General features: G+C 72.1%; 41 protein-coding genes and 6 pseudogenes (1 of these 47 running past the window's edge). 17 read left to right on the top strand and 30 right to left on the bottom strand.

Going from position 1 to position 57,671, the window contains the following annotated elements:
* Positions 1 to 250 carry the 3' portion of a FadR/GntR family transcriptional regulator gene (locus tag AC5WRT_RS15325; RefSeq protein ID WP_496093831.1) on the top strand. It extends 473 nt beyond the left edge of the window, so 250 of the gene's 723 nt are visible here — the last part of the coding sequence; its start codon lies off the left edge, out of view; the stop codon is at positions 248 to 250.
* Positions 251 to 347: 97 nt separating this feature from the next.
* On the opposite strand, the gene AC5WRT_RS15320 is transcribed toward AC5WRT_RS15325, so the two are convergent.
* The 5 genes and pseudogenes from AC5WRT_RS15320 to AC5WRT_RS15300 form a co-directional block, all read right to left on the bottom strand.
* Positions 348 to 3,368 carry an alpha-mannosidase gene (locus tag AC5WRT_RS15320; RefSeq protein ID WP_496100334.1) on the bottom strand — a complete coding sequence of 1,007 codons (3,021 nt, stop codon included), beginning with the start codon at positions 3,366 to 3,368 and terminating at the stop codon, positions 348 to 350.
* Positions 3,369 to 3,701: 333 nt separating this feature from the next.
* Positions 3,702 to 4,237, bottom strand: a pseudogene (locus AC5WRT_RS15315) (endo-beta-N-acetylglucosaminidase); the annotation flags it as partial.
* Positions 4,234 to 5,490 carry a glycoside hydrolase 5 family protein gene (locus AC5WRT_RS15310; RefSeq protein WP_496093830.1) on the bottom strand — a complete coding sequence of 419 codons (1,257 nt, stop codon included), beginning with the start codon at positions 5,488 to 5,490 and terminating at the stop codon, positions 4,234 to 4,236. The gene AC5WRT_RS15310 and the pseudogene AC5WRT_RS15315, both read right to left, overlap by 4 nt.
* A 26-nt stretch (positions 5,491 to 5,516) precedes the next feature.
* Positions 5,517 to 5,716 (bottom strand): annotated as a pseudogene (locus AC5WRT_RS15305) (carbohydrate ABC transporter permease); the annotation flags it as partial.
* A gap of 9 nt (positions 5,717 to 5,725) precedes the next feature.
* Entirely contained in the window at positions 5,726 to 6,046 is a 321-nt protein-coding gene (locus AC5WRT_RS15300; RefSeq protein ID WP_496100314.1) for an alpha-L-fucosidase, read from the bottom strand.
* Positions 6,047 to 6,636: 590 nt separating this feature from the next.
* On the opposite strand from AC5WRT_RS15300, the gene AC5WRT_RS15295 reads away from it, so the two are divergent.
* Entirely contained in the window at positions 6,637 to 7,980 is a 1,344-nt protein-coding gene (locus AC5WRT_RS15295; protein ID WP_496100313.1) for an amidase, read from the top strand.
* 3 nt (positions 7,981 to 7,983) lie between these two features.
* Here AC5WRT_RS15295 and AC5WRT_RS15290 read toward each other — a convergent pair.
* Positions 7,984 to 8,452 (bottom strand): annotated as a pseudogene (locus AC5WRT_RS15290) (GNAT family N-acetyltransferase).
* A 65-nt stretch (positions 8,453 to 8,517) separates the two neighbouring features.
* A complete protein-coding gene (locus tag AC5WRT_RS15285) occupies positions 8,518 to 8,691 on the bottom strand; it encodes a hypothetical protein (RefSeq protein ID WP_393856184.1) in 174 nt (57 codons plus the stop codon).
* A gap of 405 nt (positions 8,692 to 9,096) precedes the next feature.
* Here AC5WRT_RS15285 and AC5WRT_RS15280 point away from each other — a divergent pair, with 405 nt between their 5' ends.
* The gene (locus tag AC5WRT_RS15280) at positions 9,097 to 9,492 is read left to right on the top strand and encodes a hypothetical protein (RefSeq protein ID WP_496093827.1); all 396 of its coding nucleotides are present in this window, start codon (positions 9,097 to 9,099) and stop codon (positions 9,490 to 9,492) included.
* Between the two features lie 54 nt (positions 9,493 to 9,546).
* Here the strand turns inward: AC5WRT_RS15280 and AC5WRT_RS15275 are convergent, their stop codons facing one another.
* The 6 genes from AC5WRT_RS15275 to AC5WRT_RS15250 all read right to left on the bottom strand — a co-directional run bounded on the left by AC5WRT_RS15275 (position 9,547) and on the right by AC5WRT_RS15250 (position 18,641).
* Positions 9,547 to 11,040 (bottom strand): SDR family NAD(P)-dependent oxidoreductase, encoded by a 1,494-nt coding sequence (locus tag AC5WRT_RS15275; RefSeq protein ID WP_496093826.1) that lies wholly within the window; start codon positions 11,038 to 11,040, stop codon positions 9,547 to 9,549.
* Between the two features lie 406 nt (positions 11,041 to 11,446).
* Positions 11,447 to 12,778, bottom strand: a complete 1,332-nt coding sequence (locus tag AC5WRT_RS15270; RefSeq protein WP_496093825.1) for a wax ester/triacylglycerol synthase family O-acyltransferase — start codon at positions 12,776 to 12,778, stop codon at positions 11,447 to 11,449.
* A gap of 157 nt (positions 12,779 to 12,935) precedes the next feature.
* A complete protein-coding gene (locus AC5WRT_RS15265) occupies positions 12,936 to 15,257 on the bottom strand; it encodes a GH92 family glycosyl hydrolase (RefSeq protein WP_496100312.1) in 2,322 nt (773 codons plus the stop codon).
* Positions 15,258 to 15,427: 170 nt separating this feature from the next.
* Positions 15,428 to 16,648: a glucose-1-phosphate adenylyltransferase gene (gene glgC / locus AC5WRT_RS15260; protein ID WP_496093823.1), complete on the bottom strand. Its 1,221-nt coding sequence runs from the start codon at positions 16,646 to 16,648 to the stop codon at positions 15,428 to 15,430.
* A 51-nt stretch (positions 16,649 to 16,699) separates the two neighbouring features.
* Positions 16,700 to 17,851 (bottom strand): glycogen synthase, encoded by a 1,152-nt coding sequence (glgA, locus tag AC5WRT_RS15255; RefSeq protein ID WP_496093822.1) that lies wholly within the window; start codon positions 17,849 to 17,851, stop codon positions 16,700 to 16,702.
* 40 nt (positions 17,852 to 17,891) lie between these two features.
* The gene (locus tag AC5WRT_RS15250; RefSeq protein ID WP_496093821.1) at positions 17,892 to 18,641 is read right to left on the bottom strand and encodes a (2Fe-2S)-binding protein; all 750 of its coding nucleotides are present in this window, start codon (positions 18,639 to 18,641) and stop codon (positions 17,892 to 17,894) included.
* 227 nt (positions 18,642 to 18,868) lie between these two features.
* Between AC5WRT_RS15250 and AC5WRT_RS15245 the strand changes: the two genes are divergently transcribed.
* On the top strand, positions 18,869 to 20,038 hold the full coding sequence (locus AC5WRT_RS15245) for a DMT family transporter (protein WP_496093820.1): 1,170 nt from the start codon (positions 18,869 to 18,871) through the stop codon (positions 20,036 to 20,038).
* On the opposite strand, the gene AC5WRT_RS15240 is transcribed toward AC5WRT_RS15245, so the two are convergent.
* On the bottom strand, positions 20,028 to 21,188 hold the full coding sequence (locus AC5WRT_RS15240; protein WP_496093819.1) for a transglycosylase family protein: 1,161 nt from the start codon (positions 21,186 to 21,188) through the stop codon (positions 20,028 to 20,030). The two genes, AC5WRT_RS15245 and AC5WRT_RS15240, sit on opposite strands and share 11 nt — an antisense overlap.
* 274 nt (positions 21,189 to 21,462) lie before the next feature.
* Between AC5WRT_RS15240 and gnd the strand changes: the two genes are divergently transcribed.
* Entirely contained in the window at positions 21,463 to 22,902 is a 1,440-nt protein-coding gene (gnd, locus tag AC5WRT_RS15235; RefSeq protein ID WP_496093818.1) for an NADP-dependent phosphogluconate dehydrogenase, read from the top strand.
* A 455-nt stretch (positions 22,903 to 23,357) separates the two neighbouring features.
* Here the strand turns inward: gnd and AC5WRT_RS15230 are convergent, their stop codons facing one another.
* Together AC5WRT_RS15230 and panD are read right to left on the bottom strand one after the other, a co-directional pair.
* The gene (locus AC5WRT_RS15230) at positions 23,358 to 23,702 is read right to left on the bottom strand and encodes a GNAT family N-acetyltransferase (RefSeq protein ID WP_496093817.1); all 345 of its coding nucleotides are present in this window, start codon (positions 23,700 to 23,702) and stop codon (positions 23,358 to 23,360) included.
* Between the two features lie 36 nt (positions 23,703 to 23,738).
* The gene (gene panD, locus AC5WRT_RS15225; RefSeq protein WP_496093816.1) at positions 23,739 to 24,158 is read right to left on the bottom strand and encodes an aspartate 1-decarboxylase; all 420 of its coding nucleotides are present in this window, start codon (positions 24,156 to 24,158) and stop codon (positions 23,739 to 23,741) included.
* 403 nt (positions 24,159 to 24,561) lie between these two features.
* On the opposite strand from panD, the gene AC5WRT_RS15220 reads away from it, so the two are divergent.
* The gene (locus AC5WRT_RS15220; RefSeq protein ID WP_496100311.1) at positions 24,562 to 24,882 is read left to right on the top strand and encodes a hypothetical protein; all 321 of its coding nucleotides are present in this window, start codon (positions 24,562 to 24,564) and stop codon (positions 24,880 to 24,882) included.
* Between the two features lie 147 nt (positions 24,883 to 25,029).
* On the opposite strand, the gene AC5WRT_RS15215 is transcribed toward AC5WRT_RS15220, so the two are convergent.
* The 6 genes from AC5WRT_RS15215 to AC5WRT_RS15190 form a co-directional block, all read right to left on the bottom strand.
* Positions 25,030 to 25,689 (bottom strand): nucleotidyl transferase AbiEii/AbiGii toxin family protein, encoded by a 660-nt coding sequence (locus AC5WRT_RS15215; protein ID WP_496093814.1) that lies wholly within the window; start codon positions 25,687 to 25,689, stop codon positions 25,030 to 25,032.
* The gene (locus AC5WRT_RS15210) at positions 25,686 to 26,048 is read right to left on the bottom strand and encodes a hypothetical protein (protein WP_104780549.1); all 363 of its coding nucleotides are present in this window, start codon (positions 26,046 to 26,048) and stop codon (positions 25,686 to 25,688) included. Before AC5WRT_RS15210 ends, AC5WRT_RS15215 begins: the two co-directional genes overlap by 4 nt.
* A 446-nt stretch (positions 26,049 to 26,494) precedes the next feature.
* Positions 26,495 to 27,976: a long-chain-fatty-acid--CoA ligase gene (locus AC5WRT_RS15205; protein ID WP_496093813.1), complete on the bottom strand. Its 1,482-nt coding sequence runs from the start codon at positions 27,974 to 27,976 to the stop codon at positions 26,495 to 26,497.
* Between the two features lie 19 nt (positions 27,977 to 27,995).
* Positions 27,996 to 29,702 carry an aldehyde dehydrogenase family protein gene (locus AC5WRT_RS15200; protein WP_496093812.1) on the bottom strand — a complete coding sequence of 569 codons (1,707 nt, stop codon included), beginning with the start codon at positions 29,700 to 29,702 and terminating at the stop codon, positions 27,996 to 27,998.
* Positions 29,703 to 29,740: 38 nt separating this feature from the next.
* Entirely contained in the window at positions 29,741 to 31,048 is a 1,308-nt protein-coding gene (locus tag AC5WRT_RS15195) for an MFS transporter (protein WP_496093811.1), read from the bottom strand.
* A 378-nt stretch (positions 31,049 to 31,426) separates the two neighbouring features.
* Positions 31,427 to 32,455 carry a sulfatase-like hydrolase/transferase gene (locus AC5WRT_RS15190; RefSeq protein WP_496093810.1) on the bottom strand — a complete coding sequence of 343 codons (1,029 nt, stop codon included), beginning with the start codon at positions 32,453 to 32,455 and terminating at the stop codon, positions 31,427 to 31,429.
* A gap of 441 nt (positions 32,456 to 32,896) precedes the next feature.
* Here AC5WRT_RS15190 and AC5WRT_RS15185 point away from each other — a divergent pair, with 441 nt between their 5' ends.
* Together AC5WRT_RS15185 and AC5WRT_RS15180 are read left to right on the top strand one after the other, a co-directional pair.
* On the top strand, positions 32,897 to 34,045 hold the full coding sequence (locus AC5WRT_RS15185; protein ID WP_496093809.1) for an AraC family transcriptional regulator: 1,149 nt from the start codon (positions 32,897 to 32,899) through the stop codon (positions 34,043 to 34,045).
* A 75-nt stretch (positions 34,046 to 34,120) separates the two neighbouring features.
* Entirely contained in the window at positions 34,121 to 35,116 is a 996-nt protein-coding gene (locus tag AC5WRT_RS15180) for an SUMF1/EgtB/PvdO family nonheme iron enzyme (RefSeq protein WP_496093808.1), read from the top strand.
* Here AC5WRT_RS15180 and AC5WRT_RS15175 read toward each other — a convergent pair.
* A pseudogene (locus AC5WRT_RS15175) lies at positions 35,029 to 36,168 on the bottom strand (PucR family transcriptional regulator); the annotation flags it as partial. The gene AC5WRT_RS15180 and the pseudogene AC5WRT_RS15175 overlap by 88 nt on opposite strands.
* A gap of 235 nt (positions 36,169 to 36,403) precedes the next feature.
* On the opposite strand from AC5WRT_RS15175, the gene AC5WRT_RS15170 reads away from it, so the two are divergent.
* Positions 36,404 to 38,224: an FAD-dependent oxidoreductase gene (locus AC5WRT_RS15170; RefSeq protein WP_496100310.1), complete on the top strand. Its 1,821-nt coding sequence runs from the start codon at positions 36,404 to 36,406 to the stop codon at positions 38,222 to 38,224.
* Positions 38,225 to 38,393: 169 nt separating this feature from the next.
* Positions 38,394 to 40,304 (top strand): alkyl/aryl-sulfatase, encoded by a 1,911-nt coding sequence (locus tag AC5WRT_RS15165; RefSeq protein WP_496093934.1) that lies wholly within the window; start codon positions 38,394 to 38,396, stop codon positions 40,302 to 40,304.
* Here AC5WRT_RS15165 and AC5WRT_RS15160 read toward each other — a convergent pair.
* From AC5WRT_RS15160 to AC5WRT_RS15145, 4 genes and pseudogenes are all read right to left on the bottom strand, one after another.
* Positions 40,301 to 40,411, bottom strand: a pseudogene (locus tag AC5WRT_RS15160) (integrase core domain-containing protein); the annotation flags it as partial. The gene AC5WRT_RS15165 and the pseudogene AC5WRT_RS15160 sit on opposite strands and share 4 nt — an antisense overlap.
* Positions 40,412 to 40,544: 133 nt before the next feature.
* The gene (locus AC5WRT_RS15155; protein ID WP_496093806.1) at positions 40,545 to 41,225 is read right to left on the bottom strand and encodes a lysoplasmalogenase family protein; all 681 of its coding nucleotides are present in this window, start codon (positions 41,223 to 41,225) and stop codon (positions 40,545 to 40,547) included.
* A 1-nt stretch (position 41,226) separates the two neighbouring features.
* Positions 41,227 to 42,048, bottom strand: coding sequence for a sterol desaturase family protein (locus AC5WRT_RS15150; protein ID WP_496093805.1), 822 nt, complete (start codon positions 42,046 to 42,048; stop codon positions 41,227 to 41,229).
* Positions 42,049 to 42,061: 13 nt separating this feature from the next.
* Complete coding sequence (locus tag AC5WRT_RS15145) at positions 42,062 to 42,775, bottom strand: FadR/GntR family transcriptional regulator (RefSeq protein ID WP_496093804.1); 714 nt, start codon at positions 42,773 to 42,775, stop codon at positions 42,062 to 42,064.
* Between the two features lie 391 nt (positions 42,776 to 43,166).
* Between AC5WRT_RS15145 and AC5WRT_RS15140 the strand changes: the two genes are divergently transcribed.
* The 6 genes and pseudogenes from AC5WRT_RS15140 to AC5WRT_RS15115 all read left to right on the top strand — a co-directional run bounded on the left by AC5WRT_RS15140 (position 43,167) and on the right by AC5WRT_RS15115 (position 53,649).
* Complete coding sequence (locus tag AC5WRT_RS15140) at positions 43,167 to 45,527, top strand: alpha-amylase family glycosyl hydrolase (protein WP_496093803.1); 2,361 nt, start codon at positions 43,167 to 43,169, stop codon at positions 45,525 to 45,527.
* A gap of 461 nt (positions 45,528 to 45,988) precedes the next feature.
* Positions 45,989 to 46,195, top strand: a complete 207-nt coding sequence (locus AC5WRT_RS15135) for a hypothetical protein (protein ID WP_496093802.1) — start codon at positions 45,989 to 45,991, stop codon at positions 46,193 to 46,195.
* 1,917 nt (positions 46,196 to 48,112) lie between these two features.
* Positions 48,113 to 49,810, top strand: a pseudogene (locus AC5WRT_RS15130) (SpoIIE family protein phosphatase); the annotation flags it as partial.
* A gap of 325 nt (positions 49,811 to 50,135) precedes the next feature.
* Complete coding sequence (locus tag AC5WRT_RS15125; RefSeq protein WP_496093801.1) at positions 50,136 to 50,822, top strand: NADPH-dependent F420 reductase; 687 nt, start codon at positions 50,136 to 50,138, stop codon at positions 50,820 to 50,822.
* A 286-nt stretch (positions 50,823 to 51,108) separates the two neighbouring features.
* Complete coding sequence (locus AC5WRT_RS15120) at positions 51,109 to 51,705, top strand: TetR/AcrR family transcriptional regulator (protein WP_496093800.1); 597 nt, start codon at positions 51,109 to 51,111, stop codon at positions 51,703 to 51,705.
* Between the two features lie 585 nt (positions 51,706 to 52,290).
* Complete coding sequence (locus AC5WRT_RS15115; protein ID WP_496093799.1) at positions 52,291 to 53,649, top strand: MBL fold metallo-hydrolase; 1,359 nt, start codon at positions 52,291 to 52,293, stop codon at positions 53,647 to 53,649.
* A 151-nt stretch (positions 53,650 to 53,800) separates the two neighbouring features.
* Here the strand turns inward: AC5WRT_RS15115 and AC5WRT_RS15110 are convergent, their stop codons facing one another.
* On the bottom strand, positions 53,801 to 54,901 hold the full coding sequence (locus AC5WRT_RS15110; RefSeq protein ID WP_496093798.1) for a metallophosphoesterase family protein: 1,101 nt from the start codon (positions 54,899 to 54,901) through the stop codon (positions 53,801 to 53,803).
* A gap of 599 nt (positions 54,902 to 55,500) precedes the next feature.
* Between AC5WRT_RS15110 and AC5WRT_RS15105 the strand changes: the two genes are divergently transcribed.
* On the top strand, positions 55,501 to 56,313 hold the full coding sequence (locus AC5WRT_RS15105) for a phosphatase PAP2 family protein (protein ID WP_496093797.1): 813 nt from the start codon (positions 55,501 to 55,503) through the stop codon (positions 56,311 to 56,313).
* A 76-nt stretch (positions 56,314 to 56,389) separates the two neighbouring features.
* Here AC5WRT_RS15105 and AC5WRT_RS15100 read toward each other — a convergent pair whose 3' ends face one another.
* Both AC5WRT_RS15100 and AC5WRT_RS15095 read right to left on the bottom strand, forming a co-directional pair.
* The gene (locus AC5WRT_RS15100) at positions 56,390 to 56,731 is read right to left on the bottom strand and encodes a hypothetical protein (protein WP_496093796.1); all 342 of its coding nucleotides are present in this window, start codon (positions 56,729 to 56,731) and stop codon (positions 56,390 to 56,392) included.
* A 320-nt stretch (positions 56,732 to 57,051) separates the two neighbouring features.
* Positions 57,052 to 57,291, bottom strand: coding sequence for a hypothetical protein (locus AC5WRT_RS15095; protein WP_496093795.1), 240 nt, complete (start codon positions 57,289 to 57,291; stop codon positions 57,052 to 57,054).
* Between the last annotated feature and the right edge of the window lie 380 nt (positions 57,292 to 57,671).

Below are 57,671 nucleotides of genomic sequence, written 5' to 3'. Positions count from 1 at the left end.
CGCGGGCAACGAGACCATGGCCGCCATCCTGGAGGGGCTGTCCTCCCGCACCTTCCGCGCCCGCGTCTGGCGCGGCTACCAGGAGGAGGGCGCCTTCGCCCGCACCCGCCGCGAGCACGCCGCCATCCACCGCGCCCTCACCGCCCGCGACCCCGAGGCGGCGCGGGCGGCGGCGGCGGCCCATGTGGGCGAGGTGGAGGAGTGGCTGCGGACGCAGGTCGCTCCGCGGGGAGAACGGGACGAGCCCTGACGGCCGCCGTCCGGTCGCGGGTACGTGGTGGCCGGTCGCGCCCGCGGCCGGAGCCGAGGTTCCGCCGCGCGGGCGAGCTACCCCGCCCCCGGCCGGCTCAGCCCCTGCGCAACCGCAGGGTCGTCAGCTCGAAGGGCCGCGCCCGTACGGTGATCCGGTCGCCGTCGCGTTCCGGGGCGGGCGCCGCGGTCAGGGGCCGTTCCAGCAGATCGGTGACGGCGACCTCCGCCACCTCGAATCCGGCCGTGAGGGTGGCCCGGGTCCGGCCGCCGTGGGCCTCGTGGAAGCGGACCACCACGTCCCCGCTGCCGTCCTCGGCGAGCTTCACCGCGGTGACCACGACGGCGTCGTTGTCGACGGTGACGAGCGGGGCGACCGCGTGGGCGCCGGTGAGGCGCCGTTCCGGAAGGTTGATCCGCCAGCCCTCGCGGACCGCGTCGCCGATCGAGGCGCCCGGGACCAGGGCGTGCCGGAAGCGGTGGACGCCCTGGTCGGTCTCGGGATCGGGGAAGCGCGGGGCGCGCAGGAGGGAGACACGGACCGTGGTCGTCGTACCGCGGTCGCCGCCGGTGCGCACGGTGCGCGTCACGTCATGGCCGTACGTCGAGTCGTTGACCACCGCCACGCCCCAGCCGGGCTCCTCAAGATGGACGAAGCGGTGGTTGCACGCCTCGAACTTGGCCGCCTCCCAGGAAGTGTTGGTGTGGGTGGGGCGGAAGACGTGCCCGAACTGGGTCTCGGAGGCGTACCGTTCGGCGTGCAGGTCGAGCGGGAAGGCCAGCTTCAGGAACTTCTCCGTCTCGTGCCAGTCGACCTCGGTGTCGAGGACCAGCCGCCGCTCGCCGGGCGGCAGGCACAGCACCTGGGTGACCCGGGAGGCACCGAAGCCCCGTACGATCCGCACCGAGATCCCGTCCTCGCCGGCCCTCACCTCGTCCGCGTCCGTGAGGTCCGTGACGGTGTTGCGGTAGAACGCGTCCACGTCCCAGGCGTCCCACATGTTCGGGAAGTCGGCGTGCAGTTGCAGGAGGTTGGCCGCCTTGCCGGGCGCGACGGTCTCGCGGTCGGCGGTGATGTCGTAGGCGGAGACCACCAGGCCCCGGGGGTCGATCACGATTCGCAGCAGCCCGTTGTCCAGGACGAAACCGCCGTGTTCGCGCGGCACGAGCCGTGTGTGGCCCGTCGTGGCCGGGACGGCGGCGCCTCCGGCGGCGACTCCCGTCCGCTCGTGCGGAGCCCCGTTGAAGACCAGCTCGGCGCCGCCCTCGCCGGCCAGGGCCCGCTGCGCAGCGCCGATGATCTCGTTCAGCTCCGCGGCGACCCGCTCGTACGTCGCGCGTGCCTCCCGGTGCACCCAGGCGATGGAGGAGCCGGGCAGGATGTCGTGGAACTGGTGCAGCAGGACCGTCTTCCAGATCCGGTCCAACTCCCCGTGGGGGTAGGGGAATCCGGTGCGCACGGCGGCGGTGGCCGCCCACAGCTCGGCCTCCCGCAGGAGGTGTTCGCTGCGCCGGTTGCCCTGCTTGGTCTTCGCCTGGCTGGTGAGGGTGGCGCGGTGCAGTTCGAGGTACAGCTCGCCCACCCAGACGGGCGGTTCGGGATACTCGGCCTCGGCCTTCTCGAAGAAGGCGCGCGGTGTCTCCCAGACGACGGTCGCCGAGCCCTCCAGGTCGCGCAGCCGGGCCGCCTTGGCGACCATCTCCCGCGTGGTGCCGCCTCCTCCGTCGCCCCAGCCGGTGGGCGCGAGGGAGTGCCGGGCGACGCCCTTGTCCTTGAAGTTGCGGGCGGCGTGGGCGATCTCGCTGCCCTTCATCGAGCAGTTGTAGGTGTCGACCGGCGGGAAGTGGCTGAAGATCCGGGTGCCGTCGATGCCCTCCCACCAGAACGTGTGGTGCGGGAACCTGTTCGTCTGCGACCAGGAGATCTTCTGCGTCAGCAGCCACTTGGAGCCGGCCGCCCTGATGATCTGCGGCAGTCCGGCGGCGAAGCCGAAGGTGTCGGGCAGCCAGGCCTCCTCGTTCTCGACGCCGAACTCGTCGAGGAAGAACCGCTTGCCGTGCACGAACTGCCGGGCCATCGCCTCCGACCCCGGCATGTTCGTGTCGGACTCCACCCACATCCCGCCGGCCGGCACGAACCGGCCCTCGGCGACGGCCTTCTTGACCCGCGCCCACACCTCGGGCCGGTGCTCCTTCACCCACGCCCACTGCTGCGCCTGGGACATGGCGAACACGAACTCCGGCTCGTCCTCGATGAGCGCGGTCATGTTGGAGGTCGTACGGGCGACCTTGCGGACCGTCTCGCGCAGCGGCCACAGCCAGGCGGAGTCGATGTGCGCGTGCCCGACCGCGCTGATCCGGTGCGCGGACGGTACGGCGGGCGCCGAGAGCACCCCGGCGAGCCGCTCCCGGGCCCGGCCGGCCGTGCCGTTCACGTCCTGCAGGTCGACGGCGTCGAGTGCGCCGTCCACCGCGCGCAGGATCTCCCAGCGGCGCTGCGAGTCGACCGGCAGTTCGGCCATCAGCTCGCCGAGCACTTCGAGGTCGATCACCAGCTGCCAGACGGTCTCGTCGAACACGGCGAGGTCCATGCGGGCGAGCGTGTACTGCGGCTCGCTGCCCGCGGTCTCCTTGTCGCCGAGCCGCGTGGGCAGGAAGGGGTGGTGGTCGAGGACGACCGGGTTGGAGGCGGCCTCGATGTGCAGGCGCACCTCCTCGCCGCCCGCGACGGGCGCGCCGACGCGGACCCACTGGTTGCGCGGGTTGAGGCCCTTCACCGGGCTGCCGTCGGGCCGGTAGACCAGGCCCTCGCACTGGAAGCCGGGCATGTTCTCGTCGAAACCGAGGTCGAGCAGTGCCTCGACGGTCCTCCCTGCCCACGCCTCGGGCACGGTCCCGGTCACCCGGAACCAGCTCGTGCCCCAGGGAGCACCCCACCGGGCGCCGACCTCGACGGGCTCCGGCTCGGCGGCGAGCCCCTCCGCGACCGGCACGGGCTCGCCGGGCGCGTGCCACACCGCGACCCGGAGCGGCACGGACTCGGGGTACACGGCGGGGCGGATGCGTTCCTCGAGGACACGCCTGAGGCGGGCTTCCACCAGAGTGCGGTCGTCATGCATGCGGGCTGCTCCCTGCGGGTTCCGGGGTCTGACGGTGGTTACCAGGGGTGGGTGACGGTGAGGGGGATCGAGGTGTTGTACAGCTCCCCCACGGCGCGCAGTTCGAACCGTGCGGCCCGCTCCCCTTGTTCCGGTCGCTGCCCGGTGAGGAAGCAGGCACGCCGGCAGGTGCCGGCCAGGAAGCGGCGGGTGCCGTCGGGCAGGAGGCGGTGCAGTTCGTAGTGGCGGACGGCGCCGGGAGCGGCGTTCCAGGCCAGGCGGAGGTCGCCGCCGCCGGCGGCGGCGACCCGGGCGGCCGACGGGGGCGGCCGGGGTACGGACGTCGTCCCGGGCGTCCCGGGTCCACTGCAGTTGTCCGCCGTACGCCACCGGCGGCAGGAAGACGTTTCCGAGCACCGGGACGCCGTGCCGGTGGGCCGCGTCCACGATCGGCGCGTTGGGCGCCAGGATCAGGCCCTCGCCGGCCGAGCCGCCCCGGAACACCAGCTCGTCCAGGTAGGCCCGGTGGGTGAGGGCGTAGTAGTCGGCGGTGGCCGAACCCTGGGAGGGGTTGTCCGACGTCGGTCCGAAGGAGACCAGGGACTGGACTCGGGCCTGGCCGGAGCGGGCGGTGGGGTCCGCCCGGGTCGGCGTGAAGCGGGCGGCGAGCGGCACGGACGCGGCGTTGAAGGCGAGGTCGGGGTCGTCGGCCGCGCGCCGGCTCTTCAGGCTGCGCCAGGTGATGCCGGGCCCCGGGCTGCCGGAGGGGAGCGAGTCCGGATACCAGTAGGACGCCTACGGCGGGGTCGCTGCGGGTCCGGGGCGGGCGGCGACGGCAGAAGACCGGCGGCGGCGCCGGCGACGCGGACGGTGCGTCTGCTGGGGTTCACGAGCGGGTGCCTCCGGGTGGGGTGGGGACTACCTGATCGGGAGTGACGACCTCGGTGATGCCGCGCGCGGCGAGGTGCTCCTCGTCTTCGGCGCGGGTGTCGAGGACGGTGGTGGGGCGGGCGCCGTCGGCGACGAGCCGGAAGAAGGCGTCGAAGACGGCTCCGCCGGGAGCGCAGCGGGAGCGGCTGCCCGGATCGCCGGGTACGGCGAGGGCCGTGGTGCGCGGGGCGGGGACGGTGTGCGGCCGGCGTGCCGCCCCGGCGAGCACGCGCGCGATGTCCTTGGGCTTGCGGTCGTTGGTCAACAGACCGAGCCCGTATTCGAGTTCGGGGAGGTCGGCGAGGTCGCGCGAGACGTCGTAGGAGCACCACCAGGTGACGCCCCACAGGTCCGGGCAGTCCAGGGCGTGCGCGACGGTCGCCTCGGCGAAGGCGGCGGCGTGTTCGGCCGGCACGAGGGGGGCGGGCGCACCGACCTCCTGGAGCCACACCGGCCGGTGCGGCTCCTCGGCCCACGCCTTGCTCAGCTCCACCAGGTAGGCGGCGTGGTGCTCGGCCGGCACGGAGGTACGGCCGTGGCGCTGGGCGGTGCCGTTGAACACCCAGGAGTGCACGGCGGTGAGGTCGCCGAGACGGGCGGAGTGGCCTGGGGTGAAGGGCTGGTCGTCCTGGTACCAGGCGGCGTCGTAGGAGGCGTGCAGGTGGAGCCGGCCGGGGGCGCCTTCCGCGCAGGCTGCCAGCATCCGTTCGAGCCACCGCTCGGCCTGCTCGGGTGTGATCCGGTCGGGGTCGGGGTGGGGACCGGCGGCGAACTGGTTGACCTCGTTGCCGACGGTCATGCCGATGAAGTTCGTCCGGCCGGCCAGGGCGGCGGCGAGGGTGCGCAGATAGGCGGCCTGGCCGTCGACCACGTCCGGGTCGGTGAAGAGGTTGCGGCGGTGCCAGGTGCGGGTCCACGCGGGCAGGAAGTCGAAGCTGCTCAAGTGCCCCTGCAGACCGTCGACGTTGACGTCAAGCCCGCGTTCGGCGGCGGCGTCGGCGAGGGTCACGAGGTGCTCGACGGCGCGTGGGCGGACGAGGGTCCGGTTGGGCTGGAAGTAGGGCCACAGCGGGAAGACGCGGATGTGGTCCAGGCCGAGCGCGGCGACCGCGTCGAGGTCGGCGCGCACGGTGTCGAGGTCGAAGTCGAGCCAGTGGTGGAACCATCCGACGCTCGGGGTGTAGTTGACGCCGAAGCGCACGGCAGGAGGCATGGAGTTTCCTTGTGACGTACGGGTGTTCAGCCCTTGACGGCGCCCTCGCCGACGCCGCGGAAGAAGTGCCGCTGAAGGCAGGCGAAGAGGGCGATGAGCGGGGCGACGGCGATGACGGTCCGGCGGCGACGAGGCGTTCGTCGTCGGCGAAGGTGCCGTGCAGATAGTTGAGGCCGATGGTGAGGGTGAACTTCGACGGGTCGCTGAGCACGATCAGCGGCCACAAGAGTCCAGGTCAGCGGGCGGTCGTGGCCGAGCATGGTGACCCTGTCGCCGGCCCGCACCGGCGCCTCGACGACCAGCTTCGCGCGGGCTCGGCCAGTGAGTGGATGTAGAACGCCTCGTCCGGGCGGACCGTGAACCGCAGGTCCTCGCCGAGCTGGGCCATCCGTGACCAGTACGGCGTGTCGTAGACCGCCTCGCCGTTGACCCTGAGCCAGGCACCCGTCTCACGCAGCCGGGTCTGCAGGATGTCCGCGATGGTGCCGTCGGCGCGCGGACCGATGTCCAGAAGGAAGTTGCCGTTCTTCGAGACGATGTCGACCAGGCTGTGCACGACCTCCTCGGCCCGTCATGTAGGCGGCGTCCGGGGTCGCCCGCGAGCGCGACGACGTTGTACCTGGCGCCCGGCGTCGACGCGGGGAAGTCGAAGGGGACGCCGTCGACCTCGATGCGGCCCGCGGGGAGATCCTCGCCCGGGAACGTGTAGCCGGAGCCGTCGAAGTCGCCGCCGCGGGCGGTGGCCGTGTCGATGCCGTCGTCGTCGTAGAGGGCGTCGAGCGGGACGGACACCGGGTCGGGGACGCCGGCCCCCGGCTCCTGCCGTCCGGCCGCGCGCGCGGGTGTCGCGGTGCTGAGCGGCAGGGCGGCCACGGCGGTCGCCCCGGCTGCCGCGCCCAGGATCGGACGTTTGGGACACATGTTCATGAGCGGCTCCCATCACCTCCGATCCATCGGAGGTCTGATGATGGTGGCGTCGTAAAGATACTGTCAACGGGGCTGCACCGATGCGGAGTTCACGAATTGATCGGATGACGGGTGCGCCGAGGGACACGGTGTCTCGACGTACCGGACCCGACCGGGCACAGTTCTCCCTGCGCCATGACGCGTACCAGCCAGTAGCCGAGGACCGAGCGAGGAGTGCCCGTGGGTGACTGGGCCGGGCGGAGTGCCGCCGAGATTGCCGCCGCCGTGCGCGAGAGGCGGGTGACACCGCGGGAGGTGGTGGCCGACCACCTCGCGCGGGTCGAACGGCTGGACGGCCGGATCGGGGCGTTCCGGAAGGTACGGGCCGAGGCCGCGCTCGCCGAGGCCGACGAGGCGGGCTCGCGTGCCGATCTGGCCGATCTGCCGCTCGCCGGCGTCCCCGTGGCCGTGAAGGACAATCTCCCGGTGCGCGGCGAGTGCCACCGCGACGGCTCCGCCGCCACCTCCGACGCCCCGGCCGCCGAGGACCATGTCACGGTGGCCCGGCTGCGGGCGGCCGGCGCGGTGGTCGTGGGCCTGACGAACGTGCCGGAGCTGTGCGTCTTCGGCACCACGGAGGGCCCGTACGGCACCGCCCGCAATCCCTGGGACACCACGCGCACCGCGGGCGGCTCCTCCGGCGGCAGCGCGGCCGCGGTGGCCGCGGGCCTCGTCCCGGTCGCGCTCGGCAACGACGGGATGGGGTCGCTGCGCATCCCCGCCGCGAACTGCGGCCTGGTCACGCTGAAGCCGGGGCACGGTGTGGTGCCCGCGGGGATCGGCAACGGCGACTGGTTCGGCATGGCGGAGAACGGCCCGCTGGCCACGACGGTCGAGGACGTGCGGCTGATGCTCGGCGCCCTCGCGGGCACCGAGGTCGCGCGCGCCGAGGAGGCACCGCGTCGGCGGATCGCCGCGGCCGTGCGCAGTCCGCTCGCCGGGGTGAGCGTGAGCAGGCCGTACACGACCGCGGTCCGGAAGGCGGCGGGAGTGCTGGCGCGGGCCGGACACCAGGTGCGGCGGGCCGAACCGCCGTACCCCCTGTCCCTGGGGGTGACCGCGCTGGCGCACTGGACGGCCGGGACGGCGGTGGACGCCGAGGGCCTGGACCGGGCGCTGCTGGCCCGGCGGACCCGCGTGCACGCGGCGGTGGGCCGGCGGTTCGTGGACTCGGTGCGCACCGGGGACGGCCGCGAGCGGCTGCGCGCCCGGCTGAGCCCCTTCTTCACCGAGTACGACGTGCTGGTCACCGCGGCCCTGGCCCGGCGCTCCCCCGCGGCCGGCCCGTGGCACGAGCGCGGCTGGCTGCGCAACGTCCTCGCCAACACCGCGTACTCCCCGTTCACCCCGCCGTGGAACCTCACCGGCTGGCCCGCGATGTCGGTTCCGTTCGGCACGCTTCCCTCGGGCGTCCCCTGTGCCGTCCAGCTGGTCGGCCGGCCGGGTTCGGAGGGTGTGCTGCTGGAGCTGGCTCAGGAGCTGGAGCGACTGCGCCCGTGGCGGCGTACGGCGCCGATGGGCTGATGCTCAGCCGGTCTGTTCGAGCGACCGGTACATGATGTGCAGGCCCACTCCGCCGTGCCGGAGGTGGTCGAAGGCCTCCGGGACGGTACCGAGGACGGTGAGGCCGAGGGAGGTCCACAGGGCGACAGCGGGGTTGGTCTCGACGACGGCGTTGAAGACCATCGCCCGGTAGCCCCGGCCCTCGCCTCGGCCAGGACGTGTTCGGCGAGGGCACGGCCGATGCCTTCCCCGGTGCGGTCGGGGTCGACCATGAATCCGGCGCCCGCGTGGCCGAGCCGACCACGGTGCCGGTCGCGTCCTCGGCGACGTGGACACGCTTGGCGGGGTGCATCCACAGTGGCGGGCACAGCGCGCGGGCGTCCTGTTCGCAGGTGTCCGGGTCCCAGGGGTAGGTCTCGGCGGCGACGACGATCCCGTGCGAGAAAGGCCAGATCCGCGGCCAGTCGTCGGCAACGGCTTGTCCGATCGGCATGGGCGTGAGTCCGTCAGGTCACGCCCACGCGTGCGGCGATCGCGAAGGGTCGGTCGGTTCCTGGGTCAGTCCACGCTGGGCAGGATGTGGGGTTCGGCGAGATCGTCCTCGTAACCCGCGAGGCGGATCGGCGCGGACCGGGCCCACACGTCGAGGCTGCCGAGTTCTCCGGGCCGGCGGCCCGCGCGCTCCGTGCGTTCCTTGGGGCGCTCTTCGCGATTCGTCTTCTCCGGTGTCACCGCGCACTCCTTATGTGTCGGTCACCCTCGGGGGCGTCCGGTCAGTCTGTGCTCCGGCACTCGACGCCCGCTCGGGTCTGGATGGAAGGCCAGTCCGGGCGCGGTGGCGCCGACGCGGACGGGGGTCTGGGTGGGACCCGCTCGTGCCGTCCGCCACTCCAGGGTACCCAAATGAGCGGGCTCGCGCTCGATCGGGGGTGCAAACAAGGTGTAACCATCAGAAGTCCTTTGACCCGTCCATACCTCTCAATATGCGGCTATGTGCCGTCAGGCGCATCACCCCGCGTCGGAGCGAATCACCCGCTCGGGCTATACCTGACGCAGTTCAGGTGCCGTTGGCCGGGGCGCAAGCTCGCCCTGATCTGCTGATGAGCGGCAACGGCTGTCTCGCGGAAGGACTGACGCATGGAGCTGCGCAGCGTCGAGGAGCTGATGGATCTGCTGTACGCCGGCCGGCACCAGCACGCGCTGAGAACCGCCGCGCTGCTGCGCCGCAGGCGCCCCGCCGACAAGGAGCTCCAGGTGGCGGGGCTGGTGTGCGGCATCGTGCCGGTGCTGTGCCCGGGCGACGGGCCCGACCGCGCGCTGAGGGCGGCCGAGGCGGTGCGTCCGCTGCTCGGGGAGCGGGTGTTCCGGCTCGTGCGGGGGGACACGGGGCCGGGCGAGGACGACGTGCTGCGGCTGCGCCAGGCCGACGAGGAGAGCCGTACGGCGGGGTTCGACGCGGGCGTCCTGGAGGACTGGCGCACCGTCCTGGAACTGGTGGCGGCCCGCCGCTCCCGGCTCGGCGCGGTGGACTGACGTCCGCGGCCGCGGCAACGGGCCCCGTCGGCGCGGCGCCGCGGGCCGCCGGGTTCACCACTTGCCGGGTACGTAGTCCTTCAGGAAGACGCCGTACAGGTCCTCGCCCGCCTCGCCGCGCACGATCGGGTCGTACACCCGGGCCGCGCCGTCCACCAGGTCGAGAGGCGCGTGGAAGCCGGCCTCGGCGAGGCGCAGCTTGTCGTAGTGCGGGCGCTCGTCGGTGATCCAGCCGGTGTCCACGGAGGTCATGAGGATGCCGTCCGTCTCGAACATCTCCGTCGCGCTGGTCCGTGTGACCATGTTCATGGCCGCCTTGGCGGCGTTGGTGTTCGGGTGTCCGGCGCCCTTGTAGCCGCGGCTGAAGACACCCTCCATCGCCGAGACGTTCACGACGTACGCGCGCCCGCTCGACGCCTTCCTCGCGGCGTCGGCCATGGCCGGGCGCAGCTTGCTGATGAGGATGAACGGCGCCGTGTAGTTGCACAGCTGGGTCTCCAGCAGCTCCACCGGGGAGATCTGCTCGATGGTCTGCACCCAGGTGTTGGTGTCGACGACGTCCGGGACCAGACCGCCGGCGTCGATGGCGGTGCCGTCGAGGTGCCGGGCGACGCTGGCGTTGCCGGCGACGAGGGCGAGGTCGGCGACCTTCTGGGCGTCCAGGCCGCTGGTGCCGACGGGCAGCGCGGCGATGCCGTCGACGGCGCCGGAGTTGAAGGCGCCGATGACGTGGTGGGCCGGAAGCTCGCCGGCGGGCAGCGGAGCGCTCTCGCCCTCGACCAGGGCCGCGTAGGCGGAGGGCAGCCGACGCACGGTCTGCGTCGCGTTGTTGATCAGAATGTCCAGCGGGCCCGCCTCGGCGACCTGCTCGGCGAGCGCCACGGCCTGCGCCGGGTCGCGCAGGTCGATTCCGACGACCTGAAGGCGGTGGATCCACTCCGCCGAGTCCTCCATGGCCCTGAACCGGCGGATGGCGTCCTTGGGGAAGCGGGTGGTGACGGTCGTGTGCGCGCCGTCGCGCAGCAGGCGCAGCGCGATGTACATGCCGATCTTGGCTCGGCCGCCGGTGAGCAGGGCACGCTTGCCGGTGAGGTCGGCGCGGGCGTCCCGCTTGACGCGGTTCTCGGCGGCGCACTTCTGGCAGAGCTGGTGGTAGAAGTAGTCGACCTCGACATAGCGGGTCTTGCAGACGTAGCAGGAGCGGGGGCGCTGGAGTATGCCCGCGATCCTGCCCGCCTCCACCTTGGAGGAGGGCAGGATGCCCTCGGTCTCGTCGTCGATGCGCTCGGCGGAGCCGGTGGCGGTGGCCTCGGTGACGGCACGGTCGTGCGCGGTCTTGGCGGCCCGGCGCTCCTGGCGGCGGCGCTGCTTGACCGTGCGGTAGAGGTGCGAGGTGGCCCGGCGGACCCTGATCGCGTCCGGGTGGTCGACCTCGATGGTGTCCAGCTCCTCGAGCACGCTCAGGCAGACGGCGAGCCGCTCCGGGTCGATACCGGGGCCGTGGACCACGTCCTGCGTGGCCATGGAGCCGTCTTCTGTCACCGTCATCGCGCTGCCGCTTCCCTCATCACCCGCGCAGCGCTCCGACTCGCGCCCGCTTTCGAACGGGGAATTTTACGGAGGACAGGGGCCGCGAGCCAAACGCGTGCCGCGGACCGGGACGGGGCCGGGACGCGGGCCGGGGACAGCAGGCCGCACGCATGCCACCGACGGGACCGGCAGCGAGCCGGGGACGCCGCCCGCAACCGGCAGCCGAACGCCTGCCGTGGGCCGCGGCGGGACGCCGGACGCGTACGGAAGGCCGGGCCCGCGTCGCACGCTCGGGGCCGAGCGCCGCGGCCGTCCCGCCTCCACCGTCGGCGGCCGCCGACGGTGGAGGCCACCCGCACCCGGTGACGAAAGCCGCACGGGTGGTGCGGGTGGGCCCCCCTCGGCCGAAGGCGCGAGCCGGCGCTCACACCTCGCAGGCCGCCAGCAGCGTGGAGATCTCGGCCGACACCGCGTGGGCGAAGCGGTCCAGGTCCGGTACCGCCTGGGCGTCGGCGACCAGCCCGTAGTGCACGTGGCCGCGGTACGTCGAGATGGCCACCGCCAGCGACTGGCCCGGTGCGAGCGGGGCCAGCGGGTAGACCTCGTTCAGTTCGTGGCCGCCCAGCCGCAGCCCCAGTCCCGGCAGCGGCACGCTGGTGACGAGGATGTCGAACCAAAGCCGGGCCGCCTGACCGACGAGCGGCCCGCCGAGCCGGTGCCCGAGGGCCGGGATGTGATCGGCGAGCAGCGCCACCGCGCCGGCGCCCCGGTTCGGCCCCGCGTCCTTGTTGCGGACCATCGCGCCGCGCACGGTGCCGAGGCGGCCGAGCGGATCCGGTTCGTCCACCGGGAGCCGTATCAGATAGCCGGAGAGCCGGTTGCCCTGTGGGTGCGCGGTGCGCGGACGGCGCCGGGACACCGGGATGAGGGCGCGGGGCGCCACGCCCTCCGTGCGGTCGCCGCGCTCCTCCAGCCAGCTGCGCAGCGCCCCGGCGACGACGGCGATCAGCACGTCGTTGACCGTGCCGCCGGCGGTCTTGCGCACGCGGTGCACGTCGTCGATGTCCATGACGACACCGGCGGTGCGGCGGGTGCCGCTGGGCGCCGAGGTGAGCGCGGAGACGGGCCGCATGCCGAGCGTGGAGCGGGCGAGGGAGGTCCCGATGTCGAGGGCCCGGCCGACGTCGGACAGCGCGCCCCTGACCAGGTCCGGGACGAGCCCCGGCAGCCGACGCACATCGGTCAGCAGCCCGCGCGGCGGCTCGACGGCGCGCGGCGCCCGCTCGGGCAGGTCCACCGGGTCCAGGACGCCGGCGGCGAGCTTCAGCGCACGCAGCCCGTCGGCGAGCGCGTGGTGGAACTTGAACAGCACGGCGAAGGACATCCCGTCCTCGCCGGGCAGCACGTGGGCCTCCCACGGCGGCCGGCCGCGCTCCAGCGGGCGCTCCATGAGCCGGCCGGCGACGGCGTGGAAGTCGGCGGTCGGGGCGTGCAGCCGCACGTGGTTCAGCGGGTCGAAGTCCGGATCGGGTTCCCGGGCGGCGCCGCCGAAGGCGAGTGGCTGCCAGACGTCGCGGATGCGCAGGCGCAGCCCGGGCACGGCGGCGGCGCGCGCCGCGAGCAGATCTGCGGCATGGGCCCCGGCGGTGGGCGAGTGAGCGCCGAAGACGCCGAGCGCGCCGAGGTGCATCGGGTGCCGGTCGGACTCGATGTTCCAGAACGCCAGATCGAGGGGAGCGAGCAGGTCGGAAGTCAAGGGCTTGCCTCACGCGTCGACGACGGGTGGATCTGAGGTCACTCGCAGTCAATCTCTGTCAGCTGATTACGGTCAAGTACGATCAGGCTACGCTCAGTTAACAGAAGATTAAGTCCCGCCTCGTCCGAAAGAGGCGGGACACAAGAGAATCGTGAGGTCACTTCAGGACCGGCTGCGCCGCGTCGGGTGACGTACCCCACTCCGACGGGCGCGGGCCGACCGTGAACGCGAGTGAGCGCAGGGAGCGCAGCACGCCCGTCGTGACGTAGGTCTTCCCGTGCGGTGCGCCGTCGGTGCGGACGCTCTGGATGTAGCGGTCGGTCGTGGAGGTGCCGGGCGCGGTGATCGTCAGCCTGCCGCTCGGCCAGTAGCGGCGGTCCAGGGTGAGCTCGACGCGGTCGAAGACGGGCGTGGACAGGCCCCAGGTGTCGTAGCCGGGCTGGATCGGGAACAGCCCGATGGACGACAGCACGTTCCACGCGGACATCGTGCCCAGGTCGTCGTTGCCGGTCATGCCCGTGGGGCCGTCGGTGAACAGGGTCAGAGCGGCGTGCACCACGTCGGTGGTCTTCCACGGCTGGCCGGTGGCCAGGTAGGTGTAGGGCGCGATCAGGTCGGGCTCGTTCATCGGGTTGTACTTGTCGGCGTTGTAGTACGCGTACGCGTCGCCGTGCACCCACACCTCGCGGGCGGTCCTCGCGGGGTCGGCGAGCAGCCGGTCGTAGGCGAAGAAGGAGTCCAGCCGGTCGTCGGCCGCGCGCCGCCCGCCGATGAGCCGCACCATGCCGGGCACGTCCTGCGGCACGAGCCACTGGTACTGCCAGGCGGTGCCCTCGTGGAAGCCGTCGCCGCGCGCCGGGTCGGGCGAGCCGGTGAAGGTGCCGGAGGCGTCGCGGGCACGGAAGAAGCCGGTTCCGGGGTCGAAGATGTTCCGGTAGTTCTGCGCGCGGGCGGCATAGCGGGCGGCGTCGGCGTCGTGGCCGAGACCGCGTGCCATCTGGGCCAGCATGGCGTCGGCGAGGGCGTACTCCAGGGTGACGGAGGCGCCGTGGTGGTAGTCGGTGTCGCCCATCTTGGCGTACGGCCGGTTCTTGTCGTACGGGGCGAAGCCGCGCGCGAGGTACTCGGCGTTGGCTTCCCGGCCGATGCCCGGGTACTCGGCGGGCGGGACGCCGTCGGCGTTCTTCCTCAGCGCCCGGTAGGCCCGCTCCTCGAAGCCCTTGAGCAGCCCCGTCTGGTAGGCCGTCGTCAGGAACGGGGTGACCGGATCGCCGCTCATGATGTTCGTCTCGACGGGGCCGTAGCCCCATTTGGGCAGCCAGCCGCCGTCCTCGTCGATCGCGACGACCGAGCGGGCCATGTCCCGTGCCTCGCGCGGCGCGAGGAGCGCGAGGAGCTGGACCTGGGTGCGGTAGGTGTCCCACAGCGACCAGTTCTGGTAGTACGTGTAGCCCCTGGCGCGGTGGACGCGGCGGTCCCACCCGAAGTAGCGGCCGTCGACGTCGCTGCCGATGTTCGGCGCGAGGAACGACCGGTACAGCGACGAGTAGAAGGTCCGGTGCAGCGTGCCCGTGCCGCCCCGGACGTGGACGGCGGCCAGCCGCCTCTCCCACTCCTCCCGGGCCCGCTCGCGTACGGCGTCGAAGGACCTGCCGCCCTCGGCGGCCAGGTTTCCTGCCGCGCCGCGCGCGTCCACGTACGACAGGGCGGTGGTCGCCTCGACCGTGCGGTTCCTGGTGGTGTCGAAGCGGACGTAGGCGCCGCCGGATCCGCTGCGCGAGCCCGGGGTGAGCGTCTTGCCGTCCCAGGTGCCGTACGCGGTGAAGGGCCGGCTGAAGCGGGTGATCGTGTACAGGGTGTAGGGGCCGGTGTTCCGGCAGAAGCCGTGGCCGGTGATCTCGGTGCGCACGGTGTGGTCGTCGAGGATCTCGACGCTGCTGGAGACGGGCCTGTGCAGTGCCTGGGCGGCGTTCAGCAGCACGTTGGCCTTGTCGGTGGCGGGGAAGGTGTAGCGCTGCACGCCCGTGCGCTCGGTCGCGGTCAGCTCGGCTCGGACGCCCGAGGCGAGGCCGACCCGGTAGTAGCCGGGGCTCGCCGTCTCGTCCCGGTGCGAGAAGCGGACCGCGTACCGGGCGTAGTCCGTCTGCGTGACGTCTCCGGTGGTGGGCAGGACGGGCAGGTCGCCGCCGATGCGGCAGCCGACGCCGGAGAGATGGACCAGGGAGAAGCCGCGGATCCGGTTCTGCGTGTAGTCGTAGCCGGTGTTGTGCCCGGTGTCCGGGGAGAGCTGCACCATGCCGAAGGGCACGGCCGCGCCGGGGAAGGTGTTGCCCTCGTCCTGGGTCCCGATGAACGGGTTGACCAGATCGGTGAGGTGGCCGTCGGTCCGCTCTGCGGCCCGTGCCGCGGGGGTGGCGATCAGCGCGGACGCTGCCATCACCCCGGCCAGGCACAGCCGCGTGCGCCGGGTCCCTCTCATGTCGGATGACCTCCGCAGGTTCGACATCGGTGTCTGAATCCTGAAGGTCGAACGACTCAAAACCGTGCAGGGTACGAAGATCGGGCCGAACGCGTCGCGCCGTGACACACCGGGACGATGACGGCGCGTCAGAGTGCCGGCTGCGGCTCGGTGTGGTCCGTGCCCGGGGCCTACGGCACCCGCTGCCCCTTCCCCAGGGCGATCACCCCGCCCTTGGAGACGGTGTACAGATCGGCGTCGCGCTCCGGATTGACGCCGATGGTCGCACCGGGCGGGACCTCGACGTTCTTGTCCAGGACGGCGCCACGGACCACCGCTCCCCGGCCGATGCGCACGTTGTCGTGCAGCACCGAGCCCTGGACCACCGCGCCCGGATCGACCCGTACGCCCGGGGAGAGGACGGACCGGGTGACCTGACCGCGTATCAGGCAGCCCGCGCTGATGATGGACTCGCTCGCGATGCCGCCCGCGTTGAAACGGGCCGGGGAGAGCTGGCCCGAGTGCGTGTAGATGGGCCACTGGCGGTTGTAGAGGTTGAAGGCGGGCCGCTCCGCGATGAGGTCCATGTGCGCGTCGTAGTAGGCGTCCAGGGTGCCCACGTCCCGCCAGTAGCCCCGGTCGCCGCTGGTCTCGCCGGGCACGTGGTTCTCGCCGAAGTCGTACAGCTGGGCTTCGCCGCGGACGGTGAGCTGGGGCAGGATCGAGCCGCCCATGTCGTGCACCGACTGCCCGTCCTCGGCGTCCCGTTGCAGCGCGTCGACGAGTGCCTTGGTGGTGAAGATGTAGTTGCCCATCGAGGCGAACACGGTCTCGGGGTCGTCCGCCAGGCCCGGCGGGTCGGCGGGTTTCTCCAGGAAGCGCTCGACGGCACGGCCGTCCGGGCCCGGCGTGATCACCCCGAAGGAGGAGGACTCCGCGCGCGGCACCCGGACGCCGGCCACCGTCACGCCCGCCCCGCCCTCGATGTGCTGCCGCAACATCTGCCGCGGGTCCATGCGGTAGACGTGGTCGGCGCCGAACACGGCCACGTACTCGGGCTGTTCGTCGTGGATCAGGTTCAGCGACTGCAGGATCGCGTCGGCGCTGCCCAGGTACCAGCGCGGGCCGAGGCGCTGCTGCGCCGGGACCGGTGTGACGTAGTTGCCCAGCAGGCTGGACATCCGCCAGGTGGTGGTGATGTGCCGGTCCAGCGAGTGCGACTTGTACTGGGTCAGCACGCAGATGCGCAGCACGTCGGCGTTGACGAGGTTGGACAGGACGAAGTCGACGAGCCGGTAGGTGCCGCCGAAGGTGACGGCCGGTTTGGCGCGGTCGGCGGTCAGCGGCATCAGCCGCTTTCCCTCGCCGCCCGCCAGTACGATCCCGAGTACGGAAGGCCCTCCACGACGCATGGCCCGCTCCCCTCACCCTGGTTCCACCATGGATGCCCCGAGCAGACGGGACTAAGCCTGCTTGAGGATCTCCTCGTACAGCGCGGCCGTGCGCCGGGCCACCGCCTCCCAGCCGAACTCCCCCACCGCGCGCTCCCGTCCGGCCTCCCCCATCCGCCGGGCCGCCTCGGGGTCGCCGATCACGGTGTCCAGCGCCCGGGCGAGGCGGGCCTCGAACCCGTCGTCCACGTCGACGAGCAGGCCGGTCCGGCCGTCGTCCACCACCTCGGGGATCCCGCCGACCCGGGAGGCCACGACCGGCGTGCCGCAGGCCATCGCCTCCAGGTTGACGATCCCGAGCGGTTCGTACACCGAGGGGCAGGCGAACACGGCCGCCCGCGTGAGGAGTTGGATCACCTCGGTGCGCGGCAGCATCTGCGGGATCCAGAACACCCCGGCCCGGACCCGGCTCAGCTCCTCGAACAGCTCCCGGAACTCCCGGTCGATCTCCGGGGTGTCGGGCGCGCCCGCGCACAGCACGACCTGGACGCCCGGGTCGATGTCCCGTACGGCGCGCAGCAGTTGGGCCACGCCCTTCTGGCGGGTGATCCGGCCGACGAACAGTACGTACGGGCGGGCGGGGTCGATGCCGTGCCGGGTGAGGGCGTCGGTGCCGTGGTCGGGCCGGTACAGGCGGGTGTCGATGCCGTTGTGCACGACGTGCACGGCGGCCGGGTCGAGCGCCGGATAGCAGGCGAGGACGTCCTCGCGCATGGCTCCGGAGACGGCGATCACCGCGTCGGCGGCCTCGATCGCGGTGCGCTCGGCCCAGCTCGACAGCGCGTATCCGCCGCCCAGTTGCTCGGCTTTCCAGGGCCGCAGCGGCTCCAGCGAGTGCGCGGTGACCACGTGCGGGATGCCGTGCAGCAGCTTGGCGACATGACCGGCGAGGCCCGCGTACCAGGTGTGGGAGTGGACGAGTTCGCGGCCCTCGAGGGCGGCGGCGATGGACAGGTCCACGGAGAAGGTGCGCAGCGCGTCGTTGGCGCCGTCGAGCACGGACCAGGGCCGGTGGCGTACGACCCCCACCCCGCGCCCCTCGCCCCAGCAGTGCACCTCCAGGTCCACCAGGGAGGTCAACTCCCGGGCGAGGAACTCCACGTGCACACCGGCGCCGCCGTACACGTCCGGGGGGTACTCCCGGGTCAGCAGTCCCACTCGCACCGGACAACCCCCTGGCATCGGCGGCAGGTTCCCCTCATGGTCACCCAGATGCGGCCCGTGGGGAAGAGCGCGGTGGCCGGATGAAGCAGCAGTCGCCGCAGACCCCGCCGCCGGGCACCCGGTAGTACAGGCAGCAGCTGCGGCGGCGGAAGGCGGTGCCGGTGCCGGTGCCGGTGGAGCGCAGCAGGGGGTGGGCGAAGAGGCCGTCGGTCAGGGCACGCGTCCGCTCGGCGGCGTCGGTACGGCCGTGCGCGCGGGCCCAGCTCTCCAGGACGCGGGCCGCTCCGGCGAGCGCGGAGCCCGCGTTGCCCCAGAGCAGTCCGGGGGCGCTGCCGTAGCGGTCCCTCAGGGTCTCGGCCAGGGGGGCCAGGTGTCCGTGCAGCACGCCGGCGGCGAGCGTGGCGGCGTCGCCGGGCAGCGGGCGCAGCTCGGTCAGGCACAGGTCGTCGGGAGCGGAGGCGTGCGGATCCCAGCGCAGCAGGCGCGGGTCGAGGTCGGGCGTTCGGCCGTACAGCACGGCGCAGCCGAGGGCCGCCGACCACAGGCGGGCGGCCAGGCCCTGCTGGGCGAGGGAGGCGGCGACGCGCGGCTCGGCGGTGCGCAGCCGGTCCGCGACCACGGCCACCCGTGCCGTCAGGGCGTCCGGTGCCGCCCCTTCGTAGGCGTCGGCGAGCGAGGGCGGTCGCCCGGTGTCCGGTCCGCCGGTGGTTCCGGGCGGGGCCGCGGACGTACGCAGGACGAAGAAGCCGCCGAGCGGGCGGAGCGCGGCGAGCGCGGGGTCGAGGTCCACGACAGTACTGGTACCAGGTGCGTTGCCCGGTGCCGGGAGCGGGTCCCGGCGGCGCGTCACCCGTCCCGAGGATGATCGCGCGGCTGGTGTACTCCATCGGCAGTAGGACGCATTGCGTGCTCAGGGACGACGACGGGAAGAGCGCGGGCGGGCAGAGTGTTGGCCATGCAAGCCGACCGTCCGTCGCGCCGGGCCGAGGGCCCCCGCCGTCCGCAGAGGAGACGCCGATGAGCGCCCTCGCGCTGTCCGTGCTCCTGTCGTTCGTGTCCGCCGTCGCCTACGCGGCGGCCGCGATCGTGCAGGAGCGGGTGGCGGTGTCCTCGCCGGGCAGCGCGTACCTGCCGCTGCGCCGGCCGGGCTGGTGGTGTGCGCTCGGGCTCAACGGTCTCGGCGGGGTGCTGCATGTGGTGGCGCTGGCCTACGGGCCGCTCAGCCTGGTCCAGCCGCTGGGTGCGCTGACCATCGTCTTCGCCCTCCCGCTGGCGGCACTGTTCGTCGGCCGCAGGGCGGGCGCGACGGCCTGGCGCGGCGCGGTGATGGCCACGGCGGGCCTCGCCGGCCTGCTGGCCCTGGTCGGCTCCTCCGACGGCACCTCCCTCGACACCGCCCAGCGCACGGCGGTCGCGCTGGTCACCGGCGGGGCGGTGGTGGCGCTGATGTGCGCGGGCCGGGCCGCGCGCCGGCATCCGGCGGTGCGCAGCGTGCTGCTCGCCACCGCCTCCGGCATCGCGTTCGGCATGTCGTCGGTGTTCACCAAGACCGTGGCCGTCGACTGGACGCACGGCATCGACGTGGACGACGTGCCGTCGCTCGCGGTGATCGCCCTGTTCGCGGTCGCCGGTGTCCTGCTGTCCCAGGCCTCCTACCGGGGCGGCGGCCTGGCCGCGCCGCTGGCCACGCTGACCGTGGTCAATCCGGTGCTGGCGGCCGCCGTCGGCATTCTGATGTTCGGGGAGGCGTTCCGCTACGGCGGCACCGGCTCCGCGCTCGCGGTGAGCTGCGGGGTGGTGGCGGCGGGCGGCCTGATCATGCTGACGACCGAGCGGATCGAACGCACCGGGACACCCGACGGCGCGGACCCGGTCGTTGCGGCCGTTTCCGCTGCGGCGCCGGGAGTCCTGGGCGTGCCGCAGCCGCGGGGAGCGCAGGAGCGGGCAGAGCCGGCCCGGCGTCCCGAGGCCGAGGGCGCTCCCGGGGAACCCCTGCCGTCGGGCCTGCTCGTGCCGGAAGCCGGCGGTGGTCCCGCCCCGGCACCGGACGTCGCCGGTGCGAGGGCCGACGGCGGCGGCCCGCCGGAGGCCGGCCCGGTGCCCGCCTCGTACTTCGCCCTGTCCTCGGCCCTCGGACTGCCACTGCCGGTGCTGGACGGGCACGGCGGTACGCCCGTCAGATCCTGACGCCTGCGGCCCGCAGATAGGCGAGCGGGTCGATGTCCGTGCCGAAGCCGGGTCCGGTGCGCACCTCGAAGTGCAGGTGCGGGCCGGTGACGTTCCCGGTGGCCCCGGACCGGCCGATGCGCCGGCCCGCCGTGACGTTCTGCCCGATGCGCACGGAGATGGCCGACAGGTGGCCGTACTGGGTGTAGCGGCCGTCGGCGTGCCGGATGACCACCTGGTAGCCGTAGCTGTCTCCCCAGCCCGCGGCCACCACCTGCCCGGCCTCCGCGGCGTGCACCGGGGTGCCGGTCGGCACGAGGAAGTCGACGCCGGTGTGGTAGCCCTTCGACCAGTGCGAGCCGGCCACGCGGTAGCCGGTGCCGATGGGCGCGTCGACCGGGGCGACGACGGTGCGGCCGGTGCTCCTGGTCCGGTGCGGCGCGGTCCCGTGCTCCGAAGGGGCGTGGCGCTTCGGGGACTTCCCGGTGGCCGGGGACTCGGCACGGGGGGCGGCCGCGCCGTGCACGTCGAGCCGCTGGCCCGGCAGGATCAGGTCGGGATCGGCGCCGATCGTCGTGCGGTTGCCGGCGTAGAGCGCGTGCCAGCCGCCGCGGACGTGGTGCTCGTCGGCGATCCCGGAGAGGGTGTCGCCGTGCACCACGGTGTACATCTCGGCGCGGCCGGCGCGGGACTGCGGGGTGGTCTGTGGCCGCACCTCCCGCACGGAGGTCTCCTTCCCGGTCCGCACGGGCCGTGCCACGGCGCTGTCCGGGTGGGTGCCCGGGTCGGCGTCGCCCCGGGTCAGCCCGGCCCGCACCGAGCAGACCGGCCAGGCGCCCGGCCCCTGCCCGTCGAGGACCCGCTCGGCGACGGCGATCTGCTGGCCCGGGCTCGCGAGGTCGGCGCGCGGGGCGAACCGGGTGCCGCCGTACGCCTCCCAGGTGGACCGGGTGAACTGCAGCCCGCCGTAGTAGCCGTTGCCCGTGTTGATGCTCCAGTTTCCGCTGGACTCGCAGGCGGCGACCTTGTTCCAGGTGGTCGCGTCGGCCGCGTCGGCCGTACCGACGGCGACCAGCGGGATCGCGAGGCCGGCGCCGCCCGCCGTGACGGTGAGTGAGGCGCGGTTGATCCTGTTCGGCTGGTACCGGCGATGCCGGCCGCGTACGGCCATGTCCGAAGTCCCCTCGGCATGCGTCAGGAGGCGCCAAAGGTAAGCGCCGCGAACTGGCCATGACAAGACGGAAATCCGGCCTCCCGCGCCTCCCGGGTGGCCGGGAACGGACCTTCCTCGATCCGATCCCGCACAGGCTGAGGCGTCGGGCGGCCCCACGTCGTACTGAGGGCGGGGCGGGTCGCGTGTGCGCTCGTCCGGGCGGCACGACAGGATGGGCGAGGACCCGTACTGACGGAGCCGTAGTTCACGAGGCAACCAGGGAGCAGGCGGTATGAGCACTTCAGCGCAGATCGGTGTCACGGGCCTCGCGGTCATGGGCCGCAATCTCGCCCGGAACTTCGCCCGCAACGGCTACACGGTCGCGGTGCACAACCGTACTGTGGCGCGGACCAAGGCGCTCGTGGAGGAGTTCGGCAACGAGGGCGACTTCGTCGCCGCCGAGACCGCCGAGGAGTTCGTGGCGGCCCTGGAGCGCCCCCGCCGCCTGATGATCATGGTGAAGGCGGGCGAGCCGACGGACGCGGTGATCCAGGAGTTCGCTCCGCTCCTCGAACCCGGGGACATGATCATCGACGGCGGCAACGCGCACTTCGCGGACACCCGGCGCCGGGAGCGGGAACTGCGCGAACGGGGCATTCACTTCGTCGGCACGGGCATCTCCGGGGGCGAGGAGGGCGCGCTGCACGGACCGAGCATCATGCCGGGCGGCTCGATCGAGTCGTACGGCTCCCTCGGCCCGATGCTGGAGAAGATCTCCGCGAAGGCGGCGGACGGCGCGCCCTGTGTCACGCACTGCGGCCCCGACGGCGCCGGGCACTTCGTGAAGATGGTCCACAACGGCATCGAGTACGCCGACATGCAGCTGATCGGCGAGGCGTACCAGCTGCTGCGCGATGTCGCCGGGTACGCGCCCGCGCAGATCGCGGAGATCTTCCGCACCTGGAACACCGGCCGGCTGGACTCCTACCTGATCGAGATCACCGCCGAGGTGCTGTCCCACACGGACGCGGCGACCGGCAAGCCGTTCGTGGACGTCGTGGTGGACCAGGCCGAACAGAAGGGCACGGGCCGCTGGACGGTCCAGATCGCCCTCGACCTGGGCGTCCCGGTGTCCGGGATCGCCGAGGCCGTGTTCGCGCGCTCGCTGTCCGGGCACGCGAAGCTCCGCGAGGCCTCGCGGGGGCTGGCGGGGCCGACGGCGGCCCCGCTGGGCAAGGAGGAGGCCGCGGCCTTCGCGGACCGCGTGGAGCAGGCCCTGTACGCGTCCAAGATCGTCTCGTACACGCAGGGCTTCCACGAGATCGCCGCGGGCAGCGAGGAGTACGGCTGGGACGTCGACCTCGGCAGGGTCGCCTCGATCTGGCGCGGCGGCTGCATCATCCGGGCCGCCTTCCTCGACCGGATCCGCGCCGCGTACGACGCCCGCGCCGATCTGCCGAGCCTGCTGTCGGACGAGACGTTCGCCCGCGAGATCGCCGAGGCGCAGGACGACTGGCGGGAGGTGCTGATCGCCGCGACGCGACAGGGTGTCCCGGCGCCCGGTTTCGCGGCGGCCCTGGCGTACTACGACGCGCTCCGGGCGCCCCGCCTCCCGGCGGCCCTCACGCAGGGCCAGCGGGACTTCTTCGGGGCGCACACGTACCGGCGCGTGGACCGGGAGGGGTCCTTCCACACGCTGTGGGGCGGAGACCGGAGCGAGGTCTCCGCCTGAGGGGTCTGCGCGCAGGGGCGGGGGAACTGCCGCGGTACGGCTGCTCGTCGGCGGCGGGCCGGCCGCGCGGCTCCCCGCGTTCGTCGTGCGGTGCCGGGCGGGCTCAGGTGAGCGGTGGGCCCGGCTCGGGATTCGGTACCGGCTCCGGACCGGGCGGGATCGGGGACGGTGAGGGCTCCGGCGGGCCCGGGGCCGGAGGTGCCGGGGGCCGGGTCGGCCGGGGGCCCGGCGGAGGCGGAGCGGGCGCTGGGCCCGGTTCGGGGGTGGGGACCGGGCTCGGGTAGGGGTCCGGCGGGGTGGGACCCGGCCCCGGCTGCGGCCCCGGCGGGACGGGGTCGGGATGCGGGTTCGTCATGGATGTCCTCCGGCAGTCGTGGGACGTCGCCTCTGGACTACTCCCCCGCCTACCCGGCCCCCGCGCGGCCACTCACCCGACAGGCGGAGCCGCGCCCCGCTCAGAACCTCCCGGGATGGGCCCGCAGCCAGTCCTTCGCGGCCGCCACCAGCTCCGGGCCGGCGGGCGGGGCGGCCTCCGGGTGCCGCTCGGCCCACCCGGCGACGTACGGGCACAGCGGCACCACCGGGACGCCCTCGCGCCCGGCGAGGGCGTACAGCTCACGGGCCAGGGAGCCGCCGATGCCCCGGCCCTCGTGGGCGGGCTCGACGACGGTGTGGACCGGGACCAGGGCGCGCGCGGGCGACTCCAGGACGAAGTACTCGACGCGTCCGACGACTTCACCCTCGCCTACGGCCTCCAGGCGGCCGGCCGCCCGGTCGTCGCGGATCTCGATCTCGCTCATGGGCTCGGCACGCTCCTGGTCCGTACGGTCCCGTGGTCAGGTCCCGACGGCCTGCGGGCTGCGCTGCTGGTCGGAGCCGGGCACGGGCTCGGACGGGTCGGCGCCGAGGGAGACGATCCGGTTGTCGCCGTCGACGTGCACGACCCTCGGCTTCAGCGCCCGGGCCTCGGCGTCGGTGACCTGAGCGTAGCTGATGATGATCACCAGGTCTCCGGGATGCGCGAGATGGGCGGCCGCCCCGTTGATCCCGATCACCCCGGACCCGCGCTCGCCCTCGATGACGTACGTCTCCAGCCGGGCGCCGTTGGTGACGTCCACGATGTGCACCAGCTCGCCCGGAAGCAGGTCGGCGGCGTCGAGCAGGTCGGCGTCGATGGTCACCGATCCCACGTAGTGCAGGTCGGCCTGGGTGACGGTGGCTCGGTGGATCTTGGACTTGAACAGAGTACGCAGCACTTTGGACTCCTGGAAGACGGCTCCCTGCCAGCTTTTTGCAGGTCAAGGGCGGTCTTCACTCTACACGGGCACGCGTCGAAGTCGATGATTGTGAGGAACATCGCTTCTCATTGGGGATAGGTCTCCCTGCCTGGGCTTCCGCGCCAACCAGACCGTTGTGGCGCCACCGACCAGGAACCTGTTCGGACAGCCTTTCAGGATGCTCGGGAACTGATGCTGACCAGATGCTGACTTACCTGACGATGTGCCAAGTACACGCTTCGTCGAGCACGGAGCCACTCTCCGCATCAACCTGGAAGTCTCTTAACGCGCCCGGCAGCCCGGGGCTTCATCCGGTCCCGGAAGACTAGGCGGTCGAGTAGACCTACGAGGAGATGCGGACTACACGGCCGCCCGGGACGCCATGGTATTGATTCTGAGGGGGTGGGCCCGAGAGGGCCGGACCGACACCTACAAGGCGCTGAGCGAGGCCGTGGCACCGGAGCACCGGGTGCACTACCACGGCCGGATGATGTCGCTTCTGCGGGCAGACGTCTGCCGCCGGGACAGCACCGGTCCCGAGCCGATGTTGTCAGCACTGGTAGTCAATGGATCCAGCCGGAAGCCTTCCGACCAATTCTTCGAGCTGGCCGTTACCGAGTTCCACCGTCGGGACCCGGACTGGACCTGGGAGTGGGAGCGGGATGCAGTGTTTGACCGTTACCGCAGCCCGGTTCCGCCGTGAGTCCACTGCGGGGTATCGCTCGGCCGACCTGCACATCGGCCGTGCAGGGCAGCCACCACTGTGGACGGCTCCGGGTTGGAGCCTGCTGGCTACACCGCATCCTCTCGTTGCAACGGCGGTAGAAGGGATGGACGCGATGACCGTCTCTCAGGCGTTCTCGTCATGGATCCGCGCACCCAGATCCTCCGCCCACGCCAGCGCCCACGCCTTGAGTTCTTCGATCTGCCGGGAGGTGAGCCCGTACGCGGTGTAGTCCTCATCCTCGTACCAGTCCGCGCCGACGAGCCGGTCCCGGAGGTCTTCGAGGCTGAACTCGTCGTGGGCGCGACGGCGGCCCAGGGATTCGAGGTCGGCGGCGGAGCGGTGGCGGGAGGCAGCCTGGACATCGATGAGGTCGCGGACGGTACCGCGGTCGGCGAGGGCACGGACCTTCGTACCGATCACGTCGTCGAGGGAGAGAACGGGGCCGTAGGGGGTCTGGGCGGGCGGAGCCCAGAACGCCTCCTTGAGGACGTCGACCTCGCACTCCTCGCCGGTGTCCGGATCGGTGACGAGGAACCGGCCGCTGAGCGGATCGGTCTGGACGTGCGTGGTCCGCCACCCGCGCGCGCTGAGACCCGCTGTGAGTGAGGCGACGATCTCCTGCATCGGAGCGGGATTCTCCGTGGCGACGTCGAGGTCACGGCTGAAGCGTTCGACCAGGCCGTGGGCCTGCACGGCGTATCCGCCGGTGAGGACCAGAGGGTAGGGGGAGCCGAGATCGAGGATGTCGGCGAGGAGACGCTCGTGGAGCGGAGTGAGCTTCACGCGGCGGTCGTGTCGGCCGGAGCGGTGCGGAGCAGCTCGGGGAAAGCGTCCTCCCAGACCTCGCGGATGTAGGGACTGATCAAGCGCCGCAGCACGGGCCACTGCTCGATGAGCAGCCGGTGGTGCAGGAGGGCCACCAGGTCCTCACTCAGTCCTTCGGCTAGGACGGTCCGGTAGAGCGTCATGCGGGACTTCGGACGGTCCAGGCTGTAGCTCGTCCGCCCGGACCAGACGATGTGGAGCGGCAGGTCCACGTTGCCCTCGACGGGGCCGGCCAGCTCCTGCAGGCGCTCGGGCAGTCGGCTGCGGTAGCGGTCCCGCAGCACCTCGGCACGGGGAGCGGTGATCGTCGTGTCCATGCATCTAGTATCGCTGCCGGACAGCGGCGGCATGGCGCATACGAGGCTCCCCTGTCGTACGTACGGGTCGGGCGCCGCCCGCCCCTCCCTCGGACATCTCACTCAGTGACCGCGGCGCATCACGGCCGCCCCGTCCAGCCCTCAGGTGGAGCACTACAACCGCTGCCGACCCACGCAGGTCCCCCGTCATGGCGGCGATCATGTCCTCAAGCCGGGACGCTTATGCGCCCGATGCTGACCGTTTGCTGACCCGAACGAGCTCATCAAGCCTATGACCTGCAAAAACACCCAAACGCTAGATCTTGGACCTGAACATGGTACGAAACAGGAAGAAACTCCCGATTCGTCTGCTCCCTGCCTGCTTCTGCAGGTCAAACCATCTGACGCCGCGCCAGTCGCTCGAGTGGCGCGCGGGTCGACATCCCGGCCGCTCCGCGCAAGCAGGGTCAACGGCTCTCGGGGGCGGTGATCCGACGCTTGAGGATCTTGCCGGTGGGGCCCTTGGGCAGAGCGTCGACGAGCCGGACCTCACGCGGGTACTTGTAGGCCGCCACTCGCTCGCGGACGAACTCCCGCAGTTCGTCCGCGTCAGCCGCACTGCCGTGGCGCAGTGCGACCACGGCGGCGACCTCCTCGCCGAGCGTGACGTGTGGTATGCCGATCACTGCGGCCTCGGCCACGGCGGGGTGCTCGTACAGCACCTCCTCGATCTCGCGCGGGTAGACGTTGTAGCCGCCGCGGATGATGAGGTCCTTCTTGCGGTCGACGATGTAGTAGTAGCCGTCCTCGTCGACGCGGGCCAGATCGCCGGTGCGCAGCCAGCCGTCGACGATGGTCTCGGCGGTCGCCTCGGGACGGTTCCAGTAGCCCGCCATCACGTTGTGCCCGCGGACGCAGAGCTCGCCGACGCCGTCCTGCGGGTCGAGAAGGCACATCTCGACCCCCTCGACGGGTGTGCCGACGGAGCCGGGCCTGCGGGGCCGGTCGGGGTGGTTGAAGGAGGCGATCGGGGAGGTCTCTGACATGCCGAAGCCCTCCAGGACCGGACATCCGAAGGCGGCCTCGAAGGCGTGGAGGACCTCCACCGGGAGTGAGGCTCCGCCGGAGGCGCACAGCCGCAGCGAGCCGGTGCCGTGCTTCTCGGCGCCGCGCTCGTGTTCGGCGAGCATGGCTGCGTACATGGTCGGCACGCCCTCGAAGACGGTGACCCGTCGCTCGTCGATGGTGCGCAGGGCCCGGCCCGGGTCGAAGCGGGCGAGGAGCGTGAGCCGGGCACCCGTCGTCACGGCGGCGTTCATGGCGCAGGACTGTCCGAAGGCGTGGAAGAGCGGCAGGCAGCCCATCACCACGTCGTCGGGGGTGAGCCGGAGCAGGGTGCGCCCGCCGATCTCGGCGTTGCGGGCCAGCCCGGCGTGGGTGAGCATGGCGCCCTTGGGCACGCCTGTGGTGCCGGAGGTGTAGAGGATGACGGCGAGGTCGTCGTCCTTCCGGGGGACGGCCGGTGCCGGGTCCGGGTGCCCGGCCAGCAGCGTCTGGAGCCCACCGGACACGATCGGCACCACCGGTGTTCCGGTGCCCTCGGCGCCGACCCGGACCTGGTCGGCGGCGCCGTCCCAGGCCAGGAGCAGCGCCATGCCGGAGTCGCGCACCTGGTGGGCGATCTCGCGCGGTTTGAGCAGGGGGTTCATCGGCACCACGACGGCACCGGCGCCCAGCACGCCGTAGTAGAGCACGGGGAACTCGGCAAGGTTGGGCAGCATCAGGCCGACCCGGTCGCCGGGGCCGACCCCGTGGGCGGCGAGGAGTGCGCCGGTGCGACCGGCGAGGGTGGCCAGTTCGGCGTAGCTCAGCCCCTGGTCGCCGAGTTCGACCGCACGGCGGTGGCCGTGCTCGGCTGCGGCGCGGGCGAGGAAGTCGTTGAGGTTCATGAGGGGGATCAGCTTCCTGTCAGCCGCGGAGTGCGGAGGCGAGGACGGCGGGGAGCCGGGTGGGGTGGGGTGCGGTGGTGAAGCCGGTGACGCGTCGCAGGGTGGTGCGCCCGGTGCGGTTGGTGACGAAGTACGGGGGGCGGGGTGAGAGCGAGGGCGAGCCGGTGAACAGGCCGCGCGGGGCGGGCGCGAAGGGCGCGCGGACCACGGTCTTCTCGACGTCCTCGAGCAGATACGCGTTGTTGACGAAGCCGATGCCGCTGCCGATGGCCTGCCGGGTGTTGCCCGGGTGGGCGCCCCAGGGCGTGTAGCCGAGCAGGAAACCGACGGCGGACCAGCAGTTGACGCCGAGGGTGCCGTAGCGCAGGTCGGCGATGGCCGCCTCCACCACGGCCCGGTGGGTCCGCTCGGTGGCCGGGTGGACGATCAGGGTCGCGCCGAGCGTGCCGGGGAGGGTGCCGTTGGCGAAGCCGACGGCGTTGCCCAGGAACTCGGCCGGGCTCTCGCCGGGCAGGCGTACGACGCCGAGGGCGCTGGCGAACACCTCGCCGCTGAGCAGCAGGTCGTCGTGGTCGGCGAGGTCCGGTACCAGCAGCCGGCAGCCGTCGCCGTAGCTCTCGGCCTGCGGATGCGCCGCGCGGACCGCGGCCAGCCGCCGGTCGGCGCCGGGGTAGTAGTCGCTGCGGGCGGGCAGGGTGCGCAGCACCTCGCGGATCTCGTCGAGCAGCCGCTCGGTGCCGGCCCAGGAGCGGGGCAGCACCAGTACCTGGGTGGCGATGCAGTTGTGGCCGGAGTTGTTCATCTTGCTGGTGACGATGTGCTCGGCCTGGAAGCGGAGGTCGGCCGCGCTCCACTTCCCCGGCACCACGATGCACGGGCTGACGCCGCCCAGCTCGCTGGTGAAGGGCTTGTCGACCAGCGGCCGGTCGTCGCGGCGGCGCTGTTCGGCCCCCTCGTCGGTACCCCACATGATGGCGTCGTGGGTGCGGTCGCTGCCGGTGACGTGGATGGAGTCCACGCCCTCGTGGGTGGTGAGGTACGCGCCCTCGGCGGGGCCGCCGTCGACGAACCGCAGCCAGCCGTGCTGGGTGAACTCGGCGAAGATCCGCTCGAAGTGGGGTCGCAGATAGGCGTTGACCGGGTTCATCTTGGCGACGACGACCTGGCCCTCGCCGTAGAGCTTGTGCAGGATGTCGACGGCGGTCAGGGCGGCGACGTTGCCCGCGCCGAGCACCAGCGCCACCCCGGCCGGCTCCGGACGGCCGCGGTACTGTCCGGCCGCCCGGGCGCGGACCTCCTCGGCGGTGGTGCCCGGCCGCATCCGGACCTGGGCCGAGCAGCCGCTGAGCAGCAGCCGGTCCCAGCCGGTGACGGGGAAGACGTCCACCCGGGTACGGCCGCCGTGTTCGTGGACCGCCCGCGCGGGCAGCGGGTCCCGGCCGGCGGCGATCCGCCGCAGGACGTGCAGGCGTGCGCCGACGTTCTGGGCCAGCGCCCACGGGCCGCCCGCCCAGTCCTCCGCGGCCCACGGGGAGTCGGGGCCGTACCCCTTGGCGCGGGCGCCGGCCGCGGCCAGTTCGGCGGCTGTGTCGCGGATGCGGGGCATCAGCCGCTCCAGCAGGCCGATCCGCTCGGCGAGCGGCGCCGCGGCCCAGGACGCGGCGCTCTCCCGCAGTTCGCGCAGCGCCCGGTCGAGACCGGATGTATCGAAGGTGGTGCTGTTCACGTCACTCCTTGGATGGCGGACAGGGGGGACGGAGTACGTCACGCAGCCAGGCGACGCGCGTCGCGGGCCGGATCGATCAGGGTGACGGCAGCGGTACCGCCGATCAGCAGGAGCGCGCCCACGACCAGCACGGCGTGCCGGTAACCGGCCGTGCCCTGGGTGTCGACGAGGTGGCCGGTCAGCGCGGGGGCGACCAGGCCGGCCGTCGTGACCACGGCGGTCATCAGGCCGAGGGAGCCCCCGCGGCGCCGGCCGGGGACGAGTTCGGCCACCGAGGTCACCGCCACGCTCACCATGAGCCCGGGCAGGCCGAAGCCGGCGATCAGGAGCACGACGGCGAGTGCCCCGCCCGCCAGTTGCGACAGGCCGAGACAGCACAGGGCGCAGGCGATCACCGTGATGCCGCCGACCCGGGCGCGGGCCCAGCGGCTGCTCACGCCGCGGCGCAGCAGCCATCCGGTCAGTCCGGCCTGGCCCAGCATGGCGACGCCGTTGACGGCCCAGAGCGCGGCGACCAGGTTCGCCACGGCGGTGTCCGAGTAACCCAGCCCGTCACGCAGGTAGGAGGGCACCCAGACCAGCGCCAGCGCGGTCAGCCAGTAGGTGCTGAAGAAGGCGACCGTGCTGCCGATCCAGCTACCGGTGCGGAGGATGCGCAGATAGGAGGCGTCGGCGAGGATCGGGTCACGGGCCCCCGTACCCGCATGCGTGGGGGTGTCGACCGCGTGGTCGCCGTCCCGGCCGAGGGTGGCCCAGACCGCGGCCCAGACCACGCCGACGGCCGCGACCACGCCGAAGGCGGAACGCCACCCGTGGTGGTGGATCATCCAGGTCAGCCCGGGGGCCGCTGCCACGACGCCCAGGGTGGTACCGACGGTGATCAGGGAGCCGGGCAGGTTGCGCTTGCGGTCGGGGAACCAGGACAGGGCGCTGTGCTGGGCGACGGGAAAGGCCGGCCCCTCCGCGGCCCCGAGGAGGATCCGGGAGGCGACCAGCACGGCCACCCCGCCGCCGAGTGCCATGGGTACCTGGGCGACCGACCACAACAGCGCCATCCCGAGCAGCAGCCACCGCGGCCGTACCCGGTCCGCCAGCAGCCCGACCGCCGCGCCGCAGATGGAGAACAGCAGGAAGAACGCGCTGTTGGCCACTCCGAAGGACGTCGCCGACAGGTGGAGGTCACGTCGGATCGAGTCGGCCGCCAGTCCCATGACGGACTTGTCGGCGAAATTGACCATCATGAAGATCACGAGCAACCCGGTGACGATCCACGCCCGTCGCCTGGCGTGGGGTGCCGCTGGGGAGAGATCGGCGGTTCTGACGGGGACGACGTCGTTGTCGGTCACGATGGCTCCGGGAAGGTGGCTGTTGCGGGCGGGAATCGGACGGGGCAGGGGCGAGGGGGAAGTCGGCGATCGCGATGCGCCCTCATGCCGCGCCGCTGCGGGTGTGGTCGGTGATGGCGTCGTACCGGACGGCGGTGTGGTCCCGGGTGACGACGGGGTCGGGCGGCCGGCGGAAGCCGACCCGGGACTCGGGAACGCGGGAGGCCGGGCTCGTGCGGCAGCTCCCGGCCCTCCTCCTCGGACAGCCCCGCGTCGCGGGTGGTGAACGGCTGCGGTGCGTCGCCGCGGCGCGGACGACGCACGCTCGTACCGGCGTACGACACGCAGGGGCCCGCGCCTGCCGGTGGTCCGCTCCCGCGGCGAGTACGGGGTCGGGGACTACTGCACGGACACCATGGCCTGTGCCTCGCCCGCCGGGTCCTCGCAGAGGTCGTCGCCGACTTCCGGGACGACCTTCTCCATCCGCCCGCTGAAGCGGCCGCCCGGGGTGCCGTAGTCGGTCACAGGTACGCCGTTGTCCTCGCCGACATCCAGCCAGTCGGTGGCGTGGTAGATGAACGGAATGGTGTGGTTCAGCCGCACCGACCCGGCCGGCTTGCCGTCGACGAACAGCTGACCCATGCCTCCCTTGCCCACACCGCCGCCGTCGTAGGTGAAGCGGTAGCGCAGGGTGTGCCTGCCGGGGCCCAGCCGCCCGGGGGCGCTGATGTTGCCTCGTCGAAGGCGTAGGCCATGGAGACGCCTTCCATGGGCTTCTGGGACACGCCGTTGACCGAGGTGGGCTCGGGGATGCCGGCGAGTTCGAGGACGGTCGGCGCCACGTCGTTCATGTGGGTGAACTGGTGGCGGACCTCGGTCGGTCTCGGCGCCCATGAATCCGTAGAAGCGCTCGAAGCCCTCACCGGTCGGCCAGCGGTCGAACGGGCCGGACCGGCTGGTCTCCCAGGTCGGCGTCTGATGCCACTTGCCGAAGCAGGACGTGTTGTAGCCGTTCATCCGCAGGATCTCCGGCAGTGTCGCGCAGGGCGCGGGACGTGCGGAGGTGTATCCGGTCTGGCTGGTGGCGATCTCGGTGATGCCGCCGGCTCCCACCGTGTGGTGGTTGCGGCCCGACAGGGGGCTGGCGCGGCTGGGCGAGCACATCGCCGTGGTGTGGAAGCGCGACAGGCGCAGGCCGTTCTCGGCGAGCCGGTCGGCCACCGGCATCCGGCAGGGGCCTCCGAACGAGGACGAGGCTCCGTAGCCCATGTCGTCGATGAGGATCAGCAGGACGTCGGGTGCGCCCTTCGGCGGTCGCGTCCTGGTGACGGGCTCGGGCATCTCCGCATCGCGCACGTCCATCGGGGTGGCCGTCGGCCGCCTCGGCTCGTTGATCGGGAGTGTGGCGCGGTAGGCGGGGTTCACCACGGGACGGTTCCTTTCCGAGCGCTGGGTGGTACGGATCACACGCGGCCACGGCACATGCCACCGCGAGGTGCGCCCGCCATCACCATGGCGAAGAACCCCGCGGTGGGTCTTGCCTTCGGGTGCCGACAATTTGGCTTCGCGCGACACCGTGCGCCGGTCGCGTCGCGCAGGTGCGGGGCAGGACGGAAGCGGTCACACGACCCGATGTGCGACCGCACGGTCCGCCGCCCCGGCCTTGTGCGCGCGCACAGTGCCGCTCCCCGGTCGGCTGCTTAAGCTTCTCCGAGCTGCCCTGGCGACGGCGTTCCGCGCCGGTCGTGGCCGCCTGGCCGGGCTGTCCACAGCGGTCTCGTCGGCGTGGCCCCGCAGCGCGCAGCCGACAGGGAGCCGGAGGCCGGTGCCGGTGGACCACAGTGGCCCGACGAGGAGGTACGGCCGCCGATGAGCCGAGAAGCAGCTGTCGCGCAGGACCTCGTGCCGGACCGCTCCACGGGCGGGCATCGCGAGAGCCGGACCTGCCGGCCGAACCGCCCGTACGCTGCCGCAGGACACGGGCTGGTCCGCGGTTCCGCGCTGAGCGGATTCCGTGAGCTGGTCACGGAGTTGGGCGGCGCCCCGGACGACCTGCTCCAGCGCGCCGGGATCGAGCCCGTGGCGGCGGGCCGGTACGAGGAGTATCTGTCCTTTCGGCGCGTCATGGAGGTGCTGGAGGCCGCCGCCGAGAGCACCGGGACACCGGATCTGGGGCGCAGGCTGGGCCGGCGGCAGAGTGCGGACATCCTCGGGCCCGTGGTACCCGCCGCGCGTACCGCCCGTACCCTCGCGGAGGCGGTCGAGGTCTTCAGCCGCTACCTCGGAACCTTCTCCACGGCCTGCTCGCTCCGGCTGGTCTCCCGACCCGGCGAAGGCCTGGCGTTCGTGGAGTTCCGCAGCGCCCTCGGTCGGCGGTGGCTCCATCCCCAGGGGGCCGAGGCGGTCCTGGCACGTGCGCTGACGGTGCTCGAACTGCTGGCCGGTTCGTCTCTCCTTCCTGTCGACATCCACGTTCCGCACGGCCCGCTGACGCCGCGCGCGAACTACGAGAGCGACTTCTCCACCACAGTGCTCTTCGACCGGCCCCGGCCGGGATTCACCATCAGCGCCTCGGACCTGGGCCGCCCCCTGGAACACGACCCGGTCACCCACCGGGTGCTCATGGAGCACCTCGCCGACACCGCCCCGCGGGACAGCGCCTGCCTCGTACGCCCGGTCACCGAGCTCGCGGAGCAGATGTTGCCCGAGGGAGTACCCACCCTCGAGGACATCGCCGCCCGACTGGGCCTGCACCCGCGCGCCCTGCAACGGCGCCTCGCAGCGGAGGGGTTGTCCGTCACCGATCTGGTCGACGTGGTGCGTCGGGACACCGCCGAGCGGCTGCTCGCGGAGACGGACATGGCATTGGGCCGGATCGCCCGCCGACTGGGCTACGCCGAGCAGAGCGCCCTGTCCCGTGCCTGCCGGCGCTGGTTCGGCATGGCGCCCTCCGGCGTACGGCGCGCGGCGCGGCACGGCCGGCACAACGGGGCATCCGCGGCGGCAGCGCACGCCTGAATCGGCTTGGCCGCCACGGCACAGCGGCGCTCGTGGGTCCGCCCGCAGGACGAGGAAGTCAGGAGAGGATCGCCCATGGGCAACCCCGACTCGCAGCACCGCAGTTGCTGCCATCCCTCGCGCGCGTCCGCGTCCGGGTCCGCGGAGGCCGTGGAACTGGTGCCCGGCTCTCGGAGGGCCGGTGGTCGGAGTGGATCGGTGGCGCTGGCGGGAGGCGAGTTCCTCATGGGTACTGACAGCTCGGAGGGTTTTCCGGACGACGGCGAGGGCCCGGTGCGCAGGGTGCGCGTCAGCCCGTTCCGCATGGCCGTCCACACGGTGACCAACGCCGAATTCGCCCGGTTCGTCGAGCACACCGGCCATGTCACCGAGGCCGAGCGGTTCGGCTGGTCCTACGTCTTCGCCTCCTTTCTGCCCGGCGCCCTGCGCAGGACCTCGCACCGGCTGGAGGGAACCCCCTGGTGGTGCGGCGTCGAAGGGGCCTGCTGGCGCGCGCCGGAGGGGCCGGGCAGCGACGTGGCGGGCCGGGAAGGTCATCCTGTCGTACATGTCTCCTGGAACGACGCCGACGCCTGCTGCCGCTGGGCGGACGGCCGACTGCCCACAGAGGCGGAGTGGGAGTGCGCGGCACGTGGCGGGCTCGAGCAGCGTCGCTACCCGTGGGGCGACGAGCCGACTCCCGGCGGGGAGCACATGTGCAACATCTGGCAGGGTCACTTCCCCACGAAGTACACCGCAGAGGACGGCTACCGGGGCACGGCTCCGGTGGACGCGTACCGGCCGAACGGCTTCGGCCTTCACCACATGGCCCGCTCCCCGCCCGTTCCGCCAGGGGCGAGGATTGCGACGCCTTGCCGAGCAGCTCCGCCCCAAGGGGGCGGCGCTCACCGCGGCAGCGCCCGGCTGCCGAGGCGGTGCATGAGTTCCAGGGCGAGGGACACGGCCAGGCGGCGCTCGGTGACCCGGTATCCCAGCAGCGTTTCGGCGCGGGCGACCCGGTGCAGCACGGTGTTGCGATGGGTGTGCAGCCGCTCGGCTGCCCGCGGGGCGTTTCCGCCTTCGTCGAGGTAGACCCGGAGGGTGGACCGCAGGGTGAGGTGCGCCGGATCGGCGCCGCACAACGGCCCCAGGGTGGAGGTGATGAACTCCGCCATGCGCTCCTCGTTCTGGCTGACCAGGGCGACGGCTTCGATCTCGTGGTAGGCGGTGAGCTGCTCCCCGTCGGGTGTGCCGGCCAGGAGCCGCTGGGCCGCGAGCGCCGCGGCGTGGCTGCGCCGGAACCCGGTCACGCCGTCGCGGAGGGGGCCGAGGACCGCGCGCACCCTGGGAGCCGTGTGGGCGATGGCGTCGCGGAGTTCCTGGCAGTCCGGTTCGTGGCGGACCGGAAGCCATGCCCACAGCGTGCGCGTGCCGGCAGGCAGGGTGAGGGGCGGCCGCGAGCAGGCCACCGTCGAGAGAGTTCCGGCAGCTTGCTCGAGCATCCCGTGGACCTCGCCCGGCGGATCGGACCACAGCACCGCGGCGACGTGCCTTCCGGTGAGGTCGTAGTTGAGCTGTCGGCCGGCTCGTTCGGCGCTGATGGGGGCGCCGTCGAGGAGGAGCCGGATCGTCTCGGCTCTCCGGGCCAGTGCCCCGGAGAGCAGGTCCTGGCGTTCCTGCTGCATGCGCCTGATGACAGTGTCCAGCACACGGTCGACGTATTCGTACATCAGGGCCGAGGACACCTGGAGCACCTCGACCAGGTCGGCACGGGACGGGACGGTCTCGGCTGCGAGGTCCATCCATCGCCGCCATGCCACGTTCTGGCCCCTGCGATAGGACTGCACGAGGGCGTCGAGTTCGGCGCCACGGCGCACCAGCGTCCGGGCGAGGTCGAGGGTCTCCACAGGTGCGTCCCGGGAAACCGGCTCGCCGGGACGCACCTGCATGGCCGTCAGCCAGCGCAGCACGTTCGCCCGGCTGCTGGCCTGGCTCTCCGCGGCCAGCGTCGGGTCCTCGGCCAGGACCGGGGCCACCTCGAAGATGGCCGCGTCGATGTCCAGGAGGAGGGCGTCGACCTCGTCGAGGACCCGTCCCGCGACCAGCTTGATCGCGGACGCGATGTCCGGGGCGGCCGACTCCATGGCCTCACGCTACCCGCGCCGGTGCGACGGCACAACGGACACCGCTGGTGCTGGGCAGCCGCACATCCTTCCGGGCTGCCGTTCCGGCTTAACGTGTGGCCACACCTGTCGCGGGAGGCGCACAGCGGTCGACACCGACGGCCGCTCGCCGACGAATCCCGTGGGGCGGACTCCCGAAACGGTCCCGCCCTTCCCCGGACGGTGGCCACCCTCGTCTCTCCCTCGGAGGCTGACCATGACAACTCCCGCCGCCCCCCGTGACCACGGCCGGCCGCCGGAGGAGAACGAGTTCGACCACGACGTCGTCGTGGTCGGCTCCGGCTTCGGCGGTTCGGTGGCCGCACTGCGTCTGACCGAGAAGGGCTACCGTGTCGCCGTCCTTGAGGCCGGCCGCCGCTTCACCGCCGCCGACCTTCCGAAGAACTCGTGGGACCTGCGCAACTACCTGTGGGCCCCCGCTCTGCGCCTCTACGGCATCCAGCGCATCCACCTGCTGCGCAACGTGCTCGTCCTGGCCGGCGCCGGCGTCGGCGGCGGCTCCCTCAACTACGCCAACACCCTGTACGTGCCCCCGAAGGCGTTCTTCGACGATCCCCAGTGGGGCCACATCACCGACTGGCAGGAGGAACTGGCGCCCTTCTACGACCAGGCGCAGCGCATGCTCGGGGTGCGCCTGAACCCCACGCTGACCCCTTCCGACGTCCACCTGAAGACGGTTGCCGAGAAGATGGGGGTGGGGTCCAGCTTCCACATGGCGCCGGTCGGCGTGTTCTTCGGGGACGGCGAGGACGCGGGCTGCGGCCGCCGGGTGCGGCCGGGTGAGGAGGTCGACGACCCGTACTTCGGCGGCGCGGGACCTGCTCGCCGGGCCTGCACCGAGTGCGGTGAGTGCATGACCGGCTGCCGCCACGGCGCCAAGAACATGCTCACCGAGAACTACCTGCACCTCGCCGAGCGCGGCGGCGCCGAGATCCACCCGCTCACCACCGTCACCCGGATCAGGGAGGAGGGCGACGGCTACATCGTCGACACCCGTCGCACCGACTCCCGCAGGCGCGGGCAGCGCAGCTTCACCGCCCGCCGCGTCGTGGTCGCCGCAGGCACCTACGGCACCCAGACCTTGTTGCACACGCTCAGGGCACGCCGCGATCTTCCGCACATCTCCGACCGGCTGGGCCACCTCAGCAGGACCAACTCCGAGGCCATCGTCACGGCGCAGACCACCGACCGCCGCTACGGACGCCGTACCGACTTCACCGAGGGCGTGGCGATCACCTCCTCCATGCACCCGGACGAGTACACCCACATCGAGCCGGTGCGCTACGGCAAGGGCTCCAACTCCATGGGGCTGCTGGCCGTACTCCAGGCCCCGGGTGGCGGCCGCGGCCCGCGATGGCTGCGCTTCCTGGCCACCTGCGTCCGGCACCCGGCCCTCTTCGCCCGCTCGCTGAGCAAACGCCGCTGGTCGGAGCGGGCCATCATCGGCCTGGTCATGCAGTCCCTGGACAACTCCCTCACCGTCTCCCTCAAGCGCGTGCGCCGGGGCAGGGGCGTGCTGACCTCCCGCCAGGGACACGGGGCCCCCAACCCGACCTGGATCCCCGCCGCCGAGCAGGCCGCCCGTCTGCTCGCCGACGAGATCAACGGCTTCCCGGGCCACACCGTCGGTGAACTCCTCGACATCCCCTTGACCGCGCACTTCATCGGCGGCTGCCCGATCGGCGACAGCCCTGCAACCGGCGTGGTCGACCCCTACCACCGCCTCTACGGACACCCGGGGATCACCGTCGTCGACGGCTCCACCGTCTCCGCCAACCTGGGAGTCAACCCCTCCCTCACCATCACCGCCCAGGCCGAGCGCGCGATGTCCATGTGGCCCAACAAGGGCGAACGCGACTCCCGGCCCGCCCAGGGCGAGTCCTACCGGTACACCCCTCCGGTCGAGCCGGCCCGTCCCGTCGTGCCCCACACGGCCTTCGCCGCCCTGCGCCTCCCGCTCCTGCCCGTCCCCACCGTCCGCACGGAGACCCCCGAGCGCCGCCAGCACGGCAATTGACCTGCACGACCGAGATCTCCAGGTGACGAATGGACCAGGAACGGAAATGCAGGCCGTGTCCACCACGTGGCACTCGAGGACTCCGCCGGGAACGCGCTCGATTCTCGAGCAGGATGGTGTGCGCGGCCTGGGTCGCAACCGCGAGATCCCCGAGACGGTGGCCCGCGCCATGCCGAACGCCACTGCCCTACTGATGACCCACCAGCCGAAAGCAGGAATTGTGAACGCGAGCGAACTCGACTGGGACGACCCCACCGACCTGGAGAACGCCACCCGGGGCCTGGTCGGACGTCTCGACCCGTGCATCATCCGTGATGCGACCGGCAGTGTCGTCTGGGACAACGAGCGGTGGTCGTTCCTGGAGCAGGACTGCCCGGAGACCGCCCACCCCAGTCTGTGGCGGCAGGCCCGGCTCAATGCCCTCGACGGCCTCTTCGAGGTCGTGCCGGGCGTCTACCAGATCCGCGGCTTCGACCTCTCCAACATGACGCTGGTCGAGGGCGACACCGGAGTGGTCGTCATCGACCCGCTGATCAGCGAGGAGTGCGCCGCCGCCGGGCTCGCCCTCTACCGCAGCCTGCGCGGTGAGCGGCCGGTCAGCGCCGTCGTCTACACCCACAGCCACCTCGACCACTTCGGCGGTGCGGGCGGTGTGGTGGACCGTGCGGACGTCACCGCCGGGCACGTCCCGGTGATCGCCCCCGAGGGCTTCATGGAGCACGCGGTCGGCGAGAACGTCATCGCCGGGCCCGCCATGCTCGTCCGGGCCGGCTACATGTACGGCAGGTCGCTGTCGGCCGATCCCAGGGGAATGATCGGTTTCGGCCTGGGCCAGGCCACCTCGAGCGGGCGCTTCGGCCTGATCGCCCCCACCGTGTTGATCACCCGCACCGGGGAGGAGCTGGTCGTCGACGGGGTCCGGATGGTCTTCCAGCTGACTCCGGGCACCGAGGCGCCCAGCGAGATGAACTTCCTGCTGCCCGGTCACCGGGTCCTGCTGGTGGCCGAGAACGCCAACCACACCCTGCACAACGTGCTGACCCTGCGCGGCGCCGAGGTTCGCGACGCCCAGGCCTGGGCGGGATACCTGACGGAGACCGTCCAGCTCTTCGCCGACCGCGCCGACGTGCTGATCGGCTCCCACCACTGGCCCACCTGGGGCCGCGCGGAACTCACCACGTTCCTCTCCGAGCAGCGGGACGCCTACGCCTATCTCCACGACCAGACCGTACGCCTGATGAACCGCGGCCTGACGGCGACGGAGATCGCAGAGGAGCTGCAGGAGTTCCCGGGAGACCTGGGCAACGCCTGGCACGCCCGGGGCTACTACGGCTCGCTCAGCCACAACAGCAAGGCCGTGTACCAACGCTACATGGGCTGGTACGACGGCAATCCGGCCCATCTGTGGCAGCTCCCGCCCGAGGCGGCGGGCCGGCGCTACGTCGACTTCATGGGTGGCGCCGAGGCCGTGGTGAAGAAGGCCCGCGAGTCCTTCGACGCCGGTGACCTGCGCTGGGTCGCGGAGGTGCTCAATCATGTGCTGTTCGCCGAACCCGACCACACCGACGCCCGGGAGCTGCAAGCGGCGACGTTCGAACGGCTCGCCCACGGCGCGGAGAACGGCATCTGGCGCAACTTCTACCTCTGCGGCGCCCGCGAACTTCGCCAGCCCGCCGAGGCCCGGCGCGCCACGGCGGGCAGCTCCGGCCTGGCGATGGTGCCGGCCCTCTCCACGCTGCAGGTCTTCCGGTCGTGGGCCGTTCGCCTCGACGGCCCGGCGGCCGCGGCCCACCGGCTGCAGCTGCGCTGGGAGTTCACCGACACCGCGGAGACATGGACGTTGCTGCTGGCCAACGGGGTGCTGACCCCGATGCGCGGCGACGCTCCCGGCGTCGGTCAGCCGGACGCCGTACTCCGGCTGACCAGAGCCGAGTTCAACCGGGCGCTCCTGGGTACGACGGACTTCGTCTCGGCCGAGGCCGCCGGAACGATCAGCGTCGAGGGCGACTTGCAGGCACTGCTCATCCTGCTGGGGCTGCTGGAGGAGCCTTCCCTCGCCTTCCCCGTCGCCCTGCCCTAGGTGTTCTGTCTCGGGAGGTTGTGGACGGGTGGGGGCCGGCCACCGATTCCGGTGTGGGGTCGGTGGTGGTTGTACCAGTCCAGCCGGTCGGGAATCGCTGCCTGCCGCCAGGAGTGCCGGCCCGGACTTCCGGACCGGGCCGGCACCCCTCCACCGGGAGCGCCACCACGTCCGCGGCTCCGTCCGCACCCCGCCGCCCGCACCCCTGCAGACTCGAGCGTTCCCTGGATTTCCCGGGCGTCAATCGATCGCGCGGGTCCCGAGCGGTCCACGGTGTGCGGAGGGCACCCGGACCGCCTGCCGTGCTTCGGGCCTGGTGAGGGCGGTGGCGATCAGGGCCAGGGCAGCCGTGTACGTCACCATGACGAGCGGGGCACGCCCGGGGAAGTCGGTCCCCGCGGCTCCCAGCCCGACGAGCAGGTCCGAGCCGAGGAACACCGGCCCGCCCCAGGCCGCCCTGCGCCCCAGCACGCGCGCGGTCAGCGCCATGGCGACCAGGGCCGACGCGTACACGGCCACCGCGGTGCCCAGGACCGGCCCGAGCGCGGGAGCCAGAGCGGCGACCGCAGCGACCCACACGGCGAGGTGGACGGCGCACAGCAGGCGGCGGGAACGCAGGTACCGCAGGGCACCCGCGCGCAGGAAGGCGGCCGTCCAGCACAACTGAGTGCCCAGGAAGAAGGCAATACCGGCGGCGAAGGCCACCCGGCCGGGCAGCATCAGCGCCACGTCCCCGGCGGTGGCGAAACCGAGACCGGCCAGGACCGGACTGTGCCGCGTGCCCGTCAGGCGCCACAGATGGACGGCGAGCACGGGCGCCAACAGGGGCTTGGCGACCCACTCCAGGGGCGGCAGGCCCGCCGCGACCCCGCAGATGTCGACAGCGGCCAGAGCGGCGAAGGCGACGATCAGCGGCGGCATGTCACCCGCCCACCCGGGGTGCCCAGCCGGGCGGCCCGAACAGATACCCGGCACGGTCGCGCCAGCGCCGCGCCGCTCGGACGTCGCGCCAGGCGGCCGCGAACTCGTGGAAGGCCACCCGCACCGGGTTGTAGGTGTCGATGTTCTTCGTCAGGCCGTACACCACCCGCTCGCCCTCCGGTTCGAACGTGCCGAAGAGCCGGTCCCAGACGATGAGGATGCCGCCGTAGTTGCGGTCCAGGTAGACGTTGTTCGAACCGTGGTGGACGCGGTGGTGGGAGGGCGTGTTGAAGAACCACTCCACCGGCCGCCACAGCTTGTCCACCCGCTCGGTGTGCAGGAAGAACTGGTAGACGAGGCTGAAGGCCTGCTGGAGCAGGATCATCCAGGGCGGTACGCCGAGCAGTGCCAGCGGCAGCCAGAAGGGCAGGCCCGTCATCGGCGTCCAGCTCTGGCGCAGGGCCGTCGAGAGGTTGAAGCGGACGCTGGAGTGGTGGACCACATGGCTCGCCCACAGCACCCGCACCCGGTGGTGGGCGCGGTGGAAGGCGTAGTACGCCAGGTCGTCACCGAAGAACAGCAGCGCCCACGTCCACGCGGAGGACGGCGACAGATGCCAGGGGGCGACGGCGAAGAGAGCCGCGTACACCACGATCGTCACCGCCTTCCAGGGCATCGCGACGACCTGGCTGCCGGCGCCCATGGACATGCTGGTGACGGTGTCGCGCAGCTCGTAGCCGCGCTCGTCGTCGTCCGGCAGGAAGCGGTAGGACAGTGCCTCGACGACGACCAGCAGCACGAACGCCGGTATCGCATAGACCACGGCCGGGATCATGTCAGCGCACCGCCTTCCGCGGCGTCGCGGGCACGCTGCGGGACAGCAGCTCGCGCGCCAGTCGTTCGGCCGCTTCGGCCTCGCGTGCGGCGATGTGCGCTGCCAGCCGCCGATGTGCTTCGACGTCGAGGAGTTCCGCGGTCCGCAGGTCGTCCGGCACGTCGGCGACCGGGAGCGTGCCACCCACCAGGCTGTTGAAGGCCAGCAGGTAGGCGACGTTCCCGGAACCCTGCACAATCAGCCGCCACCAGGCGACGTCCGCGTCGCCCAGTTCGGTCAGATCGGGTCCGGTGCGCGCATAGCGGGACGCGGCCTCGACGATCTCGCCGGCGGTGGTCTCGGAGCAGCGCAGTGCGCACAGCCGGGCCGCGTCGGCGCCGATGCACGCCCGCATCTCCAGGGCGTCGCGGGTGAGGTCCGCCACCGAAGGCCCGGCGTCGGCCGCCGCGATGCCCATGGCGAGGTCGAGGCCGGCGGTGCGCCGCCAGTCCAGGACGAGCGTGCGGCCTCCGTGGCTGACCTCGACCAGCCGTGCCTGCTGGAGACGCTTGACGGCCTCGCGGACGGCATGCCGGTTGACCCCGAACTCGGCTGCCAGATCCCGTTCGGCGGTGAGCGCGGCACCGGCCGGCAGGTCCCCGCCGAGGATCCTGTCGCGCAGCAGGGCGAAGAGCTGGTCGGAGACCGCCTCGCGCCGGATGAGTCCCTGATTCATGGCGATCAGGGTGAAGGCGACGGGCCCACTGGTCAACTGGTTGGACCAGTTTTTCTGCAGTCCCTCGTCCCGGGGGCAGGTACGCGCCGTGCCCGGCACGCAACCCGGCCGGCCCAACCACCGCCGTCAGGAGCCGGTACGCGCCAGGGGGCCGTGCGGACGGCCCAGTCACCCGGCGTCACCAGCCCGGCCGTCCGTGATCGCAGCCCGGCACCACCCTGCTGATCGACGACGGGCGGCCGCTCTCGAAGCGCCGGCGAACTCTGCGCGAGGTCTTCACCGTTCAGGGCCCCTGCACTATCTTGCGGCAACGCTCTGCAAAGAATTTCAGCCATCGGCGCGGTGGACGACGCCGATGCCTTCGCCGTGCGCCTGCGCCCAGGGAGCCGCCATGACCTCGATACCCCCTGCTCTGCCCCGCGGTCGACGCCGTCTGGTCACCATGGCCGCGGCCCTGGTTCTCGCCACCGGCGCCGGCGGCCTGGCCGGACCCGGCCCCTTCGCGGCACGCGCGGCGGCGGCGACGGGCGGCGCGCTGGGAGCCCACTACGACACCGCGGGCACGACGATCGACTTCCGGATCTTCTCGTCCCGGGCCACCCGCATCGACCTGTACCTCTACCGCACCGCGCTGGGCAGCCAGGAGGCCGCGGTCGTCCCGCTCACCAAGGACGCCACCACGAACGTCTGGTCCACCAGTGTGCCGGTGTCCACCATCCAGGGCCAGTACGGGATCACCGGCGCGGTCTACTACGGATACCGCGCCTGGGGCCCCAACTGGCCCTACGACCCGGCCTGGACGAAGGGATCGAGCGCCGGATTCATCGCCGACGTCGACGCGGCCGGCAACCGCTTCGACCCCGACAAACTCCTCACCGACCCCTACGCCCGCGAACTCAGCCACGACCCCGTCACGCCGGGCGGCGCCGACAGCACGGCCTACGGGACCGGCCCGCAGTACCGCACAGTGGACGACGGCGCCCTCGCCCCGAAGGGCATCGTGCTGCCCGACGACACCACGAGCACCGGCACCAAGCCGACGCGTGCCCTGAAGGACGACGTCGTCTACGAGGTCCACGTGCGCGGCCTCACCGAGATCGACCCCTCCGTGCCCGCCGCCGAGCGCGGCACCTATGCGGGAGCCGCCCTCAAGGCCGCCGATCTGGCCGCGCTCGGCGTCACCGCCGTGGAGTTCCTGCCGGTCCAGGAGACCCAGAACGACGCCAACGACGTCGACCCGACCTCGACCGCCGGGGACGACTACTGGGGCTACTCGACCCTCGACTACTTCGCGCCCGACCGCAGATACGCCTCCGACAAGTCCCCGGGTGGTCCCACTCGCGAGTTCAAGGCGATGGTCAAGGCCTACCACGACGCCGGCCTCAAGGTGTTCACGGACGTCGTCTACAACCACACCGGCGAGGGCGGCCCCTGGAACGCGAGCGACAAGAACACCTACAGCCTCCTGTCACTGCGTGGCCTGGACAACCCCACCTACTACGAGCTGACGTCCGACATGCAGAGCCCGTGGGACAACACCGGCGTGGGAGGCAACGTCAACACCTACAACCCGGTCACCGGCAATCTGATCACCGACTCCCTGGCGTACTGGAAGGACTCCCTCGGCGTCGACGGCTTCCGCTTCGACCTCGCGCCGGTCCTCGGCAACACCTGTCAGGCCGGCTGCTTCCAGTTCAGCCGCACCGACCCCGGCACCGCCCTGAACCGCATCACGGCCCTGATGCCGGCCCGGCCGGCCGGCGGTGGTACCGGCACCGACTGGATCGCGGAGCCCTGGGCGCTCGGCAGCGGCACCTACCAGGTGGGCAACTTCCCGCCCGGCTGGTCCGAGTGGAACGACAAGTTCCGCGACGCACTGCGCCGCAGCCAGAACGCGCTGGGCGTGGAGAACGTCACCCCGGGCGAGCTCGCCACCCGCTTCAGCGGCTCCTCGGACCTCTACCAGGACGACGGCCGCTCCCCCTTCAACTCGATCGACTTCATGGTCGCCCACGACGGGTTCACCCTCGCCGACCTCTACCGGTGCAACGCCAAGAACAACAACCAGCCCTGGCCGTACGGACCCTCCGACGGCGGCTCGGACTCCAACATCTCCTGGGACCAGGGCGGTGTCGCCGCCGACCAGCGCAAGGCCGCCCGCAACGGTTTCGCCTTCCTGATGCTGTCCGCCGGGACGCCGATGATGACCGGCGGCGACGAATACCTGCGCTCCCTGAAGTGCAACAACAACCCCTACAACCTCGACTCCTCCGCCAACTGGCTCACCACGACCTGGACCGGCGACCAGAGCACCTTCCGCACCTACGTCCAACGGCTCATCGCCTTCCGCAAGACCCACCCGGCGCTGCGCCCGGCCGGCTTCTACACGGTCTCCGACACCAACGGCAACGGCATGGGCCAGCTCCAGTGGTTCACCCCCGCGGGCACCACCCCGGACAGCACCTACTGGAACGACACGAACAACCACGCCCTCGCCTGGCGCGTCGACGGCACCGAGTTCTCCGATCCGACCTCCGCGTTGTACGTCGGCTACAACGGCTGGTCCGGAGACGTCGACTTCACCCTGCCCTCGCCGGGAGCGGGCAAGAACTGGTACCGCGTCACGGACACCTCCACCTGGGCCGAGGGCCCGGACCAGGTCGCCCGGCCGGGCTCGGAGAGCCTGATCGGCGGCGCCGGAACCGTCTACACCCTCCATGCCCGCGGGACACTCCTGCTCATCGCCAAGTGAGTGGCAGTGGTGGTCGGCGTGTCGGCGTGCAGCCGTTCGACCGTCCGACACACGATCCCGCCCGGTGACGACGAGCTGCTCCAGCTGGCCGCGCACCTTCCGCCCGTGCTGCTCCCGACGACCCGGATCGTACGTCCGGGCGCCTCGCGCGTGCCGCGTACCCGCGGATACGTGACCGCCGGGGCAGCGGACCGTCTCGAGCTCCGGCTACCGCCCGCGATCAGCAGGAGAACAGGACCAACGATGCACACCATGCCCCATGACCAGCGACTTCAAGGGGGCGGATCCTCGACGGGCGTGCCTGGGCCGGCCGGCGGTCCGGCGAGGTAGCGGGCGTCCCGGTGCCATGTTGAACTGAGCAGAGTGCGCGTTGCCACGGCGCCGAACGACGCCGCGGTGTGACACCGGTCAAATTCGGGTGTACGTCACCGAGCGTGACATTGAGGATGGGGAGGCGGCTCATGGCGGAGTCGCGAGACGACGAGCAGCTCGTTCTGCGCCTGACGGCCGTGGCGGTGCTGGGGTTCGTGTTGATCGTTCCGCCGTTCCTGGCGCGGTTCGATCACATGGGCCAGGTCTTCGGCGTCCCCGTTCTCGCGGCCTACCTGTTTCTCGTCTGGGCGATCGTGATCGGTCTGGTCGCCGTGATCGGCGGCAGATCGAGGTAGGCCGTGCTCCGGACCTGGTTCATCGTCGCTGTTGCGGCCGGGTACCTCGGCCTGCTCTTCGCTGTGGCGTTCTACGGTGACCGACGGGCGGACTCCGGTCGGAGCATCATCAACAACGCCACGGTCTACGCTCTGTCCTTCGGTGTGTACGCCACCTCGTGGACGTACTACGGCAGCGTCGGTTGGGCCGCCAGGGCCGGAGTCGGCTTCCTGCCGATCTACCTGGGGCCGACGCTCATGCTCGCGATGGGCTGGCTGGTGTTGCGCAGGATCGTCCGGATCAGCCACCGCCACCGGGTCACCTCGCTGGCCGACTTCGTCTCCGCCCGCTACGGCAAGAGCACGGCGCTCGGCTGTCTGGTGACGATCATCGCTGTGGTGGGGGTTGTCCCCTACATCTCGCTGCAGCTCAAGGCGGTCTCCATCACCTTTGCGATCATTCGGCGGCACCCCGAGGTCACCTCCACCCCGAAGCTGAGCCACATCCCGCTGTTCCAGGACACCGGGTTGTACGCGGCGCTGGTGCTCGCCGCGTTCACCATCGTCTTCGGCACCCGTCATCTGGACGCCACCGAACGTCACGAGGGCATGGTCGCCGCCATCGCGTTCGAGTCCGTGGTCAAGCTCGTGGCGTTCCTCTCGGCCGGGATTTTCGTGGTCTTCTGGATGTTCGGGGGGCTCCACGACCTGTTCTCCCGGGCCGCGGACGCCGGCCTCACCACGCTGTTCACGCTGCGCGAGCAGACCGGCTACGGCATGTGGGTCTGGCTCACGGTGCTGTCCATGCTGGCGATCGTGCTGCTGCCCCGGCAGTGGCAGATCGGCGTCGTCGAGAACGTCGACGAGAAGCACCTCAAACGGGCGATGTGGCTGTTCCCGCTCTACTTGCTCGCGATCAGCATCTTCGTGCTTCCGATCGCGGCCGGCGGGCTTCTGCGGTTCGGAAAGGCCGTCGACGCCGACACCTATGTGCTGACCCTGCCGATGGCCGGAGGCCAGCAGGCACTCGCACTGCTCGTCTTCATCGGCGGCCTCAGCGCGGCCACCAGCATGGTCATCGTCGAGACGATCGCACTCAGCACCATGGTGTCGAACTCACTCGTGATGCCGCTGCTGCTGCGCAGCAAGTCCCGGCTGGCGCACCGGGACAACCTCGCCGGGCTGGTGCTGGGCATTCGCCGGGCGACCATCGTGCTGGTCCTGCTGCTCGGGTACGCGTACTTTCGGGTTGCAGGCGAGCAGACGGCATTGGTGTCGATCGGCCTGGTGTCGTTCGCGGCTGTGGCACAGTTCGCGCCGGCCATCCTGGGCGGCCTGTTCTGGAAACGTGGTACCCGCCGCGGCGTGCTGGCCGGCCTGGTGGCGGGATTCGCCGTATGGGCGTACACCCTGGTGCTGCCGACCTTCGCCGATGCCAGGTTGCTGTCTGCTTCCTTCCTTCGGGAGGGCCCGCTCGGCATCGGGCTGCTGCGGCCACAGCACCTGTTCGGTCTGGCGGGGATGGACCCGATCAGCCATGCGATGTTCTGGAGCGCACTGCTGAACTTCGGCGGGTACGTCGCGGTCTCCCTCGCCGACCGGCCGAACGCTGCCGAGCGGGCGCAGGCCGTGCAGTTCGTCGAAATCCTGGAAGAGCCTGCCAGGGAGCGGCGCTGGCAGGTCCGTGTCACGGTCGGCGAACTGCAGACCCTGCTGGAGCGCTTCCTCGGGCGGGAGGGCGCCCAGCGGGCGATGCGCTCCTCCCCCGGAAGGAGACCCGACTCACTGGCAGCCGAGGCGCCGCCGGAGCTGGTCCATCACGCGGAAGCCCAGCTCGCCGGCTCGGTGGGCGCCGCGTCCGCACGGCTTGCGGTCGCCGCGGTGGCCGGAGAGGAGGAGGTCGGCACCGAGGAAGTGATGGAGATGATCGGCGAGGCGTCACAGAGGGTCGAGCTGGTCCGATGGCGGCTGCGGCTGCTCTACGACGCGACCGGCGGCATCGGCACGACCCTCGACGTGACCCGTACGGCCGAAGAGCTGACGCAGGTCGCGGTTCCGCGCTTCGCCGACTACGTAGCCGTCGACCTGGCCGAGTCCGTGCTGCGCGACGAGGATCTCGGGATGAACGGCATGCGCGACGGCAGGAAGCGGATGCAGCGCGCGGCGATCAGCGGCATCCGCGACGACGCTCCCTTCTTCGCCGTCGGCGACCTGATCGCCTACGGGCCGTCCTCACCGCAGGCCCGCAGCGTCGAGAGCGGGCAGGCGGTCCTGGTGCCTCGTCTGCGTGATGCCACGCGATGGCAGGAGGTGGACCCCGCGCGGGGCTCCCGCATCGTCGACTACGGGATCCATTCGCTCATCACCGCGCCCCTGTCCGCCCGCGGCGTGCTGCTGGGCATCGTCCACTTCTGGCGCTCCGAGAGGCCCGAGCCCTTCGATCAGGAAGATCTCTCCCTCGCGGCCGAACTGGCCAGCCGAGCCGCCGTCTCCCTCGACAACGCGCGCCGCTACACCCGCGAGCACGGCCTGGCCGTGGCGCTGCAGCGGAGGCTGATGCCCCGCGCGCTGCCCGAACAGAACGCCGTCGAGGTCGCTTCCCGATACCTCCCCGCGCAGGCAGTCGGCGGCGACTGGTTCGACGTCATCCCGCTGCCGGGCGCCAGGGTGGCACTGGTCATGGGCGACATCGTCGGGCACGGACTGCATGCCGCAGCCACCATGGGGCAGCTGCGCACGGCCGTGCACAACTTCTCGACCCCGCTGGACCTGTCGCCCGAGGAACTCCTCAGCCACCTCGACGAGTTGGTGGCCCTCATCGACCAGGACGCGATCGCGGCCGGCGACAAGACCACCGTCACCGGCGCCACCTGCCTGTACGCGGTCTACGACTCCGTGTCCGGCGACTGCGCCATCGCCAGCGCCGGCCACCCTGCGCCCGCGCTCGTACACCCCGACGGGACAGTGGAGTTCCTGGACGTGCCGTCCTGCCTGCCCCTCGGCATCGGCGGTCTGCCCTTCGAGTGCGCCGAGCTGCGTCTTCCCGAGGGCAGCAGACTCGTCCTGTTCACCGACGGTCTCGTCGAGCGCCGCGACCTGGACGTCGACACCGGGCTCCGGCTGCTCCGCGAGACGCTGGCGCGCGCGGAGCAGTCGCCCGAGGAGATCTGCGACGCCGTGCTCGACGCCCTGCTCCCGGAGCACCGGAGCGACGACATCGCCCTGCTCGTCGCCCGTACCCGGGTGCTGGGACCCGGACAGGTCGCCGAGTGGGACGTGGAGTGCGATCCTGCCGCCGTTCGCCGCGTCCGCGCTGCCGTCTCCGCCCGGCTCATGGAGTGGGAGCTGACGGACCTCGTGGACACCACGGAGCTGATCTGCACCGAACTGATCACCAACGCCATGCGCCACGCCACAGGGCCCATCAAGGCGCGTCTGATCCACGACCGTGCGCTCATCTGCGAGGTCTTCGACCACAGCAGCACCTCGCCGCACCTGCGCCATGCGGCCAGCACGGACGAGGGGGGACGAGGCCTCTTCCTCGTGGCCCAGCTCGCCGAGCGCTGGGGCACGCGCTACACCGAGGACGGCAAGGTCATCTGGGCGGAGCAGGCGACACCGGCGACGGCGGGCTGACCGGCGTCGTTCGTGGCCCGGCCGCCCGCCCCGCCGCCCGCTCGGGGCGGGCGGCGGGGACCTCGGTCTTCCAGCGCTGGTGGACGGTGGCCCGGCTCACTTCGGCGCTCCTGGCGAGGGCCGCCTCGGCGAGCAGCGCCGAGGCCGCCTTGCGCGCGTGGCCCGTCTGCCGGGGCAGTGGGGCGGCGCACCGCACCGGGCCACGACCGACGTCCGTCTTCCGCGGGGCGTCGGCCCATCCAGGTTGAAATACCGAACCACTCGGTTTAGTTTTATCGGTACGGCGTGCATGCGCCGACACCATCCCCTGGAAGGAACCGCCCCGATGCGTTATGCAGTCCTGGGCACCGGCGTCGTCGGCCAGACCATCGCCGGCAAGCTCGCCACCCTCGGCCACGAGGTCGCCCTCGGCACCCGCGACCCCGAGGCCACCCTCGCCCGTACCGACCCCGACGCCTATGGCAACCCGCCCGTCACCCAGTGGCTGGCACGGCACCCGCAGGTGCGGCTGCTGTCCTTCGCGGACGTCGCCGCCTTCGGCGACGTCGTGATCAACACCACGGCCGGCGCCGCCTCGCTGCAGGCGCTCGAGGCGGCCGGCCGCGACCGGCTGGCCGGCAAGGTCCTCGTCGACATCGCCAACCCGCTGGACTTCTCCGCCGGCATGCCTCCGACGCTGAACCCGGTCAACACCGACAGCCTCGGCGAACGGATCCAGCGCGCCTTCCCCGAGGCCAAGGTCGTCAAGACCCTCAACACCATGAACGCGGCGGTCATGGTGGAGCCGTCCCGCGTGGCCGGGACGCACCACGTCTTCGTCTCGGGCGACGACACCGACGCCAAGAAGCGCGTCACCGGACTCCTGGCCGAGTTCGGCTGGCCCGCCGGGAGCGTGATCGACCTCGGCGACATCAGCACCGCGCGCGGAACGGAGATGCTGCTACCGATCTGGCTGCGGCTGTGGGGCGCACTCGGCCACGCCGACTTCAACTTCCACGTCGCCGGCGCCTGACTCGAGAACCCGGCGGGCCGCGCGCCGCAGATCCCCCACCGGCGCACGGTCCGCGCGCCCGCGTACGGCCCGAAGGACTGCTGACGCACGCACTGGCCCTGGGCCGCTCCGGACACCCCGACCGCTCCTGGCCGCGCGTCCTCGGCCCGGACGTCGTGGGCCGTCGCCGCGCTCGGGGAGGGCACCACCGCCATCGGCGTCGGACAACGGGGTCGCCTGCCGCACGGCCCCGCGCCGCACATCCCGGACCGAACCGCTCGGTGCGTGTACCCCTTATCCTGCGGCAATGGGCGAGACAACCATGAGCAAGGGCGCGGGACGGCCGCGGTCCACGGAGAAGGACCAGGCGATCCTGCGCGCGGCCCTGGAGCTGTTGGCGTCCCACGGCTACACCCGCATGAGTCTGAGCCAGGTGGCCGCGTCCGCACAGGTCAGCAAGTCCACCATCCACCTGCGCTGGAAGACCAAGGCAGATCTGCTGACGGCGGCCCTCGCCGCCGTGCGCATGGTGGGCGCCCCGCCCACGACCGGCGCCACGCGAGAGGACCTGGTGGCGATCCTCGAGGACTTCGCGGCGACGGTGCAACGGGTGCGCGGCATGGCCCTGATCGGCACCTGCCTCGCGGAGGAGGCGCACACCCCCGACCTGCTCGGCCTGCTGCGCGACCGCACCGTGCTGCCTCGCCGGGCCCTGCTGCGCGAGGTGCTCGAACAGGCCCGGGAACGGGGAGAGATCCGCCAGGACGCCGATCTGGAGGCGGCCGTCTCCGCGTTGCTCGGGCCCTTCTACGCCGACTACTTGGCCGGTCGCGGCGGCCGTCAGGAATGGGCCGGACAGGCCGTCGACCTCGTGCTGGCCGGGCTGCGCACCCCGGACGGGTGACCTCCGCGCGGCGCGAGGCCGGTGGCACCGGCAGATGTCCGTCGGGCGGACGGCGTCGCCCGTCGCACGCGCCGACCCGGCGCCGGCCTCCCTCACAGGCCCGACCTCGTAGGGTCTGACACGGCTGTGACCGGCCGACGGCACCCTCGGTCCGCAGCCGGTCTCCTCGCCGGACCGGGGGCGAACGCCCTCGCGCGGAGGGCGGCGGCTCACTCCGCGGCCGCTCCCGGCCGGCACTGCGGCCACGCCCGTGTCGACCCACGGACAGGTCCGTAACCCCGCTCGACAGAGCCCCCGCCTCCCGGGCGGGCACCGGCATGCGCACCGAGCCCCGCCCGGGTGACCGTCCGCCCCTGAGACCGCGGCGCCCGCTCGGGGCGGGCGGAGGCGGGCCGCCCGCGGGCCTCACCTCTTCCAGGCCGCCCGCAGGGGCGCCCTCACGCGTTCACGTCTCACCCGGACGCACCCCACGATCCCCCCTCGCCGGGCACCCGGCCCACGACAGGCACGAAAAGTACCCCAGGGGGTATCCGTGCTACGGTTGACATACCCCTGGGGGTAATCAACGTGGGAAGGAACGTCTCCGTGTTCTTCATCGACACCATCGAGCTCGAAGGCCTCGGCAACCGCCACTACCTGGCCGGCGGCATGCGGACGGCCGTGGCCGTGGACCCGCCGCGCGACTTCGACCAGGTCCTTGCTGCGGCGGCCCGGCGCGGGGTGCGGATCTCGCACGTGGTGGAGACCCACATCCACAACGACTACGTCACCGGCGGGCTTGAGCTGGCCCGGGTGACGGGCGCCGCCTATCTGGTGCCGGCCGGCGCGCGGGTGTCGTTCGCCCGCGTGCCGGTGGCCGACGGCGACACGGTCACCGTCGACTCCGGGCTGGACCTGCGGGCCGTGGCCACCCCGGGTCACACCCCGCACCACACGTCGTACGTGCTGCAGGAGAACGGCGTGCCGGTGGCCGCGTTCACCGGTGGTTCGCTGCTGATCGGCACGGTGGGCCGGCCGGACCTGGTCGAGCCGCGGCTGACCGAGCGGCTGGCCCGTGCCCAGCACGCCTCCGCGCACCGTCTGGCGGCCGGGCTGCCCGACGAGACGTCCGTGCTGCCGACGCACGGCTTCGGCAGCTTCTGCTCCTCGGCGCAGGCCGAGGGGGATGCCACCACCATCGGCAAGGAGAAGAAGGTCAACGCCGCGCTGACCCAGGACGTGGACTCCTTCGTCGCGCGGCTGCTCGCAGACCTCGACGACGTGCCCGCCTACTACGCGCACATGGGTCCGGCCAACGCCGGTGGCCCCGCTCCGGTGGACCTGACTCCCCCGGCCGTCGCGGACGCCCAGGAGATCGCCGCCCGGCTCGCGGCCGGCGAGTGGGTGGTCGACCTGCGCAGCCGTATCGCGTTCGCCGAGGGCCACGTCGCCGGCTCGTTCAACTTCGAGGCGGACGGCAGGATCGCCACATATCTGGCCTGGATGATCCCGTGGGGCAAGCCGGTGACCCTGCTGGCCGATTCCCCCGAGCAACTGGCCGCCGCCCAGCGCGAACTCGTCCGGGTGGGCATCGACCGGCCCGCCGCCGCCGCGACCGGCTCGCCCGAGGAGTGGGTGACCGAGGGCGTCCGCCTGGCCTCCTTCCCGCGGTCCACGTTCGCCGGCCTGGCCGGGCACGGCGCGGACGGCATCGTCGTCCTGGACGTGCGGCGCGACTCCGAGCGCGCGGCCGGGTACCTCGAGGGCTCCGTGCACATTCCCATCCACCAACTGCACAAGCGGCTGGACGAGGTGCCTCCCGGCACGGTGTGGGTGCACTGCGCCGGCGGTATGCGGGCCGGTATCGCCGCCTCGCTGCTGGACGCCGCCGGACGGGACGTGGTGGCCGTCGACGACGGATTCGACGCCGCCGCCGACGCGGGACTGGCCGTCGTCACCGGCTGACGGCCTGCCGTACTCCTTCGAACTCCCCGAGACGGCCGGGTGACACGGCTCATCACACCCGGTCCGTCTCGGCGGCACCGACGGTACGAACCCAGCAAGCCCGGATCCACCGCGGGGGCCGGTGATCGGGCGCCCCCGCCGGAGGAAACGGTCAGCGGGCCGCGGGCCCGTGGCAGCGGGCGCTGCCGGAGTCGGCGTAGCCGGTGCCGTTGGCGGCCTGGTAGCTCCAGGAATAGCCCGTCGGCTTCAGGCTGAAGCGGCTGACACCGTAGGAGGTGTCGTTGCCGGTGACCCGGTTGGGCGACTGGTCGGCGGGGGCCAGAGTGTCCAGTCCCTCGCCTCCGGTGCCGATGATGAACTCGGCGATGCCCTTGTGCGGATCCGCCTCACCCTGCGGGTTCTGCGGCGCGAACCGGGCGTAGAGGTGCTCGTGGCCGTTGAGTACGACGTCGACGCCGGCCTTGTAGAGCAACGGCCACCAGGCGGTCTGCGACATCTGTCCCTCGTCGGAGGGTGAGGCGCTGGCGCTGAACGCAGGCTGGTGCCAGTAGGCGAGGGTGCAGGCCGCGTGGTCCGTGGCGAGGTCGTCACGCAACCATGCGGTCTGCTGCTTGACCCAGGCACCGTCCGGCGAGCAGCCGCCGTTCTGCACGGCGCACTCGGCGTTGAGGGAGATGATGTGCCAGGCGCCGAGATCGTAGGAGTACCAGCCCTGGCCTGCGGTGCCCGCCTGGCCCTGCGCGCGGGGTACGGGCTGGCCCTGGGCGTCGGCGAGCGGACTGCCCGCGGAGTCCAGGCTGCGGCCGTTGTAGTACGAGTAGTAGCCCGAGCCGCCGACGCCCTTCTCCCCGTCCTTGTAGTCGTAGAACTCGTGGTTGCCGGGTGCCGGCCGCTGCAGGTACTTGAAAGCGCCGTAGGTCCGGTCGAACGAGCCCATGAAGTCGTTGTAACGGCCGACCTGGTACTGCTCGTCGCCCAGCAGGGCCACCAGATCGGGCTGCATGTTCTCGATCTGGTCGGCCGTGAGCGTCTGTGCGCTCCGGCGGGTGCCGTTGCACAGGTATTTGGCGTCGACACCCTGGTCGTCCCCGTCGGGCTCGCACGCGATGTCACCGACCGCCGCGAGCACGGCCGTCCGGTCCGACGTGGCCTGGTACGGCCAGGAGTTGTGAGCGCTCTCGGCCATCGCCGCGGTGGCGGTGAGCAGTAGGGCGCCGGAGGCGGCCAGGGCGGCGAGGGTGCGACGTCTCATTCCAGCAGGCTCCTTCCCCGCCCCATCCGAATGGGCGGACGGGGCGCCATGATCGTGGCCGTGGGCGCACGGCATCCGACCGGAGGGCGAACTGCGGGGGTGATGAAGATGGCCGTTCAGTGCTGGGTGCCGTCGCACTTCCGGCCACGGACTCCCCCCGCCCCGGCCCGTGTTGACGCGCGACGACATGCACGGAGCGGCTCCCCGGCGCCCGGTGGCCCGCCCCCTTCCCTGACCGTGGCCGTGGGCGTGCTGCCGGAGCGGGGAGCCCTGGATCGGCGCGCGGTCGCGGGGCGGCGGGGCCGTGGCGGGAGGGCGGGAGCAGGGGTCTTCTCGCGGCAGCAGGTATCCGCCCCGCCTGATGCCCGGCATCGACCGGTCGTCTGCCTCCTGGAAAGCGCCGGACCGGGCCGACCCGCAACGGCGCCCGCCTGCTGCAGCCCGCCCGCCAGCCACTTCGGTGACCGATGTATTTTGTGGTCGACATGTTCGGGCGACGTTCTGTTCGGTGTCCGTATCAGTGTCGGTGAAGCCGGAACAGGACGACCACCTCATGACCGTCGACCCGCGGCCGTCGGGCGACCAGGAGACACATCAGGATGACGATCACCGCCGCGGCGCATCGCGGTCGCCTTCACTGGCGAACCGAACTGCCCCTCATAGCCGTCGTCTACACCCTTTACTCCGGGATACGCCTGCTCATCAGAGGCGAGACGGCTGAGGCCATGCGGCACGGCGCCGACATCCTGCACCTCGAGCAGCTGGTACCCCTGGACCCGGAGCACTGGTTCAACCGACTCCTGACGACGCACGCCGTGCTGGGGGTGCCCGCCGACTTCGCCTACGCGTCGCTGCACTACATCGTGACGCCTGCCGTCCTGGTATGGCTGTGGCGGCGTCGCCCGCAGCGCTACCGGGCGGCCCGCACCTGGCTGATGCTCTCCACCCTGATCGGCCTGATCGGCTTCACCGTACTGCCCACCGCGCCGCCCCGGCTGCTGACCGGAGGTTACGGCTTCGTCGACACCATGGCGCAGTACAGCTCCTACGGCTGGTGGGGTGCCGACGCGAGCGCGCCACGCGGCCTGGGCTACCTCACCAACCAGTACGCGGCCATGCCGAGCCTGCATGTCGGCTGGTCCCTGTGGTGCGGAGTCGTACTCTTCCGCTTCGCACGGCACTGGCCGGTGCGGGCCCTTGGAGCGCTCTACCCCGTGGTCACCGTCCTGGTGGTGCTCGGTACGGCCAACCACTACCTGCTCGATGCCGCCGCCGGCGTCCTGGTCATGGGAATCGGCCTCGCCCTGACCGGACCCGTTCTGCGTGCCGTTGACGCGGTGCGTCCTGGTGTCGCGTCACGGACCGAGGCGTCGTCCGGTTACCCCGGCGCCAAGGTCCGGTATCCGACGTAGCGTTCAACTGCCGCGCGCGGACTCCACGTCACGCTGCCGGGCCTCCCAAGACCCGGCAGCGGGGGCGCATGACGGATCAGCGGGGCCCGAATCCGCAGTAGGTCCGGTGGATGTAGCGGTAGGCCGCCACGATGCCGGCGACATAGCCACGGTTGTACTCGGCGGACGCTCCGGACTTACCGCTCCGTCCACGGGTGTCGCCGCGGATGCAGTCACGGGCGTACACCAGGCCGTCCCGGTACCCGTCCTTGTAACCCTGGTCGTACGGGGTGATCCTCGGCGCGGCAGGCTGCGCGGCCGCCGCGGGACCGGACGGTGCCGCGAACGGCTGCGCTTGCGCGTTCGTGGACAGCGGGAGCAGAAGAGCGGCGGCGGCCACCGGGGTGGCGAGGAGGACACTCAGTCGCTTCGCGTGCATGACTTCCTCCGTAATTGGGAAGCGAGTCGGCAGTCACAGACCCTCACCGGCCCCGACGCACTGGCTGGTTGCCGTTGGTCGACCGGACCCACACGGTGGAGGCCGGGGCTTCTGGCCGCATTTGAGGTATCTGCCGCATCGGACAGTGCGTACGGCGCGCACAAGCCTCCCTGACAGGCTAGGCCAGGGGGTGCCAGGCCGCGACCTGAGCGCCTCGCACACGCCGGGCATGACAGACGGTTGCCACCGCCTCGGCCGCCGGCCATGACCGCCTGCCCACCACCTGCACGGCCGGGCGTGCCTCCGCGGCTGCGGCGGAATCACGCCGGATCGGTGTCAGCGGCTGATTCGCCGAGGCGTTCGGCCAGTTGGCAGAGAGCCGGCTGCGCTTTCGCGACAACTGCGCGGTCACTGCCGCCGAGGGTCGTGAGCGCGGCGCCGACGCGACGTTCGTGGGCGGTCGTCCACGCGGTGAGCCTCTCACGGCCCGCTTCGGTGAGTGCGACGACGGAGGCCTGCCCGGCGATCGACGGCGCACGCACCGGCCCGGCCGTGATCATCTGACCGATCAGCCCGCTGACCGTGCTCGGGGCCGGGCGCCGCCGGGCGGCAGAGTCGCTGTCCGTGCCGAAGAGTGCTCGCCGAGCACCTGCAACACCTCGACCCGCGCCACGGGGAGGGCCTCCCACGGGTCATCGGTGCGGATCGAGGAGCGCTGGGCGCGGCGCAGCCGGGTGCCGGCCTCGGTGAGCAGACGCGGATTGTCCTGCCCCGCGAGGTGGACCCGGTGGCCTCGGAACCGACCCGGGCGGACATGGAGGATGAGTATCCGGATCCGCCTCGGGTACGGCCCGCCGCCCGCGCCTCGAACGGCGGCAGCCCGGGCCCCCGCTCGTTCGTCACAGGAGTTTCGGTGTCCGATGTATCGTCGGGTGGTTCC

The organism is Streptomyces sp. NTD91, assembly GCF_059510455.1.
Note: the sequence above shows the minus strand (reverse complement) of the source record. Positions and strands in the feature narration are given on the sequence as shown.

Coding starts and splice junctions, on each gene's coding strand:
- AC5WRT_RS15245 (WP_496093820.1), top strand. CDS start 18,869: ATGAGCGCCCTCGCGCTGTCCGTGCTCCTGTCGTTCGTGTCCGCCGTC.
- AC5WRT_RS15105 (WP_496093797.1), top strand. CDS start 55,501: ATGACGATCACCGCCGCGGCGCATCGCGGTCGCCTTCACTGGCGAACC.
- AC5WRT_RS15165 (WP_496093934.1), top strand. CDS start 38,394: ATGCCGAACGCCACTGCCCTACTGATGACCCACCAGCCGAAAGCAGGA.
- AC5WRT_RS15280 (WP_496093827.1), top strand. CDS start 9,097: ATGGAGCTGCGCAGCGTCGAGGAGCTGATGGATCTGCTGTACGCCGGC.
- AC5WRT_RS15140 (WP_496093803.1), top strand. CDS start 43,167: ATGACCTCGATACCCCCTGCTCTGCCCCGCGGTCGACGCCGTCTGGTC.
- AC5WRT_RS15095 (WP_496093795.1), bottom strand. CDS start 57,291: ATGATCACGGCCGGGCCGGTGCGTGCGCCGTCGATCGCCGGGCAGGCC.
- AC5WRT_RS15275 (WP_496093826.1), bottom strand. CDS start 11,040: ATGACGGTGACAGAAGACGGCTCCATGGCCACGCAGGACGTGGTCCAC.
- AC5WRT_RS15265 (WP_496100312.1), bottom strand. CDS start 15,257: ATGAGAGGGACCCGGCGCACGCGGCTGTGCCTGGCCGGGGTGATGGCA.
- AC5WRT_RS15310 (WP_496093830.1), bottom strand. CDS start 5,490: ATGCCTCCTGCCGTGCGCTTCGGCGTCAACTACACCCCGAGCGTCGGA.
- gnd (WP_496093818.1), top strand. CDS start 21,463: ATGAGCACTTCAGCGCAGATCGGTGTCACGGGCCTCGCGGTCATGGGC.
- AC5WRT_RS15240 (WP_496093819.1), bottom strand. CDS start 21,188: ATGGCCGTACGCGGCCGGCATCGCCGGTACCAGCCGAACAGGATCAAC.
- AC5WRT_RS15145 (WP_496093804.1), bottom strand. CDS start 42,775: ATGAATCAGGGACTCATCCGGCGCGAGGCGGTCTCCGACCAGCTCTTC.
- glgC (WP_496093823.1), bottom strand. CDS start 16,648: ATGCGTCGTGGAGGGCCTTCCGTACTCGGGATCGTACTGGCGGGCGGC.
- AC5WRT_RS15185 (WP_496093809.1), top strand. CDS start 32,897: ATGAGCCGAGAAGCAGCTGTCGCGCAGGACCTCGTGCCGGACCGCTCC.
- AC5WRT_RS15180 (WP_496093808.1), top strand. CDS start 34,121: ATGGGCAACCCCGACTCGCAGCACCGCAGTTGCTGCCATCCCTCGCGC.
- AC5WRT_RS15125 (WP_496093801.1), top strand. CDS start 50,136: ATGCGTTATGCAGTCCTGGGCACCGGCGTCGTCGGCCAGACCATCGCC.
- AC5WRT_RS15170 (WP_496100310.1), top strand. CDS start 36,404: ATGACAACTCCCGCCGCCCCCCGTGACCACGGCCGGCCGCCGGAGGAG.
- AC5WRT_RS15155 (WP_496093806.1), bottom strand. CDS start 41,225: ATGCCGCCGCTGATCGTCGCCTTCGCCGCTCTGGCCGCTGTCGACATC.
- AC5WRT_RS15120 (WP_496093800.1), top strand. CDS start 51,109: ATGGGCGAGACAACCATGAGCAAGGGCGCGGGACGGCCGCGGTCCACG.
- AC5WRT_RS15210 (WP_104780549.1), bottom strand. CDS start 26,048: ATGGACACGACGATCACCGCTCCCCGTGCCGAGGTGCTGCGGGACCGC.
- AC5WRT_RS15320 (WP_496100334.1), bottom strand. CDS start 3,368: ATGCATGACGACCGCACTCTGGTGGAAGCCCGCCTCAGGCGTGTCCTC.
- AC5WRT_RS15230 (WP_496093817.1), bottom strand. CDS start 23,702: ATGAGCGAGATCGAGATCCGCGACGACCGGGCGGCCGGCCGCCTGGAG.
- AC5WRT_RS15135 (WP_496093802.1), top strand. CDS start 45,989: ATGGCGGAGTCGCGAGACGACGAGCAGCTCGTTCTGCGCCTGACGGCC.
- AC5WRT_RS15205 (WP_496093813.1), bottom strand. CDS start 27,976: ATGAACCTCAACGACTTCCTCGCCCGCGCCGCAGCCGAGCACGGCCAC.
- AC5WRT_RS15100 (WP_496093796.1), bottom strand. CDS start 56,731: ATGCACGCGAAGCGACTGAGTGTCCTCCTCGCCACCCCGGTGGCCGCC.
- AC5WRT_RS15220 (WP_496100311.1), top strand. CDS start 24,562: ATGGTATTGATTCTGAGGGGGTGGGCCCGAGAGGGCCGGACCGACACC.
- AC5WRT_RS15110 (WP_496093798.1), bottom strand. CDS start 54,901: ATGAGACGTCGCACCCTCGCCGCCCTGGCCGCCTCCGGCGCCCTACTG.